General features: G+C 34.9%; 38 protein-coding genes (2 of these 38 cut by a window edge). 17 read left to right on the forward strand and 21 right to left on the reverse strand.

Annotated features, from left to right (window positions below; translation table 11 throughout):
• The 9 genes from JI750_RS21595 to JI750_RS21635 all read right to left on the reverse strand — a co-directional run.
• Positions 1-2652: the 5' portion of a M43 family zinc metalloprotease gene (locus JI750_RS21595; RefSeq protein ID WP_202006478.1), read on the reverse strand. The gene continues 1194 nt to the left of window position 1, outside the view; the window shows 2652 of its 3846 coding nt (coding positions 1-2652); its start codon is at positions 2650-2652; the stop codon falls past the left edge of the window.
• A gap of 264 nt (positions 2653-2916) precedes the next feature.
• Positions 2917-4374, reverse strand: a complete 1458-nt coding sequence (locus JI750_RS21600; RefSeq protein ID WP_202006479.1) for a SusD/RagB family nutrient-binding outer membrane lipoprotein — start codon at positions 4372-4374, stop codon at positions 2917-2919.
• An 11-nt stretch (positions 4375-4385) separates the two neighbouring features.
• Entirely contained in the window at positions 4386-7592 is a 3207-nt protein-coding gene (locus tag JI750_RS21605; RefSeq protein WP_202006480.1) for a SusC/RagA family TonB-linked outer membrane protein, read from the reverse strand.
• 250 nt (positions 7593-7842) lie between these two features.
• Positions 7843-9999, reverse strand: coding sequence for a S9 family peptidase (locus JI750_RS21610; RefSeq protein ID WP_202006481.1), 2157 nt, complete (start codon positions 9997-9999; stop codon positions 7843-7845).
• Position 10000: 1 nt separating this feature from the next.
• Positions 10001-11299, reverse strand: a complete 1299-nt coding sequence (locus JI750_RS21615; protein ID WP_202006482.1) for an aminopeptidase P family protein — start codon at positions 11297-11299, stop codon at positions 10001-10003.
• A 3-nt stretch (positions 11300-11302) separates the two neighbouring features.
• Positions 11303-12538 (reverse strand): NAD(P)/FAD-dependent oxidoreductase, encoded by a 1236-nt coding sequence (locus JI750_RS21620; protein WP_202006483.1) that lies wholly within the window; start codon positions 12536-12538, stop codon positions 11303-11305.
• 199 nt (positions 12539-12737) lie between these two features.
• Complete coding sequence (locus tag JI750_RS21625) at positions 12738-13748, reverse strand: 4-hydroxyproline epimerase (RefSeq protein ID WP_202006484.1); 1011 nt, start codon at positions 13746-13748, stop codon at positions 12738-12740.
• Complete coding sequence (locus tag JI750_RS21630; protein WP_202006485.1) at positions 13749-15332, reverse strand: aldehyde dehydrogenase (NADP(+)); 1584 nt, start codon at positions 15330-15332, stop codon at positions 13749-13751.
• A gap of 199 nt (positions 15333-15531) precedes the next feature.
• On the reverse strand, positions 15532-16446 hold the full coding sequence (locus JI750_RS21635) for a dihydrodipicolinate synthase family protein (RefSeq protein WP_111364674.1): 915 nt from the start codon (positions 16444-16446) through the stop codon (positions 15532-15534).
• A gap of 179 nt (positions 16447-16625) precedes the next feature.
• On the opposite strand from JI750_RS21635, the gene JI750_RS21640 reads away from it, so the two are divergent.
• The gene (locus JI750_RS21640; RefSeq protein ID WP_202006486.1) at positions 16626-17471 is read left to right on the forward strand and encodes an AraC family transcriptional regulator; all 846 of its coding nucleotides are present in this window, start codon (positions 16626-16628) and stop codon (positions 17469-17471) included.
• Between the two features lie 185 nt (positions 17472-17656).
• Here the strand turns inward: JI750_RS21640 and JI750_RS21645 are convergent, their stop codons facing one another.
• Entirely contained in the window at positions 17657-19861 is a 2205-nt protein-coding gene (locus tag JI750_RS21645; RefSeq protein ID WP_202006487.1) for an alpha-galactosidase, read from the reverse strand.
• 924 nt (positions 19862-20785) lie between these two features.
• On the opposite strand from JI750_RS21645, the gene JI750_RS21650 reads away from it, so the two are divergent.
• From JI750_RS21650 to JI750_RS21665, 4 genes are all read left to right on the forward strand, one after another.
• A complete protein-coding gene (locus JI750_RS21650; RefSeq protein ID WP_202006488.1) occupies positions 20786-23980 on the forward strand; it encodes a SusC/RagA family TonB-linked outer membrane protein in 3195 nt (1064 codons plus the stop codon).
• Between the two features lie 19 nt (positions 23981-23999).
• A complete protein-coding gene (locus JI750_RS21655; protein WP_202006489.1) occupies positions 24000-25700 on the forward strand; it encodes a RagB/SusD family nutrient uptake outer membrane protein in 1701 nt (566 codons plus the stop codon).
• Positions 25701-25786: 86 nt separating this feature from the next.
• Positions 25787-27220, forward strand: a complete 1434-nt coding sequence (locus tag JI750_RS21660) for a hypothetical protein (protein WP_202006490.1) — start codon at positions 25787-25789, stop codon at positions 27218-27220.
• A gap of 55 nt (positions 27221-27275) precedes the next feature.
• The gene (locus JI750_RS21665) at positions 27276-29285 is read left to right on the forward strand and encodes a hypothetical protein (protein ID WP_202006491.1); all 2010 of its coding nucleotides are present in this window, start codon (positions 27276-27278) and stop codon (positions 29283-29285) included.
• Positions 29286-29349: 64 nt separating this feature from the next.
• On the opposite strand, the gene JI750_RS21670 is transcribed toward JI750_RS21665, so the two are convergent.
• From JI750_RS21670 to JI750_RS21705, 8 genes are all read right to left on the reverse strand, one after another.
• Positions 29350-32301 (reverse strand): FAD-binding and (Fe-S)-binding domain-containing protein, encoded by a 2952-nt coding sequence (locus tag JI750_RS21670; RefSeq protein WP_202006492.1) that lies wholly within the window; start codon positions 32299-32301, stop codon positions 29350-29352.
• A gap of 231 nt (positions 32302-32532) precedes the next feature.
• Positions 32533-34830: an aminotransferase class III-fold pyridoxal phosphate-dependent enzyme gene (locus JI750_RS21675; RefSeq protein ID WP_202006493.1), complete on the reverse strand. Its 2298-nt coding sequence runs from the start codon at positions 34828-34830 to the stop codon at positions 32533-32535.
• Between the two features lie 161 nt (positions 34831-34991).
• A complete protein-coding gene (locus JI750_RS21680; RefSeq protein WP_202006494.1) occupies positions 34992-37127 on the reverse strand; it encodes a beta-galactosidase in 2136 nt (711 codons plus the stop codon).
• A 46-nt stretch (positions 37128-37173) separates the two neighbouring features.
• A complete protein-coding gene (locus tag JI750_RS21685) occupies positions 37174-39180 on the reverse strand; it encodes an MGH1-like glycoside hydrolase domain-containing protein (RefSeq protein ID WP_202006495.1) in 2007 nt (668 codons plus the stop codon).
• 135 nt (positions 39181-39315) lie between these two features.
• Positions 39316-40815, reverse strand: a complete 1500-nt coding sequence (locus JI750_RS21690) for a RagB/SusD family nutrient uptake outer membrane protein (protein ID WP_202006496.1) — start codon at positions 40813-40815, stop codon at positions 39316-39318.
• 22 nt (positions 40816-40837) lie between these two features.
• Positions 40838-43960, reverse strand: coding sequence for a SusC/RagA family TonB-linked outer membrane protein (locus JI750_RS21695; RefSeq protein WP_236673132.1), 3123 nt, complete (start codon positions 43958-43960; stop codon positions 40838-40840).
• 165 nt (positions 43961-44125) lie between these two features.
• Positions 44126-45679, reverse strand: coding sequence for an L-piperidine-6-carboxylate dehydrogenase (amaB, locus tag JI750_RS21700; RefSeq protein ID WP_202006552.1), 1554 nt, complete (start codon positions 45677-45679; stop codon positions 44126-44128).
• Positions 45680-45735: 56 nt separating this feature from the next.
• Positions 45736-46551 carry a DUF1338 domain-containing protein gene (locus JI750_RS21705; protein ID WP_202006497.1) on the reverse strand — a complete coding sequence of 272 codons (816 nt, stop codon included), beginning with the start codon at positions 46549-46551 and terminating at the stop codon, positions 45736-45738.
• 189 nt (positions 46552-46740) lie between these two features.
• On the opposite strand from JI750_RS21705, the gene JI750_RS21710 reads away from it, so the two are divergent.
• Positions 46741-47211, forward strand: coding sequence for an Lrp/AsnC family transcriptional regulator (locus JI750_RS21710; RefSeq protein ID WP_202006498.1), 471 nt, complete (start codon positions 46741-46743; stop codon positions 47209-47211).
• Positions 47212-47265: 54 nt separating this feature from the next.
• Here JI750_RS21710 and JI750_RS21715 read toward each other — a convergent pair whose 3' ends face one another.
• Positions 47266-48057, reverse strand: a complete 792-nt coding sequence (locus JI750_RS21715) for an SDR family oxidoreductase (protein ID WP_202006499.1) — start codon at positions 48055-48057, stop codon at positions 47266-47268.
• Between the two features lie 231 nt (positions 48058-48288).
• Here JI750_RS21715 and bioB point away from each other — a divergent pair, with 231 nt between their 5' ends.
• Entirely contained in the window at positions 48289-49278 is a 990-nt protein-coding gene (gene bioB / locus JI750_RS21720) for a biotin synthase BioB (RefSeq protein WP_202006500.1), read from the forward strand.
• 112 nt (positions 49279-49390) lie between these two features.
• Positions 49391-49894: a DNA-deoxyinosine glycosylase gene (locus tag JI750_RS21725; protein WP_202006501.1), complete on the forward strand. Its 504-nt coding sequence runs from the start codon at positions 49391-49393 to the stop codon at positions 49892-49894.
• A 15-nt stretch (positions 49895-49909) separates the two neighbouring features.
• Here JI750_RS21725 and JI750_RS21730 read toward each other — a convergent pair whose 3' ends face one another.
• Together JI750_RS21730 and JI750_RS21735 are read right to left on the reverse strand one after the other, a co-directional pair.
• Positions 49910-50152, reverse strand: coding sequence for a hypothetical protein (locus JI750_RS21730; RefSeq protein ID WP_202006502.1), 243 nt, complete (start codon positions 50150-50152; stop codon positions 49910-49912).
• 257 nt (positions 50153-50409) lie between these two features.
• A complete protein-coding gene (locus tag JI750_RS21735) occupies positions 50410-50721 on the reverse strand; it encodes an EthD family reductase (protein ID WP_202006503.1) in 312 nt (103 codons plus the stop codon).
• Between the two features lie 141 nt (positions 50722-50862).
• Between JI750_RS21735 and JI750_RS21740 the strand changes: the two genes are divergently transcribed.
• The 9 genes from JI750_RS21740 to JI750_RS21780 form a co-directional block, all read left to right on the forward strand.
• Entirely contained in the window at positions 50863-51840 is a 978-nt protein-coding gene (locus tag JI750_RS21740) for a GlxA family transcriptional regulator (RefSeq protein ID WP_202006504.1), read from the forward strand.
• A gap of 377 nt (positions 51841-52217) precedes the next feature.
• Positions 52218-53078 (forward strand): helix-turn-helix transcriptional regulator, encoded by an 861-nt coding sequence (locus JI750_RS21745; RefSeq protein ID WP_202006505.1) that lies wholly within the window; start codon positions 52218-52220, stop codon positions 53076-53078.
• A gap of 381 nt (positions 53079-53459) precedes the next feature.
• The gene (locus JI750_RS21750; protein ID WP_202006506.1) at positions 53460-54029 is read left to right on the forward strand and encodes a Pvc16 family protein; all 570 of its coding nucleotides are present in this window, start codon (positions 53460-53462) and stop codon (positions 54027-54029) included.
• A complete protein-coding gene (locus JI750_RS21755; RefSeq protein WP_202006507.1) occupies positions 54026-54847 on the forward strand; it encodes a hypothetical protein in 822 nt (273 codons plus the stop codon). Before JI750_RS21750 ends, JI750_RS21755 begins: the two co-directional genes overlap by 4 nt.
• 36 nt (positions 54848-54883) lie before the next feature.
• Positions 54884-56461, forward strand: a complete 1578-nt coding sequence (locus tag JI750_RS21760; protein ID WP_202006508.1) for a phage tail sheath family protein — start codon at positions 54884-54886, stop codon at positions 56459-56461.
• Positions 56462-56509: 48 nt separating this feature from the next.
• Entirely contained in the window at positions 56510-56980 is a 471-nt protein-coding gene (locus JI750_RS21765) for a phage tail protein (RefSeq protein WP_095930122.1), read from the forward strand.
• Positions 56967-57437: a phage tail protein gene (locus tag JI750_RS21770; RefSeq protein WP_202006509.1), complete on the forward strand. Its 471-nt coding sequence runs from the start codon at positions 56967-56969 to the stop codon at positions 57435-57437. The genes JI750_RS21765 and JI750_RS21770 overlap by 14 nt, the downstream gene beginning before the upstream one ends.
• A gap of 6 nt (positions 57438-57443) precedes the next feature.
• Entirely contained in the window at positions 57444-57614 is a 171-nt protein-coding gene (locus tag JI750_RS21775; RefSeq protein WP_202006510.1) for a DUF5908 family protein, read from the forward strand.
• Between the two features lie 11 nt (positions 57615-57625).
• Positions 57626-57671, forward strand: the beginning of a protein-coding gene (locus tag JI750_RS21780) for a CIS tube protein (RefSeq protein ID WP_202006511.1). The gene runs 629 nt beyond the window's last position; the window shows 46 of its 675 coding nt (coding positions 1-46); the start codon lies at positions 57626-57628; its stop codon lies off the right edge, out of view.

Consider the following 57671-nt stretch of genomic DNA (forward strand, 5'->3'; position numbering starts at 1 on the left):
CACAGCTTGTAAATTAGTTACAGTTGCCGTTAAATTTGTTGGAGCCAATACTGTATTTGTTGTTTGTACTCCTGCTAGAATTGGTTCGTTTGGTTTTGTATTATAAGCATAATCTAAAACGGTATATCCTACTCCACCAGCTTCTACTTTTACATGCATCCATCCGTAGCAAACACGTCCTCTGCTTGTATATTCAAAACCAACATATCCCGTTTTATTATCCCAAGTTGTATAGGTCGCAGTTCTCAAATCTAATTGATTTGGATATGCCCCTGGCGCTGCAAAATTACTAGAAGCTCCGATAGAAGTACCTTGTGATAAGAATGATATATTTCTTGTTCCAGCTTCAGAAACCAGTCTTTTTCCGTAAGTTTCTATTTTTAAAGCCGCCGCAGCATATTGCCATGCTCCATACTCCGTATTGTCTCCAATACCCATATCAAAATACTGCCAAGTCGATGCTGCATTCGCCGTATAATCAGGATTGTTTACATAAAACACTCCGTAAGGCGCATCAAATTTCAAATTGATTGTTTTAGTAGCAGTATCCAAAGTAGCTATTCCGCCTGTAATTGCTGCATCTTTAAAAGTTACTGTAATAACAGCATCATTTGTTGTATTGTGTGCAGTTGCTTTTCCTGTAAAAGAAAGCACTGTTTTAGTATTGCTTTCAAGAGTTAAAACTGCAGTTAAACCAGCTGGCACACCTGTAATTGTATAGTCAGTTCCTGCTGTAAAAGTACCGCTGCTTTTTGTAAATGTACCATTATTAGTACTCAAAGCAATTGTCGCTGTTGAAGTTATGCTTCCATCATTTAATTCAGCTTCATACAATGTTTCTGGCGATAAAGTTGTTGCCGTTTTATCGGTCATTCCTGTGTAAATTGGAGTGTTCGGTTTTGTATTATAAGCATATTCCAAAATTGTATATCCGTCACCATCCGCATTTACTTTCACCTTAAACCATCCATAACATGTAAGACCATCCATTAAATAATCAAATCCTACATAACCTGTTTTTCCGTCCCAAGTTGTGTAACTCGCTGTTCTTAAATCCAGCTGATTTGGATATGCACCCGGAGCAGTCATATTACTAGTTGGACCAACGGCTGTATTCGAATTCAATAATGAGATATTTCTTGTTCCAGTTTCGCAAACTAGTCTTTTTGCATAAGTTTCAATTTTTAAGGCATTAGCAGCATAACGCCAGCCTCCAAATGCACGATCGTCTCCTTTTGCGATTTCAAAATATTTCCATGTCAATGCAGACGAAACTGTCACATCTGGCATGTCTACAAAAAAGATTCCGTATGGATCTGAGAATTTAAAATTGAAAAACAAAGAGGTACAAGATAAATCAGTTGTTCCTCCTGTAAAAGCTGCAGGTAAAAAACTAATTCCTCCTGACGCATTATTGCTTAATGCATGATTAGTTGCTTTGCCAGTTAATGTAACCGTAATTTGATTGTTGGAATTTACAGTAAGTACAGGTGTAATTCCTGCTGGGAAAGTATGTGTAAAATGAGTGCCTGCTGTCAAAGTCCCAGAAGAAACCGCAAAAGTTTTGGTGCCGTTTAGTTTGATTATGGATGAAGTATCAAAAGAACCATCATTTATAACTGCTTCTTTAAAAGCTACAGCCGATGCAGTAAGTGTGCTTCCTGTAGAATTTACGCCAGTATCAATTAAGTTTTGTGCCTGCCATAACGATTTTCTTGCAGGATGTTCCAAAGCCGCCAACATTCTATCAATCTGACCTTGCGTATACATTTTATAACAGCCTTGCGCTCCATTATAACCCATGTAATTTTCAAAATTTACTTTATCACCACTGCAATTTGTTCCTGGAGTACATCCTAAAGTATGTTTTCCGTCTTCCGCAGGAGTATCAGCAACTTCATCAGTTCCTGTGCAACCTCCTTCAAAAGTATGAATCAGATTAAGGAAATGACCAAACTCGTGAGTTAGTGTTGCAGAGAATTCTTTACTATATGAGTTATCGTATAAATAAGCTCCATTGAAAACAACACGAGCTGTATTGTTTGCTGTCATGTCTGAACTAGGATACCAAGCCACACCTGAATTATTCGTAGCGCCGTCATTGTACAAATCATTCTGTATATAGACATTCATATATTTTGTATTGTCCCAAGCGTCGGCAGCAATCTGGTCATCGTAGCCTCCACCGTTTCCGTAACCGTTCTTAGTAGGATGGAATACAACTCCTGTCGTACAGCCACCATTCGGATCTTTTTTAGCGAGTTTAAATTCGATATTTAAAGTTCCGCGTCGCGCTTGAAAAAAAGATTCAACGGTTTGATAATCTGCATTTCGACCATTAAAATCATCATTAAGTTGAACTAAGTGGTTGACAATTTTTTCGTACGTCACCGTTTTTCCGCCTTGTACATCCCCATAAATATGAAATACTACTGGAATTGTGTAAGTAACTGCAGCCGTTTTTGCCGTTGAAGATTTACGCTGTGCCGCAAAATTTTTACTAAAAACATCAAAGTTTTTTTTCTCTTGAAGTGCATGTGGATTATTCCGGTACACTTTTTCATTTTCTTCGCTTGTCCGACAAGGCAAACCTTGTGCGCTAATTTTCACTGAACTGAAAATCAGAAAGCAGATTAGTAATTTTAATTTCATTTGTTTAGTTTTTTTCATTAGTAATTGATCAAAGTTACCGCGGAAGCTTCTATCTTTCTGATAGTATTTTATTCAGAATTAATACATAATTATCATATTTTTAACCATAAAAAAACACATAATTAAAAAATATTCATAATTATACATTAAAATCCAACCTCAAAAAACATATTAAAAACCTTACTCTTCCCTTGCAAATACTATAAAAACAAAAAACCAGCACTTAAAAGTGCTGGCTCAAAAACAAATTAAACTAACTCAAAATTAAAATTTGTCCCAAAAAATCTTTGTTGTCATTAAATCCCCGCCTATTGCAGCTGAAGCTGCTTCATAATTAGCTGTATTCAATGTCTTATCAGATGTAGAATAAATATTTCTAACCGGAACTTTACCATCAGCTTCTTGCACAGCCGTTGGAGGCGCCACAAGTATTGGATAATCTAGTCTTCTATACTCTGTCCACGCCTCAAAACCACGATTGTAGTATGCTATCCAAAGTTGGTATGCAATTTTCTGCTTGTCTGTTCCTGTTGCTGTTGCAAAAGCCACATCAGGGCGTGCTAAGTAAGTTTGAATATCAGCGTTGGCAACTCCCCAAAATTTCATACTTGCTTCTATTCCTTTTGTGTAGTATGTTGCGGCATCGGCACCAACGTTAAAGCCTCGGCTTGCCGCTTCTGCCAATAAAAAACAAGTTTCGGTATAATCGAATATTACTCCTGGATTTGTTTTTTCTCTTAACCTTTCTCCCGTGCTCGTATAATTGGCATAAGTAACTTGTTGCGCATACGGTGCACCTTTATACTCCCCGTCTATTTTTGATTCTGGGTCAAAGAAAAAGTCACGTCTAGGATCTTCTTTTCCGTTTAGCTCATTAACAAAAATTTCTGCAATGTTGATTTGATTCTCACTTACTAAACTATTGTATAGCGGATTCATATCTACATTTGAAGAAAAATATTGAAACAATGCAGTATCTTCTTCTTTACTCATAACTCCTGAGTTGAAAGCACTTTCTACCATTGCTTTTGCTTTTGCAGCATCAACATCAGCAAGATGCAATCCCATTTTTAGCTTTACGCTATTGGCTAAAGTCTTCCATTTTGACACATCACCTTGAAAAATCAAATCAGCTTTTCCAAAACTTTCATTTTCATCATTCAAATTTGCAATGGCAACATCCAAACGAGCAGCCAAATCAAAATAAATGGTTTTCGCATCATCATATTTAGGAAGCGGAAATTTTTTAATATCTAAAGCTTCCGAATACGCAACATTCCCAAATAAATCTACAAGAGTCTGATAAGCCATTATAATTTGAATTTCTAAAATAGCAAGCTGATTTTTCTTTACCGCTTCTTCAACAGGACCTAATACTTTTGTATTTTGAATCTCTTTTTGTGCATTAGTCAAATCTTGCAATACATCTCTGTATAATGTTACTGCATGCGAGCTCCCTAAGTTTCTTTTTGCCTGATTATAATTAGCCTCATCTGTATAAGTTGCTGTTGACCAATGCTGTGCGTAAGCTCTAAAATTATTTGAATTTACTGAAGCATTCGTTAAAAAGTAAGCATAGTTAACCTGCGCATTGGTCATCAATGCGCTTGGTAGGGCAGTTTCATAAGCTTTTTCATTTTTGTTCATGTCATCTAAGTTATCACATGACACCACTGCACATAAAACAGCTCCTGCAAAAAATATTGTTTTTATAATTCTCATGTCTTTATTTTTTAGAATTGAACTTTCATAGTAAAACTGTACTCTTTTGTTGTTGGCAATACTCCAGTTTGAAAGCCCTGTAAATTACCCGAAGACGCTCCTGCTTCAGGATCTGCATAAGGCAGATTTTTATGAATGATCCATAAATTACTTCCATTTACAGCAAAAACCATATTGCTGATAAATGTGTTTTCTATAAATCTTTTTGGAAGTCTATAGCTCAAACCAACTTCGCGCAGCTTTACATATGATGCATCATACACATATTCCTGCTGAGGCATAGCATTGTAAAAAAAGTATCCGTCTGTTCCAGTTACACTTGCTGTTACATTATTTGGCGTACCATCTTGCTTAACACCATCTAGTAATATTCCACCGCCATCAGCAACTGGCTCACGTTGAGGAACTCCATTATGATTTTTACTTACTGTACTTTCGTAAATTCCTGTTGCATGTCCGTATTGCTGATCTAGAGAATAAACATCTCCACCTTTTTTAACATCAATCAAGAAATTGAAAGAAATGTTTTTGTACGTTAAAACATTATTAAAACCTCCAATCCAATCTGGAGCCACATTACCAATTACTGCTCCTGCAGTTTGCAAGTATCTTCCGTTTGAACGAATTACTTTTTCTCCGTTTAAATAAGTATATCCAGAACCTACTAGCTGTCCTACTGGCTTACCAACTTCTGCCACATAATTTACTCCTTGGAATGATCCCAATGAAATCTGACTTGCTCCTCCTAAAGAGATTACCTCATTTTTATTGGTTGACCAGTTCACCGTAGCTTGCCATGAAAAATCTTTAGTTTTTATTGGAGTTGCATTTACGGTTACCTCAAATCCTTTGTTCTGAACATTTCCAGCATTGATCCACGCTCTAGTATATCCTGTTTGTGTTGGAGTTTCTATAGACAGAATCTGATTTGTTGTATTAGTTTTGTAATAAGAAAAATCAACTCCTAATCTGTTCTTGAAAAATTTAAGCTCAAGACCAGCCTCTACTCCTTTTGTCAACTCACTTTTCAAGTCAGAATTACTTTTATCATTATCTGTAGAAAAACGAACTCCGCCAGGTCCAAAGTTGAAATTCTTAGGGTAAAGTGTAGAAGTTACCGCAAATGGCGCATCGTTTCCTGTTTCTGCATAATTCAGACGCAATTTTCCAAATGACAGCCAATCTGCTTTAATATGATTACTGAAAATATAAGTAGCTGTAATCGATGGATAAGAATAGGTATTATTATCTTTTGGCAAAGTAGACGATTGATCTACTCTATAAGTTCCCTCAAGGAAATACGTATCAAGGAAATTAAAACTCGCCATTCCGTAAATACTATTTGTTCCTAGAGTTACATGTTGTTCTTCTGGGCTTGTAATCCCGTCAATTGAATTAGTCAAGGCATAAATTCCCGGAACAACCAATCCTCCATTTGTTAACGCATAAATAGAATTATTAACCGAACGTCTTGAGTTTCCTCCCAACATACCATTAAAACTGATTCCATCAGTAATAGCCGTTTTGAAATTCAACACTAAATCTAAATTGATCTCGCGGAAGTTTTTATCAAATCTAGAATATTGACCAAGACCATTTGGTGTTCTTTTAGAACCTACAGCAATGCGTTCTTCTTGCAATTGATGATAAAAATCTACTGCGCCACGACCCATAATATCAAACCAATTGGTAACTTCTGTTTTCACCACTACATTACCAAAGAAACGATCTCTTTTTAATGAGTTGTAATTATTGTAGCGCTGAAAATACGGGTTATCATGAAATTGCACTCTTAAATCGGTTGGACCGTATACATTCCATGTGGTATTTTTACCTGTTAATTCATAAGCATCTTTTAGATCTTGAAAATCTGCATTAGTTGTGTACCATTGTCTAACACTACTTAAATAGTTATTTCCACCATCACCATACCCTGTTTCGTTCATTCCAATAGCATCAGATGTCAAATAGTTTGCTGATGTAGAAATTCTCGTTTTTGGCGTAACTTTATAACTTCCAGAAAAATTAAAATTGTCTTTTCTGTTATTGCTATTAGGAAGGATTGCTTGCTGCTGATTGTAATTGGTATAACCAAATCTAAAATCTCCTTGATCATTTGCGGCCGAAAAAGATATGCTATTAATATACGTTAAGCTGTTTTGATAAAAACTGTTTGGATCATTTTTAACAGCAGTATATGGAGTTGCTTTACCATAAGTTGGCAATTCTGGATAAAACGAATTCCAGTTATAAACCAGCAATGAAGGATCAAATTTTGGTCCCCAAGCCGCATCGTCGCTTGCTGTATAAGGATGCTCTCCACTGCCTAAATCAACAGTACCATAAAAATCACCATAACCTCCGCCGTACTGTTTCTGATATTCTGGCAAGGTTTTTTTATCTACTACTCCAATATTAACACCAGAGCTAAAATCAAATCCTAATCCACCTTTGGTTTTACTTCCTTTTTTTAGCGTTACGATAATAACTCCATTTGAAGCTCTTGATCCGTACAATGCTGTAGCCGCCGCGCCTTTTAAAACGTTCATGGTTTCAATATCGTCTGGATTAATATCAGAAGCGGCATTTCCGTAATCGTAACCGCCTTTGTTTCCTCCAGATTTTTGATCAGCTGTATTGGTATTGTCATTATTCAATATAATTCCATCAACAACCCATAATGCTTGATTATTTCCCGTTAACGAACTAGTACCACGAATTACAACATTGGTAGAACCTCCGATGTTATTATTTCTTCTAATTTCTACACCGGCAATTTTACCTGAAATATTATTAGAAACGTTACCTGTATTTATTTTTGTAAGCTGATCTCCGTTTATTTCTTGTGTTGCATAACCAAGAGATTTTTTCTCTCTTTTAAGTCCCAATGCTGTAACCACAATTTCTTGCAATTGTGTAGATCCTGCGGTCATTTTTACGTTTACGCTGTTAGTACGTGCAGGAACCTCTTTAGTTTGCATTCCAATAAAGCTAAACACAAGCACCGCATTTGCATCAGCTTTTATTGAATATTTCCCATCAAAATCAGTCTGAGAACCTGTTTGAGTTCCTTTAACCAGTATACCCACACCTGGCAATGGAACCCCATTCTCATCTGAAACAATTCCTGACACAACCCGATCTTGGGCAAAGGTCAGTTTAGTCAACAGTACAAAAAAGAGTACTGCAATTTTTCTAAAATTAATCTTCAATTTCATAAAATGGTTTTATAATTAATGTGGCAAATATTTTGCTTTTTAGATAATTTTTCTGATAATATATTACCGAAAAACCTGCTTATATTACCCTAAAAATGCCAATTCCGCAATTACACATTTACTATATTACCTTTTACAAAAAAAATCTAAATCAAACACTTAACTCAAAACCAAAAGAAATAAACACATAAAAAAAGGAGAATTTCAATTTGATGAAATTCTCCTCTCTTTTTATAGTATTTTATTTTTTCTATTTTGCTCCTGGCGGGCAATTTTTTTCAATAAATCTGATAAAAGTATCTGTCAGATGTTTTTCTGTTCCCTCTCCTTCATCAATACTATGAGAACGATTTGGATAAATCATTAAATCAAACATTTTATCATATTTTATTAATTCATTAATTAAAACTTCTGCGTTTTTATAATGTACATTATCATCACCCGTTCCGTGGATATACAATAAATTCCCTTTCAGATTTTTAGCATGCGTTACAGGAGAAGCTTGAATATATGCTGCCTCATTTTCATCTGGCAATCCCATATAGCGTTCTGTATAAATATTATCATAAAAATGCTGATCTGTTACTGCTGCAATGGCAACTCCAGTTTTGTAGATTTCCGGATATTGAAACATTAGATTTAAAGTTACTGCTCCACCGCCGCTCCAGCCATGAATCGCCACACGATCAGAATCAATAAAGTTCCATTTTAAAACTTCTTTGGCTGCCATTGCTTGGTCACGTGTATTGATAATTCCGATATTTTTATAAATAGATTTTCTCCACTGTGTTCCTTTCATTACCGGAGTTCCTCTATTATCCATGGCAATTCCGATATATCCTTTTGGTATCAACTCACTTATGAATCCATTAAAATATGGACTATCATTAGCCACTGTAGCCATTGGTTCTCCATAAACATAAAAGAAAACTGGGTATTTTTTTGAAGGATTAAAATCTAATGGTTTTGCCATTATACCATCAATTTCTACCCCATCTGATGTTTTTACTTTAAATTTCTCCATTGAATAATCTCGATTTGGAGCCTTAAAAATATCTGCGTCTTTTGGATAAATCTTCTGATGACCTGACAAAGCAATTAATCTCCTGTTAAAATCTCTAGAAATGCTAGAATTGGTATGTCTTGCATAAGCTGCATCTGTAGAAAAAATATATCGGTTTGTACCGTCAAAAATTGCTGGAGTTATTCTTTTTGTTTTTTTCGAACTTAAATTCGTTTCATACAAATAACGCTGAGTAGCATCTTCTGGACTCGCAATAAAATATATTGTTTTTGTCTTTTCGTTATAGGCCTTAAAATAAGCATCAAAATTAGTTTTAGTGATTAACTCTTTTGATTTTCCGTCAAGACTTATTTTATAAACATGCATCCATCCATCTGCGTCAGAGCTCCATAAAAAAGCTTTTCCGTTGTCTACAAACTGGCAAGGAAAAACATCATATTCACCAGCAGAAGTATCAAACACATCAATCCATGCTTTTGATTCTTCTTTATAAATCACTCTCGCTGCACCCGATTTTGCATTACAATCATACATCGTAACCTGATTCTGGTTTCTGTTTAGCTGAACCACCATGATAGATTCATTGTTCAGCCATTTCATTCGAACCAAATAATTATTATCTGGTTCTCCAGGAATATTTAACCAATTGGTTTGAAGAGATTCAATATTTACTACTCCAATTTTTACAGAAGAAGGTTTATCTCCTGCTTTTGGATATTCTACAGGAATAATTGTCGGATACAACGAATCTGTATTGTTAATCATGAAATGGAATTTGGTAGAAGTTGCATCTACTCTCCAAAAAGCAATGCTTTTTCCGTCTGGACCCCATCTAAAACCATCACGAGCAGCCAATTCTTCCTCATAAACCCAATCAAAAGTTCCATTAATGATTTTGTCAGTACCATCTGTTGTTACTGGTGTAATTTTTCCAGAATTCAGATTTTCAACATAAATATTGTGTTTTGAAACATAAGCCACATTTTCATTATCGCTCGAAAATTTAGCAAACATTAATGATGATGCATCCAAGTTTTTGCCTAATTGTTTTCCTTTTCCTGTAGCCAAATCAAAATACCAATAATCTCCTCTAGTATTGTCTCTCCAAACTTTCTTAGAATTTGTATAGACTAAAACTTTTGTTTTGGAGTCGTTCCAAACCAATTGTTCGATTCCGCCTGTAAATCCGGCAGCGGCTAATTGTACTTTAGATAAAATAGTGTTTTGTTTATCTAACTTATCAACATCATAAATGACTACATTACTGTCTTGATTCACCCAAAAAGAATGAGAATTTGGCAACCAATTTAGATTGTTAATATCAATATTCTGTGCGAAAACAGAGGTGCATACGAACAGAAGAAACAACAAATACTTTTTCATCTTACTTTTTATTTTTAATTAAATTTTCAATTTCGGCAATTTCAATAGGCATGGCTTCACTCAGATTGATATTTCCATTTTCTGTTATCAAATAATCATTCTCTAAACGACATCCTATTCCTTCTTCTCTAATGTAAATTCCAGGTTCGCAAGTAAGAACCATTCCCTTTTCAAAAGGTCTTGAATACAAACCAACATCATGAACATCAAGTCCTAAATGATGTGCAGTTCCATGCATGAAATATTTCTTGTAAGCAGGTTTTTCTGGATCTTGAGATTTAATTTCTTCTTCAGTAATTAACCCTAACTTGACCAATTCAGCTTCAATTAATTTTGCCATTTGAAATTCATAATCTTTCGATAAAACTCCAGGTTTCAGCAATTTTGAACCTTCTTTCAAACAATGCAAAACAGATTCATAAACTTCTTTTTGTCTTGCACTGAAAGTTCCGTTAACAGGAATGCATCTTGTTGTATCTGAATTATAGTTGCCATAACAGCTTCCAAAATCAACAAGAACCATTTCATTCTCTCTGCAAATATCATCGTTAGTATTATAATGCAATGAACAGGCATTTACGCCAGATGCTACAATTGATCTAAATGCTTGTCTCGTTCCTCCGTTTTTTATAGTGGCGTAAAGCAATTCAGCTTCTAATTCGTATTCTTTTATATTCGGACGTATTGCGTCTAAAATTCTATGAAAACCTTCAACACTAAGCGCTGTTGCTTTTTTAATTAAATCAACCTCTTCGTTTGATTTAATTGGTCGCAACTCGCGTGTTATTTTTGCAGCACGATCGTATTGATGCAATGGATATTTTTCTTTGCACCATTTAATCATTCGATCTTGTCTGGTTTCCATTTCAGAGGTTACCCTTTTGATATGCTCATTGTGACCTAAATAGATAATATCAGCTTCAAAAGCAAAAAGCTGTAAAGTCTTTTCAAATTCGTGAAGCCATTTTATATTCTGGATTCCGGAAATAGCCGTGGCTTGTTCTTTAGTCAAAAAATTACCATCCCAAAGAAGTGTATGTTCATTTGCTTCTTTTACAAAAAGTATGATCTTGTTTTCTTCTTTAAAAGCATCTGGAAACAACACCAAAATTGTCTCATCTTGGTCAATTCCTGACAAATAAAACAAATCATTGTTTTGCGAAAAGCCCATAACATCATCTGCGTTATTAGGCATTACGTCGTTTGAAGTCAGAATAGCCAAACTATTCGGCTTCATTTTTTGGGTAAATCTTTTTCGGTTTTCTATAAATAAAGAAACCGGAATCGCATTGTATCTCATATTTTATATTTGGAATCTGTCAATAGCTACAGAAGTCGGTTTACCAGAAATAATCTCTGTTATAACTTTTCCTGTTGCCGGTGCGAGACTTAATCCCATCATGGCATGTCCTGTTGCTAAGGTCAAATTTACGATTTTTTTGTCTCTGGCAATAATTGGCATTCCCGATGGCGTACAAGGTCTAAACCCAAACCAAGTATCTTCTGTTTTTGGCATTTCCACTTTCATGTCGGGATAAAAATCATTGATGCTATTTATAATTCCTTGAAGTCTGTTTGCGTTTATTTTATTGTCTTTGGTGTGTGTGATTTCCATAGTTCCACCAAATCTTATATCATTAGACATTGGAGTTACAGCTACTTTCCCTTCACATAAAATAGACGGAATACTAGGTTTTTGAGTCTTATCTTTTAAAGTAAAGCTATATCCCTTTCCTGGTAAAATAGAAATCGAGATATTTAGTTTTTTAGCCAAAAAAGGACTCCAAGATCCTGATGCCAAAACCACTTCGTCAGTTCTATAAAGCCCTTTATCAGTAACTATTTTCTCAATTTTATTTCCTTCTAAAACGAAATCTCTAACGCTAGTTTGCGAATGGATTTCGACTTTTAAACGAGATAATTCTTCTTTTATAAAAGTCATAAATTTTTGAGGATACAAATGTGCATCGCTTTTATAATGAACTCCTCCAATTACATTTGTATTGGTTCCTTTTTCTAAAAGCGCTACTTCAGATTTTGACAGATAATCTACTTCAAGTCCTAGACGTTCTGCTTCTTTTCCTTCATGATGCATTTCTTCTCCTACTTTATCACTTTTATAAAGCATTAAAAGTCCTTTTTCTTCATAAAAAAAAGAATTGTTCTCTTTGGCAAAATCCTGATATAATTCTTTACTTAATAATGAAAGATCTCTTAAAGCAGGCATTGCATTTTCTACATGACGTAAATTGGCATGTTTATAAAACTGCATTCCCCAGTTTAATAAATCTTTGCTTAAACGTGGTTTTACGTAAAACGGACTACGGCTGTCAAACATCCATTTTATTCCTTGTGCAATCATTCCAGGCTGTGCTAACGGAATAATATGTGAAGGTACAATCATACCCGCATTTCCATACGAACAGCCATTATCCATATTCGATTCATCAAATACGCTTACTTCGTAACCTTCTTTTGCAAGATAATATGCAGAACATAAGCCAATAATTCCGCCGCCAATAACAGCTACTTTTTTCATAAATTTTAATTCGTTAAAAGTTTTTTGATACTATTAATTATATTGTAAATCTTAAGCAAAAAACAATTGCATCTTCTCGATTGAAAATTTTTAAAATCCCCTAGTTGAAGCTAGGGGATATAAAAAAACAATAACTCAACTATTGGCACAATTCATTTTATATTGCTTCCTAAGATTCATTATATTATAATTTGATTTTTTAAATTACCTGAAATCCAAACGCATATGGATCGTCACTTTCATCAATTATAATATTATTGTATCCGTATACTTTTGCCCAACCTTGTATGCTCGGAACAATAGCAGGAATATCTCCGATAGAAGTTTCTTCTACCACTTTTCCAATAAATTTGCTTCCAATATAACTTTCGTGAATAAACTCTTCACCTTTTTTTAATTTCCCTTTAGCGTGCAATTGCGCCATTCTTGCCGATGTTCCTGTTCCGCAAGGCGAACGATCGATTGCTTTATCACCATAAAAAACAGCATTTCTTCCTGATGAAGTCGCATCTATAGGCGTTCCTGTCCACAACATATGCGATACATCTCGAATTGTATCGTTTTCTGGATGAATGAAATAATCTGGATATTTTTCATTAATTTTTTTGCGCACTTCCTGACTATACTGAACAATTTTGCTTGCTGTAAAATCCTGAACTCCAGAAAAATTCTTTTGCGGATCGACAATAGCATAATAATTTCCTCCGTAAGCCACATCAAAAACAATCTCACCCAATTCTTCACAATCAATAGTAAGACCTTCGGCAGCTAGATAAGATTTAACGTTGGTCAGACGTACCCAATCTACTTTTTTTCCTGTTTGCTGATATTCGATGTGCACTAAACCTGCAGGCGCTTCCATTTTGATAACACCTGGAGTTTTTGGTGTAACCAAGCCCTCTTCTACAGCAATTGTAATTGTTCCAATTGTTCCGTGTCCACACATTGGCAGACATCCAGAAGTTTCTATAAATAAAATCCCAACATCGTTTGTAGGATCGCTTGGCGGATATAAAATACTGCCGCTCATCATGTCGTGTCCTCTAGGCTCAAACATTAATCCTTTGCGGATCCAGTCATATTCTTTTAAAAAATGCTGCCGTTTTTCGCTCATTGAATCACCTTGCAGATTTGGTCCCCCACCAGCAACAACCCGAACTGGATTCCCGCACGTATGGGCATCTACGCAAAAAAAAGTTTTCTTTACCATTTATATTTGAGATAGTGTTAGTTTATTATTTATTGTACGAACAATTTGCAACGGATTCTCGTTTTGTAATTCAGCTGGCAGCAATTCATTTGGCCAATTCTGATAACTTAATGGCCTTACCCATCTATAAACTGCATGAATACCAACAGCTGTGTAACGTGAGTCTGACGATGCAGGATAAGGTCCGCCGTGAAGCATAGAAGCACAAACTTCTACACCTGTAGGAACACCATTAAAAATTAAGCGTCCCACACGATTTTGCAAAGCAGAAATAATCTCCTTGTGAGTTTCAATTTCTCCCTCTTCACTTATAATTGTTCCTGTTAGCTGTCCTTCCAGCTTAGAAATTACTTCTATTAATTCAGTCTCATTTTCGCATTCTATTAAAATAGAAAATGGACCAAAAACTTCATTGTGCAATATTTTATTTTCTAAAAATTCCTTGCCATCAACCTTCAAAACTGTTGGAGTACCATGATTTGGTATCATTACTCCTTTAAACTGTGCGATTTTTGAAACCCCATTCTGTTCTTCAATCTGTGCTATTCCGCTATTAAAATCAGCATAAATAGAAGGATGCAACATACAGCCAGGCTGGATTTTCTCGATAGCTTGATTAAGATTTTCTTCAAACTCATTCAATTCTTCACCTCTTAAAGCTAGTAATAATCCTGGGTTAGTGCAAAATTGTCCCGCTCCTAAAGTAATGGAACCTGCATAGGCTGTCGCCCATTTTTGGCTGTTTTTTTTCAATGCATTTGGTAAAAGCACCACTGGATTTATACTTCCCATTTCGGCAAATACCGGAATTGGCTCTGGACGCTGTGCTGCTAAATCGCACAAAGCTCGTCCGCCTTTGATGCTTCCTGTAAAACCTACTCCTTTTACCAATGGGTGTTTAACTAAACTCGTTCCCAGGGTTCTTCCATCTCCTATAAGATTTGAAAAAATACCTTCGGGCATATTGGTTTTCTGAGCCGCTTTAATAATTGCCGAAGCAACCATTTCGCCCGTTCCAATATGCATCGAGTGGCTTTTTACAATAACTGGACAACCCGAAGCCAAAGCTGAAGCTGTATCTCCTCCGCTTGTAGAGAATGCAAAAGGAAAGTTGCTTGATCCAAAAACCACAATTGGCCCTAGAGGCACTAACATTTTGCGCAAGTCTTCTTTTGGCGCAGGCTGTCTGTCAATTATTGCAGTATCTATTGTTGCTTGAACCCAGCTTCCTTCAGTAAGCATTTCGGCAAAAGCTCTTAACTGGCCAATCATTCGACCGCGCTCCCCTTCGGCTCTACCTCTCGGAAAACCTGATTCAGTGCAGTATTGATCTAAAAGAGTATCTCCTAAAGCTAAAATTTCTTCAGCAATTGCGTTTAAAAATCTAGCTTTTTCAACACCTGAATATTTTTTATAACTCGCAAATGCCTGATTGGCCAAAGTAACCGCTTCATCAATTTCATCTTGAGTTGCCTCTGTAAAAGTCCACGGATTTTCTTTATTTAATAATGGATTAAACGTTTTTAAGGTTTTTGAACCGCTTGCTTTAAGCTGACTTCCTATATAATTTTTTCCTGTAATCATGTTTTTATCTTATAAATGAATTAAGTGCCATTTTAGTTTTCAGCCTCTGTTTTAATCTCAAGTTTCAGTCGCAGCCCCAGTAAACACAGTAACCGAAAACCCTGACTGTAAATGGAAACTGAAAAACTGAGACTGCGACTGAAAGCTGAGGACCGAGACTGAAAACTAAAAAAGCAAAGCCAATCGTTTAAATATGCTGTTATAAATTTTTATAGTCTGGTAAAGTTGGTCTTGTACGTAATCCTTCAGCGATAATAGCTAGAACTCTTTCTCTTTCTGCTCCTTGCAATGGTAATCTTGGCGCGCGAACATATTCTGAACCAATTCCTGTTGCAACTTCTGCTAATTTGATATTCTGAACCAAAAATGCATTTATATCCAATTCTAATAAAGGTAAGAACCATCTGTAGATTTTTAACGCTTCATCAAATCTTCCTGCTTTTGCTAATTTGTAAATTGCCACTGTTTCTTCAGGGAAAGCACAAACCAATCCAGAAACCCATCCATCAGAACCCATAAATAAACTTTCTAATGCTAATGTGTCAACTCCTGATAATATTTTTAAACGATCTCCAAAACGGTTGATCATTCTAGTAACATTAGAAATATCTCTTGTAGATTCTTTTACTGCTTGAATGTTGTCATATTTTAATAATTCTTCAAACATGTCTAAAGTAACTTCAATTTTATAGTCAACTGGATTGTTGTAAACCATAATAGGAAGCGAAGTGTTTTTTGCTACTTCACTATAGAAAGTAACGGTTTCAAAATCAGATGCTTTATAACGCATTGGAGGAAGCATCATTAATCCTTTTGCTCCATCTTGCTCAGCTTTATTGGCAGCTAAAATTGCATTTTTTGTAGACTGCTCTGCAATGTTCATAATTACAGGCACTTTATTTTCTGTTAGCGAAACAGTATGTTTTACTAATTCTCTTTTTTCTTCTTCTAAAAGTGTGCTGGCTTCACCTAAAGTGCCTCCTAAAATAATTCCTGAAACTCCAGCATTTAATTGTGCCTTCATATTAACTTCAAACATGTTGAAGTCTAATTTGTCATCTGCAGTAAATTTTGTGGTTACCGCTGGCATAACGCCATTCCATTGAATACTCATAATTTTAATTTTTTATTAAGGCCAAAATTATCTAGAAACAATAGAGCGCACCCTTTAAAAATTACCACAAAATGATACTATATTACCCTATATAACAATAAAACCCAAAAAATAGAACATTATAGCATCATTTTTTTATTCAAATGCAATATATTTGATTATAACTAACTAACCACTATATGAAAGTTTTCCCGTTTAAAATTCCAAAATCTGGAGAAGATCCCCTTATATATCAAGAAGATATCGAAGTATCATTCTATGATAAATTGCATCAGCATGAAGAAATTCAAATTAGTTTTATAGAAAAAGGAGAAGGTGCCGTTTTTGCAGGTGACACTATTTCTCAATATCATGAAGGCGATATACTCGTAATTGGAAGTAATTTGCCACATGTTTTTAGAAGCGACGTTCAGGAAAATGTAATTTCTGTAATGCGTACCTTATTTTTTACCTTCAATTCGTTTGGTAAAGATTTTTTTGAATTGTCAACTTTTAGAAATATCCATCCGATTTTAGAAAGCAGCAAAAACGGATTTATAATCCATAACGCACCAAAAAAAGTTGTCAAATATTTCAAGAAACTTAAAAAAGCTGACAGTTATACGCGTTTTATATTATTTCTAGATATTATGAAATGGCTATCTACATCAGAAACTACTCCGCTTTCTAATTATTTGTATCAAAAGAAAATTACGGACAATGAGGGAAAAAGAATGCAGATTGTATTTGAATATGTCATGACCAATTTTCATAAAAACATCACTCTGGATGAAATTGCTTCAATTGCCAGTATGACAAAGAATGCTTTCTGCCGGTATTTTAAAGTCCGGACCAACAAGTCTTTTTTTCAATTTTTAATTGAAGTACGTATTGAGAGAGCAGCAAAGCTATTATCTAATAATGAAGAACTCTCTGTTTTGGAAATTGCCGAATTATGCGGTTTCAATAATATTTCCAATTTTAACCGAAAGTTTAAGGAATTAAAACAGCTTTCGCCTTTACAATATAGAAAACTGAATTTGTAATTTGTGTAAACAAATTGCTCGCAAAGTCGCGAAGTTTTTTGCCACAGATCATTAAGATTTAAATGATTATAAAAAATCTGTATAAATCTGCTTCAATCATTTTTAATCTGCGTGAAAAAAAACAGCTGTTTAATCCCATCTTAACGAGATTAAACAGCTGTTTTGCTATATAAAAAATCTTTTTTTTAATTCCCTGATACTGCTGTAATTTCGAGCACAACACTTGATTCTACTTTTGAAGAAGAAACTCTCAAACCTACATTCATCAAATAATCTCCTGTAAAAGATTCTCCAGATTCTTGCAGCGTTTTCTTTGCTTCAGGCATTAAATTAATTTCTTCAACTTTATAGATTTTATTAGCATCTAAGCCTTCAAAACGAACCAAATTATATTGTGGATCATAAAGCGGATGAAGCGTATACGAAAACAAAACCGCTTTGTCTTTTGATTCATCAACATACATTAATACAGCGCGACTGTCTTCATAAGGAGAAACAATTCGGTACATATCGCCATGCCAAATTACAGAACTTAATCTTTTATAATTTGCAACTGCATCCTGAGTATATTTTAATTCATTTTCTTTCAGCTCTTTTATATTAATGTCAAAACCTAATTTACCCATCATGGCAACGTCTGTTTTGAATTTAATAGACTGATTTCCCCACGATGTTACGTGATTGCAAATTGCAAAAGCTGGAAAAAACTGCGAGTAACCCCACTGAATAAATACTCTATTATAAGGATCAGTATTGTCACTTGCCCAAAATTCTGTGAAGTATTTTAAAAAAGCATAATCTGTTCTTCCGCCACCTCCAGCGCAAAGCATCATTGGCAAATGTGGATATTTGGTTTTAATTCTTTCTAAAACTTTATATAAACCCCTAGTATATTCAATAAACAAATGGGATTGCTGATTTTTTAAATAGGTAGAATAAGCGTTAGTCATCATTCGGTTGCAATCCCATTTAAAAAAGGCTACTCCTCCATTGGTCTGCATAATATCGTCTACTGTTTTAAACACAAAATCCTGCACTTTAGGATTCGATAAATCCAAAACCAATTGTGTTCTGTAATAATTCTCTTCCCTATTCGGCAATTTTAAAACCCAATCAGGATGTTTTTCATACAATTCACTTTTCGGATTAACCATTTCGGGTTCAATCCAGATTCCGAATTTAACTCCAGTTTTTTCAGCCTGTTGCATTAGAAATCCTAAACCATTTGGCAGTTTTGTTTTCGTTGCCTCCCAATCTCCTAAACCAGATTTGTCACCGCTTCTTGGGTACTTATTTCCAAACCATCCGTCGTCTAATAAAAACATATCGACGCCTAATGTTTTAGCATCTTCAAACATATCAGTCAATTTCTTTTCATCGAAATTAAAAAAAGTAGTTTCCCAATTGTTCAATAAAGTTAAGCGAGATTTGTCTCCATCTTTAACGCCATAGTTTTTTGCCCAAGAATGTAAATTCCTGCTAGCCTGTCCTTTTCCTTTATTTGAAAAAGTATAAATGAAAGATGGTGTTGTAAATACTTCTCCTGGCTGAAGACTATATTCTGAAGCAAACGGATTAATTCCAGAACTGATTCTAAGTGACTTTTTATTGTCAAGTTCAAAAGTAAACTTAAAATTTCCCGACCAGGCAATTGTTCCTGCAACAAGCTCTCCAGTATTTTCTTTAGCTTTATCGTTCAATGCCAAAAAGAAAACCGGCGTCTGATACATATTAGTTCTTACGCCTAATTTAGAATCAATTACTTTCGCTCCACTTGTCAATTCACTTTCCTGCATTCGAACTTCTTTTGCCCAATCACCATGAAATTGAGTGAGCCAATATTTATCCGCATCAAAATGTAGCATAGACGAAGCATAGTTGTACAACGTTACCGGTTTCTTTTCGCGGTGTACAATCTCTGTCCATTGCTCAATTACATTTTCTTTATAAAAAGATTTATAATGCAAAGTCACTTCTACAGGATAAACTGGATCTTTCATTTTTATGCTAGTTTCAGCAGTATTGCCATCTATTTTTGTTGTCTGATGACTTACGTACACTAACTCCAAAGCAGGATTTCCGTCGTTATGCGTCATTCGGATAGCCGATTCAAACAAATTATCAGTGCCGTAGGTTGGATACGCCTGATGTCTTAGATTAAGCAATGGATTTCCGTCGTTTATAACAAATGTTCTTTCTGTTTCTTTAGAAAGCGTATGATATGCCGAAGCTTCCAGTTTTTCACCTAAATAAGATTGGTAAAGCAATCCGTTTTTAGCCACTTTTAAGATTAATGCCGAGTTCTGGGTTTCAATAGCAATGGGATCATTTTGCGTATTAGCCTTCCAAAAGAAAGAAGTCAGAACTAATAGGAATAGTACTTTTTTCATAAAATTTTAATTAACAATAGTGAATGTTCTTTATTGAAGATTCTAAAAGAAATCAATCCCAACCTTTTCAGATTAGAATTATATTTCTTTTAAAACTCCGTGCCTCACATTTATCAATTAAACCACGAGAAAAATACCATTTGCATAACTAAGCAAGTCAATCACTTACAGCATGCAATTCATAGTAAAAATAGTTTTTGAGCTCTTATAAACTATTCTTATTATGATATATGGAAATTCAAAAGTAGGAAAAATATAATTGAATTCTAATTTATATGCACTTGTTTCTTTTTTCGCCATCGCAAAAAAATAATTTTAAAAATAGATTTTTGATAATTTTTGCACCACTATTTCTGTATTCTGATATTTTATTACCTGAAAATTGTTTTGAATCGCAAAATAAGACGAAATATAAACAGGTTTACTCTTACATATTAGCCTAAATTGCCGACTGGTATGGTTGAAAAAATAAAATGAAGCAAAAGAAGCATAAAATTTCTTCAATTTTTTTTCTGATACTATATTATCCACTTTCAAAAAACAAACAACTCCATACCGAATTCAAATTTTAGATTGATTATTTAAATATTGGTCCTATTTATATATTAAAGTAAATTGTTTTCAGCAGATGATAAAAAATGATTTATTAATACAAATCTCCCTGATTTGTGTTTTGCGCATATATTATCCACTTTATTTTTCATATTATCTTAAATCTCTTTTGTTTATTGCAGATACATCAAAAAACTGGTGGGTACTGGTATGTGTTGGTTTGGAAACATTTATACATTTGGATTTCAACATTTATCAATTTTTTTCATAAACAATATGCAAGAGCTCAAAGGCATTTTGTTTCTCCAAATGGAAAAGATAAAATGGACCACAAGAAAATAAATTACTAACCAACAAAAACCACTAAGAAACATGACCAAACAAAAACCAACAAAAGATTGGTTTTCTTCTGAGATATGGAAGATTACCAAACTCACATCGGGAGCCTTATTGACGCTTAGTTTACAAACCTCTTTTGCAGCAGAGTTAAAAGAGAATAATTTCTCCGACAAACTGACTACTAATTTAACCCTGACAAAGAACGAAAGCACATCGTTTGCCGTAGAAAAACTAATAAAGGGTAAAGTAACGGGTACACAAGGCGAACCGCTTCCTGGTGTAAACATTTTAGTAAAAGGAACCAAAATTACGGCTGTAACAGACTTTGATGGTAATTTTACTATCGAAGTTCCAGACTCCAACAGTATTCTTGTGTTTTCTTATACTGGATTTTTAACAAAAGAAGTTCGTGCAGACGATGCTGCAAGCATTCAGCTTGAAGAGCAAAATCAGACTTTAAACGAAGTTGTTGTCGTTGGGTACGGAACACAGAAAAAAGCTTCTACAACGGGAGCAATTGCATCGATTAAAGGAGGGGTTCTGACTCAAAATGCATCTGCAAACGTATCAAATGGAATTGCTGGGCGTATGTCTGGAGTAATCGCTAACAATCGTTCTGGAAGACCTGGTGATGACAGTTCAAGCCTTTTAATTAGAGGTTTTAACTCTTTTGGAGGAGGAACAAGTCCGCTTGTAGTTGTTGATGGTATTCCTGATCGTGATTTGAACAGAATTAACCCAGATGATATTGAATCTGTAACGGTTTTAAAAGATGCGTCGGCAGCTATTTATGGGGTTCGTTCTGCAAATGGAGTAATTCTTGTTACCACTAAAAGAGGTAAAATTGGTGCTCCAACAATTAAAATTGACGGTTCTTATGGTGTTCAGCAGTTAACGAGAATGAGCGAAAGAGTTAATTCGTGGGAATACATGACGTATTACAACGAACTTAATGCTCATAAAGGGAGTACGCTTCCTTATACTCAGGCAGAAATTGACAAATACAAAGCAGGAAATGATCCTAATTATACCAGCACAGACTGGATGAAACAGGTTTACAGAAAAGATGCTCCACAAGCTAATCTTTCGCTTTCTGTAAATGGAGGTAATGAGCAGGTTAAATATTTCTTTTCTGGGCAATATTTGAATCAAGATAGTAATCTTAGATATAGTGACGAGAGATACAGACAGTTCAATTTGAGATCTAATATCGATGTTAATATTACTTCAAACTTTAAAGTAAATTTAGACATTGCTACCCGTAAAGAAGATCGTAACTACCCTGCAGTAAGCATTGGAAGTATTATGCACGAGACTGTTAGTATGTATCCTTTTATTCCTGCATACTGGAAAAATGGTTATCCATCTTCGGGTATTACAAACGGTAGAAACCCAATTTTAATGTCTTCTCCGTCCGCAGGTTATGACAAAGTGGTAAACTTAATTGTAAACCCTAAAATCGGTTTTGAACTAAAATTGCCAAGAATAACTGAAGGATTATCTCTAAGCGGATATGCTGCATTTGATTATAATGTCCGCAGTGAAAAGAAATTCACAAAACCTTGGGATGCTTATTCTTATGACAAAACAAATGATAGTTACAATAATGTAAAAAGTAGTACTAGCATAACAAGTGTAATGCAAGAAGAACGAATTGCTAATCAAAATACCTATTTCGCAAAATTAGCCTACGATCGTAAATTCAACAAACATGCAGTAAATGCTTTTGTAGGATATGAGCAGACTACAATGGACAAAACCCAAACTTATGCTTATAGAAGAGATTTATTGAGCGACCAATTGGATCAAATTTTTACTGGAAGCACCAAAGGACAAAATGCTACGGGCGGTGCATATCAAGACGGACGTGAAAGTTTCCTTGGGAGAATGGCTTACAATTTTGATGATAAATACTTTGCAGAAGTTACTGCTCGTTACAACGGATCATTCAACTTCCCATCTTCAACTCGTTGGGGTATGTTCCCTGCGATAAGTGCGGGCTGGAAAATATCTGAAGAGCCTTTCTTTAAAAATAACATCAAATTAATTGACCAGCTTAAAATAAGAGCTTCTTGGGGAAGAATGGGTAATGACGATTTAAGGGAAACTATTAATGGCGTAGAATATCTTAACCAATATCTTTTCTTAACAAGATATCAGTTAACAACAGATCAGCAGCTTTATACCTACTTTGGATCAGATTATACATTAAACAACAGTATTTATCTTTCTTCTACCCCGAACCCAAATATTACTTGGGAAATTCAAGACTCTAAAAACATTGGTTTTGATTTTGGATTCTTTGGAAATAAATTAACAGCAACTTTTGACTATTTCAGTAATAAAAGATCTGACATCTTAGCGGCAAGAAATGCGTCTGTGCCTTTGTACACAGGATTATCGCTTCCAAAAGAGAATATCGGAAAAACGGTAAACAGAGGAACTGACTGGTCTATTAATTATGCTGATAATATTAATAGTTTCAAATATAATGTTGGTTTTAATTTTACATATGCACAAAGTGAAGTATTGTTTCGTGATGAAGCAGCAAACATCCCTGCATGGCAAAAATCAACAGGAAGAGCTATCGATTCTTGGTTAGTTTACCAAACAAACGGAATCTACCGTACTCAGGCAGAAGTCGATAACTCACCTCATTTTGAAGGAGCAAAACCAGGAGATCTTTGGGTAAAAGATACTGACGGCGACGGAAGCATCACTTCTAATGATAAAGTGAGAATTCCTGAATCTGCAACGCCAAAAATTGCTTATGGTATTCCGATGAGAGCTGAATACAAAGGTTTCTCTGTAGACATGCTTTGGACAGGACAAGCAAAAGCACGACAAATGATATTGCCACAAGCTCAAGGAGCAATTGTAGCACCTCCAAGATGGTTATACGAAGACAGATACACAGCAGATAATCCAAATTCTAAATATCCTGTTGCCTTCAATGATTCTGATCCAAGAAACAATATTGATGCAGACTTTTGGTTAAAAGATGCTTCTTTCTTTAGATTAAAATCTTTAGAAGTTTCTTATACATTACCTGAAAAACTTCTATCACGATTCGGAATACTAAACACGAGATTTTATGCGGGAGGAACTAATTTGTTCTCAATTGACCACATGAAACAATACAATTTAGATCCTGAAACAAATAATAAGACAGGAATAATTTATCCACAAACCCGTATTTACAGAATCGGTGTAAGCATTGAATTATAACAAGGTAAAAGAACAAGACATGAAAAATTATAAAATCAATAATCTAATAAATATAAAAAAGAAGGCTCTTATAGCTGCTTCTCTTTTTATTGCTGTTGCCGCTGTAACATCCTGTAGTGAAGATCCTTTAGATAAAGTTCCTTTAGACTCTTATACTGATGAAAATGTGTGGAATGACTTAAAACTTACAGAAGCTTTCGCTAACAATCTTTACACAGTATTACCTAGCACACAGCACAACTGGAACGACAGAACCAACCGAAGCTGGATCTTATCTACTGCATGCGATGAAGCCTTTAATAATTTCAACGATTATGATGTGTGGAATATGAATTCTGGAGCCATTACTCCAGACAACGCAGGTAATTTCAACACTTGGAAACCTACTTATGCTACCATTCAAAATTGCAACATCTTTTTGTCTCGAATAGATAACGTACCTGGTGACGACGCTTGGAGGAACAGATTAAAAGGCGAAGTGCTTTTCTTAAGAGCTTATGCTTATTTCAAATTAATTAGCGATTACGGTGGAGTTCCTCTTGTTACTAAGCCTTTTGAGTTAAATAGTGATTTTAAAGTAGACCGCAGTTCTTATGAGCAATGTATTGATTTTATTGTTGGCGAATTAGACAAAGCTGCTGAATTACTTCCTTTAACAGCAACTGATCTAGGAAGAGTTACAAAGGGTGCGGCTCTTGCCATAAAATCTAGAACATTACTTTATGCTGCAAGTCCGCAATGGAATCCATCTAATGATTTGACAAAATGGAAAAAAGCATCAGATGCCGCAAAAGCAGTTATGGATTTAAATATATATTCGCTTTACGATAAAAAATATGAAGATCTTTTTACTACAAACAATTCAGAAGTGATCTTCTCTCGTTTGTCTAGCAAAGATCCGCAATGGAGCGCTTTCAATGGTGTAGAAATGTTTAATTCACCTAGCGGTTTTCATGGATGGGCAAATTTTGCTCCGAGCCAAAGCCATATTGATGCTTACGGAACAGCTGATGGAAAAGACATTACAGATCCAACATCAGGTTACGATCCTCAAAAACCGTATGTAAACAGAGATCCACGTTTTTACAAAAACATCGTTTACGACGGACGTGCTTATGGAAAACCAGAGTTCTTTCAAGATCGTTACGATGCAGGAAGTTCAAACAAAGCTGAATTCTACGAAGGCGGTTTAGATTCTCCTCAAGGATGGGATACTTGGAACGCTAGTAAAACACGTTACACTTTCCGTAAATATTGCGATACAACATACAATTACAATAATGAAACGCAAACTAATAAAGCTTGGATTATTTCACGTTTAGGAGAAATATATCTAAATTATGCTGAATCAGAATTTAAATTGGGACATGAAGGAACTGCAATTCAATATCTTAATTTATTAAGACAACGCGCAGGAATTACAAATCCTCTGACAGGTTTAACTGGAACAGCTTTAGAGAATAAAATCCGCAACGAAAGACAAGTTGAATTATGTCTTGAAGGATTCCGCTACTATGACGTACGTCGTTGGAAAATAGCCGAAGAAACTGAAAACAAACCTTTAATGGGAGTAATTATTACCAAAAATAATGACGGTTCTAAAACTTACACCTACTCCAAAGTTCAGGAAAGGATTTTCAAACCACAGCATTATCTGCTTCCTATACCGAGAGACGAGATTAATAGAACGGGTTTACCCCAAAACCCCGGTTATAATTAATTATAGCCAATTAAGCAAACCCATCTAGGGGGATGGGTTTGCTTTTAAAATGTATTCAGATCAAAATTCAAATCGAAAATAGCTTTATGAAAAATCATTTTTTAGTTTTACTGGCCAATTGCTGTTTCTTTTTGAATGCGTTTAGTCAAGAAACAGTTACTTTCAAATCTTCAGATGCTGCACTTCAGCTTGCTTTTGAGCGTGCCAAAAGTATGGCACTTAGTTATAAAGGAGATTCAAATGATCCTGTTGGACCATGGTATGAAGCAGCTCTTCCTTCTCGATCTGCATTTTGTATGCGCGACGTATCACATCAGAGCATTGGTGCAGAAATTCTTGGACTGAGTAAGGAAAATAAAAATATACTTTCACTATTTGCTAAAAACATTTCAGAAAGTAAAGACTGGTGCTCGTATTGGGAAATCAATAAATATGGAAAACCAGCTCCCGAAGATTATAGAAATGACAAAGAATTTTGGTACAATCTGAATAGCAATTTTGATGTCATATTTGCTTGTTGGAGATTGTATTTATGGACAGGTGATGAAGGTTATATAAATAATCCTGAGTTTGAGAATTTCTTTGAAAAATCATCAACGGAATATATAAAACGCTGGAATCTAGAATCGGAATCATTATTGACCAGATCCGAATTCTTAAACACTCCAGTTCCATTTGATATTAAAGATGATTTTCATAGATGTCGTGGACTGGCTTCTTATTCTGAAGGCATTCCTGGTTTAAAAATGGGAGTCGATCTTGTTGCAGCAATTTATCGAGGTCTGCTCACCTATTCTTTTATTTTGAAGGAAAAAGGAGAATTTGAAAAAGCTGTTTTCTTTGAAAAAGAAGCAAAAAAATATCAAACTCAAATCGAAAATGTTTGGTGGGATAAAAGCGAATTAGCTTATAATGTAATTTATACTGCTGATGGAAAATTTAGCAAAGATGCGGGCGAACTTTTCTTATTATGGTTTGACGCTTTGACAGATGAAAACAGAACTAAAAATACAATTGATCATATTATTTCTGGCAAAAGCAATGTCGAAAATGCTTCTTATCTTCCTTTTCTGTTATACAAAAATGGTTACGAAGATAAAGCTTACGAATACATTTTACACTTAACCGACCCTGAAACCAAAAGAAGAGAATATCCAGAAGTTTCATATGGTGTGATCGAAGGCATCATACACGGTTATATGGGCATAGAGCCAGATGCATCAAAAAAAATAATAACAACAGTAAATCGAGGAAAAAAAGATAGCATTTCTGAGGTCGACAATTTACCCGTGTTACAGACAACATTAGCTGTACAACACAAAAACCAAACAACAACACTACACAACAAAGGCGAAAATTTTATAGAATGGAAAGCTATGTTTACTGGAAATTATACTTCTATTTTTATAAATGATAAAAAAGCTGCCGTAATTCATGAAAAGGACAACAAGGGAAATCCCTACACTGCTATTACAATTCGTGTGAATCCTGGCCAGAAAATAACGGCAGCCTATCGCTAAAACAACTCGTTCAATGTACTACTAATACAATGGACACAATTTAAAATTAAACGCTATGAAGATATCTTCTAGAAAAAAACTTAAACCTATCTTATTTGTCCTTATTGCTTTATGCTTTATTACAAATACAGTATTTTCGCAAGACGATCAACGTTGGCAAATTAATACCGACGGTTCTATTTCTTGGCAAATAAATAATACAATTCCGCATGATGATCATATTGAAATGAGCGGTAAAAGAATCTCCTGCGTTCTGAGATATGGCGTGGCGGCAGATGGCTCATTTCATGCTACACGCAGTTTAGTTTGGCCAATGCTGAGAACCATTCCTAATAATACGCATGCAAGCTTAACGCGTCAGTTTGCACAGGATGCTTTTGATCTTGTCACAGTAAATTACAAACCAATTCCAGCAGAAAAAACAATCTCGCTGACTCTTAACGGAACATTATTCGTTAAAAGCAAAACCGATAAACTTGAACTTACAAGACAGTTTTTTCCCTCTACAGCTTTATCAGTTTATAATGAAATCTATACCATTAAAAACAGTTCTGATAAAAACTGTATCGTAGAGATTCCAAAATCTAATGCGGTTTATGCTACAGATCCAGCAAAAGGAACTGAAGGTAGTTATAGTATTCATGCAGATCTTATTAATAGTGGAAGTTTTAATCTGAAACCAAATGAAACCGTTAGTTTTTCTGTTATCTATTCGGGCATTAAAGCAAACGAAACAGTTCCTTCTGTAAATGCCGAAGAAGAAAAAAACAAACGTTTAGAATTGATCAGTGAAATATGGAGCAAATTGATTTTGGAAACGCCAGATCAGGTTTTGAATACCGAATTTGCTTTCGCGAAAATCAGAGCGGCAGAAAGTATTTTTGAAACCAAAGGCGGTCCTATGCACGGTCCTGGTGGAGAATCATATTATGCCGCCATTTGGGCAAATGATCAAGCTGAATATATTGGTCCTTTTTTTCCATATTTAGGTTACGAATATGGAAATCAAGCTTCACTAAATGCATATCTTCAGTTTGCCAAATTCATAAACAAAGAATATAAAGCGATTCCTAGTTCTATTGTTGCTGAAGGAACAGATATTTGGGCTGGTGCGGGAGATCGCGGAGACGGCGCTATGATTGCTTATGGAGCTGCACGTTACGCGCTTTCGAGAGGAAATTCAGATGAAGCAAAACAATTATGGCCATTAATTGAATGGTGCTTAGAATATTGCCATAGAAAAATAAATGCTGATGGCGTAGTCGCTTCTGATTCTGATGAACTTGAGGGACGTCTTCCTTCTGGAAAAGCCAATCTTAATACCTCTTCTTTATACTATGATGCTTTAAACTCTGCGGTTTATCTAGGTAAGGTTTTAGGAAAAAACGAAGCACAACTGAAAGCCTATAAAGCCGAAGCTGAAAAATTAAGAACCGCTATCGAAAAGTATTTTGGAGCTAAAGTTGAAGGCTTTGAAACCTACAAATACTATAAAGAAAATGATGTCTTAAGAGCTTGGATCTGTACGCCACTTACAATGGGTATTTATGATAGAAAAGACGGAACTATAGATGCGTTATTTTCTTCTAGATTATGGACTAAAGATGGTCTTGCAAGCGTTGCTGGAGATAAAATATTCTGGGATCGTTCTACTTTATATGCTTTAAGAGGAGTTCTTGCTGCAGGCGAAACAGATAAAGCGCTAGATTTCTTGCATTATTATTCCAATCGACGTTTATTAGGAGATCACGTTCCTTATCCTGTAGAAGCCTATCCAGAAGGCGATCAGCGTCATCTTTCGGCTGAAAGCGGTTTGTATTGCCGAATTTTTACAGAAGGTTTATTTGGTATTCGTCCGACAGGCCTGTACAGTTTCGATTTTACACCAAGACTTCCTAAATCTTGGTCTACTATGAAACTAAAGCGTATTCATGCATTTGAGCACGATTTCGATATTACAGTTGAAAGAGCTGGCAAAAATCTAAAGTTAAAAATAACTGACGGGAAAAAGCTGGCAATCAATAAAGTCATTAAAGATGGTAATACCATAAATATTAAGTTATAATTTTTTTTTTGAATTATTGTTTTTTGATACAAGCCTCCAAAATACATTTTTGGAGGTTTGTTTTTTATTTCAAAGCCTTAAACAATATTTCTACCGGATGCAATGATTTTCGCCCTGTTCCATCTGCAATTTGATGTCTACAACTTGTTCCTGAAGCAGAAATTAATGTGGCGTTTTCTTCTGCCCTAATTGTCGGAAACAAAACCAGTTCTCCAATTTTCATCGAAATATCATAATGCTCTTTTTCGTAACCAAAAGAACCTGCCATACCGCAACAACCAGTCGGAATATTCAAAACAGTATAATTCTTTGGCAGTGAAAGTATCTTTTTTAGCGGAACTAAAGAAGACAAACTTTTCTGAAAACAGTGTCCATGCATTCTCACTCTTTCTGTTTGATCTGTAAAGCTATCAGATGCAATTCGTCCCGCCTCCAACTCTTGAGCTAGAAATTCTTCAATTACAAAAGTTTTAGTTGCTGCTTTTTTTGCCTTTTCTTTTAAACCTCCACGGCATAAATCGGGATATTCGTCGCGAAAAGAAAGTATTGCCGAAGGTTCGATTCCGATTAAAACACCATTATTTGGAATCGCATTTTCAAAATCTTTGATATTCTGTTCTGCAATTTCTCGCGCTTCTTTCAGCATTCCTTTTGAGAGATACGTTCTCCCACTTATGCCAATTTTAGGAACTAAAACTTTATATCCTAATCTATTTAAAAGTTTGACAGCTGTCTGCCCTATTTCAACATCATAATAATTCAGGAATTCGTCATTATACAAATACACATTTCCGTTCCTAAAATCACTTATTTGACTATAGCTTTTTATCCATTTTGCAAAAGTAATTTTGTGCATTAAAGGCAATTGTCTCTCTGTAGCAAAACCAGTTCCTTTTTTAATCCAATTACCTAGAATTCCTTTGGTTGACAAATTATATAGCCACGGAACTGAAGCAAGCAACTGATTTACTTTTGGCGTATTTCCAATCAATTTAGACCTAAATTTTACACCATTTTTATCATGATACTGTTGTAATGTTTCAGCTTTCAGTTTCGCCATATCTACATTTGAAGGACATTCAGATTTACAGCCTTTACAGCTTAAACATAAATCCAAAACCTCCAACAGATTTTCATCATCAAATCGGTTTGTTTTTGTAGAATTTGTTATGGTTTCTCTGAGCATATTGGCACGCGCTCGAGTTGTATGTTTTTCATCTCGCGTAGCCATGTAACTTGGACACATTGTGCCTCCGCTCTTCTCTGTTTTTCTACAATCACCAGATCCGTTGCACATTTCTGCCGCGCGAAGGATTCCGTTATGTTCTGAGAAATCGAAATACGTTTCAGGCATTGGCGTATCTTGTCCTGCTATATATCGCAGACTCGTATCCATAGGAGGCGTATTCACAATTTTCCCAGGATTGAAAACTCCCCACGGATCCCAAACCTTTTTTATCTGAACAAATAATTGATAAATTTCATCTCCCAACATTAGCGGAATAAACTCTCCTCTAAGCCTTCCATCCCCATGTTCTCCACTCAACGAACCTTTGTACTTTTTGACCAAATGCGCAATGTCCGTTGCAATAGTTCTAAAAAGTGTAGTTCCTTCTTCGGTTTTTAAATCTATAATCGGACGCAAATGTAATTCACCAGTTGCTGCATGCGCGTAATGCACACAGTTTAGATTTCTCTCTTTTAATATAGCATTAAAATCTACGATAAAATTAGGTAGGTCATTAACGTCAACCGCTGTGTCTTCAATTACGGCAACTGCCTTTGCATCACCCGGAATATTAGACAATAATCCCAATCCTGCTTTTCTTAATGCCCAGACTTTGTTGGTATCTTCACCATAAACAATCGGGAAATGATATCCTAAATTTTTAGAACGCATTAAAGCTTCCATTTCTTTTGCAATGCTGTCAATTTCTTCTTGAGAATCTCTCAAAAATTCTACCGCTAAAATAGCCTGAGGATCGCCCTTCACAAAAAAACGATTCTTGCTTTGTTCGATATTTTCTTTGGTGCATTCTAGAATATAATGGTCAATTAACTCCACACTATCTGGGTTAAATTTCAATGCTTCAATATTAGCTTTTAAAGATTCATGAATACTTTCAAAATGAACGCAAACCAAAGCGGAATACGGTTTTAAGGCATCAACCAAATTTAGTTTGATTGCTGTAGAAAAAAACAATGTTCCCTCAGATCCCGCAATTAGTTTACAGAAATTGAACTTTTCAGCAGAATCATCAAATGGACTGCTGTCTGCCAATAAATCCAAAGCATATCCTGTATTTCTTCTTGGAATTGATTTTTTAGGAAAATTAGCTTCAAATAAACTTCGGTTATGTTCAGATGATAGTATTTCTTTAGCTTGAACATAAATAGCCTGTTCCAACGGACTAATAACATTAATTCCGTTGCATTTATCTTCAAACTCGGCATTGGTTAGATAACCAAAAACAACTTCATTTCCATCTGCTAAAAAACCTTTTATTTCTAGTACATGTTCTCTGGTTGATCCGTAAACAACAGATCGGGCTCCGCAGGCATTATTTCCCACCATTCCACCAATCATACAGCGATTGCTTGTAGAGGTTTCTGGTCCAAAAAAAAGTTTATATGGCTTTAAATGAAGATTCAATTCATCACGAATAACACCAGGTTCTACCCAAACCGATTTTTCTTCCTGATTTACCGAAATAATTTTGGTGAACTCTTGCGAAATATCAACCACAATTCCATTTCCAACGACTTGCCCCGCCAGCGAAGTTCCAGCGGCACGAGGAATGATACTGCTATTGTTTTCTTTTGCAAAAGCAATTATTTTCTGGATATCTTCTTTTGTTTTCGGAATGGCTACGGCCAATGGCATTTCTTTGTAAGCGCTTGCATCTGTTGCGTAAAGCAGACGCATGGTATGATCGTAAAATAATTTGCCCTCTAATTGCTTTTCTAAACCTTCAAGTTTAGCAGAAATCTTTGGAAGGATATTATTATCATTCATTTTAATATTATATTATATCGGTGTGCTTTTATCCGAAAATAGATTAAAGTCAGTAATAATCTTTGTTTGGTACTTTTTATTATTTTGAAAATACAATTCAGAAACCCAATGAAGATTTTGTCATTTCGACCGAAGGGAGAAATCACACAAGAAACTCCTCAATCAAAATCACCAATCTTTGTCGAATTCCGCGTGTGATTTCTCCCTTCGGTCGAAATGACAATATTGCGTTTATAATTCGCTCAATGCAATGTCCAATAACTCAACCATTTCATCAGCATTTTGTTTATTAAACGGCATTGGTGGTTTTATTTTTAAAACATTATGTAGAGGTCCGTCTGTACTTAACAAATATCCTTTGGCTTTTAGCTTCTCTACAACAATATCAATTTCAGGAACAGCAGGTTCCATAGTCGTTTTATCTTTTACCATTTCTGCTCCAATAAATAATCCGTGTCCTCGAACATCACTGATAATAGGATATTTAGCCATTAAAGCTTTTAATCCATCCATTAGATAATTTCCTGTTTCGAGAGCGTGCTGTTGCATTTCTTCCTTTTCAATTACCTCTAAAACAGCTAATCCTGTAGCCATAGAAACAGGATTCCCGCCGAAAGTATTAAAGTATTCCAAGCCATTATTGAACGCTTCTGCAATCTCCTCTGTTACTATTACAGCTGCAAGTGGATGCCCGTTCCCGATTGGTTTTCCTAAAACAACAATATCTGGAACTACATTTTGCAATTCGAATCCCCAGAAATGATCTCCAATTCGTCCAAATCCAACCTGAACTTCATCTGCAATACAGACTCCACCTGCCGCACGAACGTAGTCGTAAACGGTTTTTAAATAGTTTTCTGGCAACGGAATCTGACCGCCAACTCCTAATAAAGTTTCACAGATAAATACTGCTGGCGCTTTATCTTCTTTCTTTAAGTCTTCAATAATTCGCTGTACATCTGCTGCATATTTTTCTCCTGCTTCTGCATCACCATATTTATAAGGACCGCGGTACAAATCTGGATTTATTGCTTTATGAATCCAAGGCATTTGACCCGAACCGCCTTTGCTGTCAAATTTATACGGACTCATTTCCATTGCCACTGTCGAAGTTCCGTGATAAGCATGATCGAGTACGATAATATCTTTTTGTTTTGTAAAATGACGGCTCATTCTGATCGCTAAATCATTGGCTTCACTACCGGAATTCACAAAATAACAAACGCTTAATTTTTCTGGCAAAGTTGCTGTTAGTTTTTCGGCATATTCAGTTATGGCGTCATTCAAATATCTAGTATTTGTATTTAAAGTCGCTATTTGATGTTGCATTTTTCTAACCACAACCGGATGGCAATGTCCCACATGCGATGGATTATTTACACAATCAACAAAAGTTCTCCCTTTGTCATCATACAAATATTGTAAAGCTCCTTTTACAATTTTCAATTTGTCCTTGTAGCCAATACTCAGATTTCTACCTATTTTCTTTTTTCTAATTTCAAGCAATTCTGAGTAATCATCATTGGTAATTAATCCTTCAAAACCACAAGCTTTTCTAAAGGCATCTTGCGCCTTGATTGGATTAATTTTTATCAATTTATACAACAAATCCCAAGCTGGTTTTTCGGTCACAAAATGGTGTTCGTTGTTACTGTCCAGCGATGCATTATAGGCAGATTGTGTCACGCTGATGCAAAGTCTTCCTGCAATGAGATAATACAATAAATCTAATTCTTGTTCGGTAAGAGCATGCGAGTTATGATATCCTTTGACAATTTCTGTGGCTACAGCCAACGGATCTTCTTCGTCAAGCATCGCGTAAACACAAGCAATCGCTAAATTGTTGATTAAAGCGGTGTATACCATATCCCCAAAATCAATCAGTCCGCTAATGTGATTGTCTTTCACTAAAACATTATAATCGTTGGCATCGTTATGAATATACGCATGTCTTAAACGGTGTATTCGCGGTAATACTTCTGTATCAAACTGCAACAAAAAATAACCTGCAATACGCCTTCTTTCGTGATTTAAAATATACTTTAGATTATCGCCGGCCTCACTAGCTCGGCTAATATCCCAAGTATAATTTCGGTGCATTGCCGGATGAGAAAAATCAGCCAAAGCGTTATCCATTTTTCCTAGAAAAGAGCCTAAGTTATAATGCAGTTCGCTGTTTTTGTTCTTTTCATCTACCCAAAAAGTGCCTTCTAAAAAGTTGAGAATTCGAATATAATAGATTTGAGAATCTGTTACAATCTGAGTCAGCTCTTCTCCTTTTGTATTCAGGACGAAGTGCTGAAAACAATCAGAAATATCACTTTTGGTAAGATGCCTTATAATAGCGGCCTGCGCTTCCAGAAAAGGAAACGGATGGCTTTCATTTGATACTTTTAGAATATACTTTTCATTTTTCTCATTCGATAAAAGAAAATTCAATTCATCATATCCATTTAATGCTTTTACGGTTACTTCTAATCCGTAATGTTCTTTTACTAAATCCTGAATAACTGTTTCTGAAAAAGTCATTGTATTCTATTAAAATGTTTTATATTTTTTTTAGCCCCGACCCGAGCGAAAGCGAACAGGCAAAGCAATTGCACTAATTTACACGAATTACAATTAAAATATTATTAAAAAAAAATTAGTGCAAATTTGTGCAATTCGTAGCGTATTTATTGTTGTCCTCTTTATTTCCAAATAACAGCCTGAGCTGGTTCTAATGGATTTTTTCCAACTAATATTTTACTTCCTGCAGGAATTGGTAAATTAATGGTTTCGTTGGTATAATTTACACCCACATAAAAGCCATCACGCCATTCTACATAAACGCCTTTTGGTAAATCTTGAATAGCAACTTTTGCACGTTCATATACCGTTCTTACCACTTGTCTCTCCAGATTCCCATCTTTACTTTCAGCTCCAATATAAGTAACGGTTCCTTTTCCAAGTTTTCTAGTAATCGCAGCCGCTTTGCCTTTGTAAAACTGATCGGCATAAGAAGCTAAAACTTCGGTTCCTTGTTTCGGATTTAAAACATCAGCCCAAACATTCCACTTATAGGTATTGTTTCCTGCAGTTATGGTTCCGTTTACATCTTCAACCAACATATCAAAAAACTCAACATCTGCTCCGATTAAAGGTACAATTGGTCCGCTCCAATTTGCTTCGAAGAAATGACCATTTTTATCTTTCTGCCCTGTACGGCACGAAAGAATTAAATTTCCGCCATTTTCAACATATTTCGTCCATTTGTCTACCAGTTTTTGATCAACTAATTGATACGCTGGAGCAACAATAAACGGATAATCCGAAAAATCGCTTTCTTCTGTAATAAAATCCATTGGCGCACCCGTTGATTTTACTGCCGAAGTATAGGTGTTTCTATGTCTCCAAGTACTCCAGAATTCTGTTTGCTTCTGATTTTCTAAATCCCACAGATTTTCATGACTCCATAAAAATCCAGTCTTTCTTTTTGCAATTTCTTGCGGAATAACTGCTTTTGGGTTGTATTCTTTACGAAGCAATTTCATGTCTTCGATAGACTGAACAAATTCTTTTCCTCCTGTGGTTAACGTTACGCCATCTGTACCGACAATTCCGTCATGATACATTTCGCTACTTCCAAGCGGATGTCTGTATCTGTAAGTACAAGTAAAAGAACAGCCTCCACCAAAAGCCTGAGAAATCCACATGTGGGCTGTTCCAGGCAGTAACTGCGGATTAATGCTTGCCCAATTTACTTGTCCTGGCTGCATTTCCATTACTCCAGTAACGCCATTTATAGATCTGTAATAATCATTGGCTTCCGAAATTTTATTAGGATGTCCCATTCTGAAATTTTGTCCACCTAATTGATTTCTTCCGCTTACAGGATACATGGTATAGGTTGCAAAATCCATTTTATCCGTTCTTCTTGGATCTGCTCCATAAACTACATTAGTGTAATTTGTAGTAATCCATTGTTTTGGGTCAATGTATTTTCGAAGTACTTCAGCTTGTAAATTCAAATATTCTGCTTGAGAATCTGCTGTGTATCTTTTGAAATCTAAAATAGCATGAGGGCTAAGTTTGTCTTCAAAATAAATCTCTGCATTTGGAATCGCAATCTGTTCAAAATTATTGTATCTGATGCTCCAGAAACTGGCTACCCATTCCGTATTCAATTTTTCGATTGTTCCATATTTCGCTTTTAGCCATTTCTGAAATCCTTTTTGTGCTGAAGGACTAAAATCGTCTGGCGCACCTGGTTCATTATCAACCTGCCAGCCAATAACATTTTTATTATTGCCGTATCTTTTTGCTAATTCAGTTACAATTTTGGCAACAAATTCTCTGTATTTTTCATTAGATACAGACTGATTGGCTCTATTACCGTGCTCTCTGCGTCTTCCACTTGCATCAACAAGATAGATTTCAGGATACTTTTCCCCCATCCATGCTGGAGGAGTTGGCGTTGGTGTACACATGATTACTTTCAAGCCTTGTTTTTCTGCAATTGCCAAAGCATCATCTAACCATTTAAAATCGTATTTTCCTTCTTCAGGCTCCATATAAGTCCAAGCAAACTCAGCAAAGTGCGTAAACTCAAAACCGAGTTTTTTAATATTTTTTAGATCACGCTCCCATTGTTCTCTTGGCCACTGTTCTGGATAATAGTATACTCCGATCTGCATTAAATCTGGCTTTGAGAAAAATCGTTGCGGATCTTTATTTTCTGAAACTGTACTTTTCTTATTTTGAGCAAAAACAGGCGTTGAATGGCTGCCTGCTATAAGCAATCCAGCTGTAATTATTTTTGTGAAAGATATATTGTGGTTAAACATAGTTAGTATTGTTATGTTCGTAATTGTATTTGATAGTTAGATTCAATTATTTATCCTCCAAAAGCAACATTAAATAATGAGAAGCCGACCAACTGAAATTGAACGCCTCTAATCCTTTTCCTGTAACTGGCTGATAATTTTCTCTAATAGAAGTTCCTTTATCCAAAACTCCTTCAGCATTATGCATAAGTTTATGTGCCAATTGATTTGCTTCATTTGTGTAACCGTACTTCTCTAAACCATTGACTCCGAAATAACTTTGATCCAACCAAACTGGCCCTCTCCAGTATCCGTTATCAGGTTTAAACTTCGGATGATTTGCTGCTAATGTCGGCAAAGGAACCAAAGTATTCAAACTAGCCGAATCAAGCATATTTGCTTTTGCAGATTTGGCTTGCTCAGCAGATGCTACTTCTGCCCAAATCGGACAATATCCTTCGCATCCCATTGCTTTTATCAATGTTTTGCCGTCAATTGTCGTGTCATAAAACCAGCCTGTCGCTTCATCCCAAAATTGCTTTTGAATTTTCGTTCTTAAAGCAACACTTTCTTCTTTCCATTTTTTCGCTTCATCATTCAGTTTTAGAATTATTGCCATTTTGTTTAGAAAGTTTTTCTCAGCAAATAAAAATGAATTTAAATCAACGCTTTCCTGATCTAACGAATAAGCTTTCTCTGCATTTTTAAGGATTTTACTATCATCAAAACGAACGGCATTATCCATTCCGCTTTCCCACTTTGCTGCAATTACAGTTCCGTCTGTTGATCCAAATTCGCATAAACCATCCTGATCGTGATCGCGTTCTTTATACCACCAATTGTGATATAATTTAAGCTTTGGATAAAACTCTTTTAAAAAATTAATGTCTTTATTCTTTTCATAAATCTTCCAGATTGCCCAAGCTGCAAGCGGTGCTTTTGTATTTCTGTAATTGTTTTCTTCAAGAAGATTATTTCTGTAAATACAATCTGGAATAAAACCATTTGGTTCTTGATAATCAAACAAAGCGCGCATTTGATTTTTAGCTAATTCGGTATCATAATTAGCTACCGCAACAGCATGTTTCCAACTGTCCCAAGCCCAAAAGCCATGAAACCATTCATAATTATAACTCGGAAAAAGGCCTCCATGTTTTAATCCTTCTGCTGCAATTCTTGTATTGGTTTGTAAAGTCAATACTAATTTTGCTGCCAAATCTGAATAAATCTGATCTTTGTAAATGTTTTTCTTTTTGGCATTTAATTGTGCCAATTGATTTTCTTTTTCTTTTTGTGTGTTGTCTAACAGTGTAGTAAAAACTGTTTTTTGTATAGTTTCATTTTCAGTTTTCCATGAATATTGCGGAAAAATAAAACTTTGCGAAACTATAATTTCTTTGGTTTCATTTGGTTTTAAAACCAATTTTTCTGTCTGCGCTCTGTATCCTTGTTTAGAAATTTCAATTGATGCTTTCGATTTTAGGAATTGAATATAACCAATAGCTATACTTTTGGATGAAGTTATTTTTAAAGTATTGTTTTCATTAGAGAATTGTAAATCATCTAAAAAAAGAGACGCATTATAAGAAGGAAAAATAGTGATTGATTTTCCACTTTTATTTGTAATCATTGTTCTTTGCAAAGCCGAATGGCCAGACAAAAATACTAATTGCTGTTTTACTTCTAATTTTTCATTTTTAAACTCCTGTTCTAAATGGCTATTGTAGCTGTTTTGCGATACAAATGAACTTTTCCAATTGATGATATCTTGTTTATTTTCGTCATTTAACTGTAACGAAACAAAAGAAGAACTTAACCATACGCCATTTTGTTCTGTCATCAAAAAAGGTCCGGAAAACCCTGCCTGAATTTGAGACGATTCCAAAAATCCAAATCCGAACCAAGCGCCTTTATCAGAAAACGCCAATGCTTTTCGGTCTGTTGCATTTACTGGATTTCCTTTAAAATTAATACTATTTTTAGATGATTCTAAGTTGGAGTATTTTTTCTGGGACCAGCTTAATTGTATTATAACGAAGGAAGCAAGAATGAAAAATATTTTCTTTTTGTCCATGTTTATTTTTTTTAATTGTGTGTTATTTAGATAAAGATCAATGCTTTTTAAATGCAAAACCGATATTTATAGATGAAAAGAATAGCCCAAGAAATATAGGCTATTCTTTTGTTAAATTAAAATTATTGCAATCAATTAATTTGTCTGCAATTCTGTTAATGGAATTGGGTAAAAGTTATGCTTTGCAGCATCAAAACCTGTACGTCCAACAGCATCAAGCGCTTCTTTTGTTTTACCCCAACGGCGTAAATCGTAAAAACGGAAATTTTCAAGAGGGAATTCTAAAATTCTTTCGTGTTCAATTTGCGCTTTTACCTCCGCACCACTTGTTCCTATCATTGCTGGCATATCTGCTCTAGCACGAACTTTATTGATGTATGGAATAGCTTCTCCAGGTCGACCTAATTCATTTAAAGCTTCAGCCTGCATTAACAATACATTTGAATAACGCATTAAAGGAATGTTGATTGCTGTAAATTCCTGATCCATTTTCTCTTGTGTACTCGGAATAAATTTGCGGTATACCGGTTTGTCAGTATCTCCAAATTTATCATCGTATGTTGTCCCCAATACCAACGGATTATCAGCATCATTAAAGTAAGGATCTTTAAAGAAAATTGTGCTATAAAGACGTGAATCATAGTTTCCTGTAGTCGCAATTTTTCCTTCTTTTTTAAATTCGTTTACCAACATTGCACTCGGAAGAATTTCATCCCATCCACCAAGTTCAGCAGCTGCCATCCAATAATGAAGTGCATTACGGTAGAAAGCACCATTTGCTGTAGTTTCTGAGAACTGAAGTTCGAAAATAGATTCTCTAGTGTTTTTGGTTGTTCCGTCAAACATAGAAACATAATCTTTAACCAAATCATATCCTTGCACTTTGTTAAACGCTGTAAGCGCTTCATTTAAATATGTTTGTTTTTGAGCTGTTTCTTCATAAGCTCTTGTCAAATATGAAAATCCTAAATAACTATTGGCAGCGCCGCTAGTTGCACGACCTGTTTTATCTGAAGATTGTTTTGCAGGTAGAATGTCAGCTACAGCTTTAAATTCGCTTGTAATAAAGTCCCAAGCTTCTGCACGGCTTGCCAATGGAATGTTTAAATCGCTTTCATTTGTAACATATTTATTTCTGATATAAATTTTATCCCAGTTCAAAATCAATTTCATGTGATAATAAGCTCGCAAAAAACGAGCTTCTGCTTCAATTTGTTTGCGGTCTTCATCAGTTATTTTTGCTGAAGGAACCTGTGGCAATTTATCAATAACCTGATTGGCATTACTAATTCCTCTGTAGTTAATTCTCCAATAACTAGTAAACTGGCTATTTCCGTTTGTATAAGTAAATGTAGAAAGTTCTACCCAGTTTTGATAGTTTAGAGCGTCGCTTCCTAATTCGTTAATATCTTCACGATAAGCCTCTACAGGCCATTTTACTTCGGCAAAAGCCCATTCATCTACAGCGCATTCTAATTGAGAATAAGTTGCTGCCAAAGCAGATTCGGCATCAGCTTTACTTCTCCAAAAATTCTCTGATGTAAGTTCATCAGGAGATTGTTGATCCAAGTAGTCATCACAGCTAGCTAAAGTGAATAAACCAATAGAGGATAATATTAAAAATATCTTTTTCATGATAATGTCTTATTAAGTAGAATTAAAATATAAACTGAACACCAGAAACAAATGATCTCGTAAATGGATAAACAAAGCGATCAACGCCTGTATCAATTACTTTGTCACGTGAGAATTCTGGATCAATCCCCGAATAATTTGTAATGGTAAACAAGTTTTCGGCACTTACATAAAATCTAATTTTGTCGATTTTTGCTTTACCTAACATGCTACTCGGAATAGTATATCCAAATTGCAATTGGCGCATTCTAATAAAATCTCCGCTTTCAAGAAAACGATCTGATTCACGGCTGTTTCCATTAGGATCTTGTAATACCGCACGTGGTATGTTACTGTGATTTTCTGGTGTCCATGAATTTAATGTTGAAGCCAGCATATTGGTTCCAGAATTCATAGATTCATAAAAATATCTATTTCCGTTGTATAACTTATTGCCCCATCCACTACCAATCAAAGTAGAAAAGTCAAATCCTTTGTAGCTTGCTCCTAAACTTAAGTTTACTTCTAGTTTTGGCAATCCAGTTCCTGCATAAGCTTTATCTTTTTCATCAATAGTACCGTCTCCATTTAAGTCTTTAAAGCGGATATCTCCTGGCTGAGCATTTGGTTGCAGTAAAACTCCATCTTTGTTGTGTGCTGTAACTTCTTCTGCTGATTGGAAAATACCATCTGTCTTGTATAAATAGAATCCGCTAATTGGGCTACCTACACGAGCTTGAGTTGGAAAATGTTCATCTCCATACTTTAATCCTTCTCCATAAATAGTTTGTCCGTCGTTTGCCAATTCCTCTACTCTATTTTTAAGTGTAGATAGGTTTAATCCTGCATTGTACTTGAATTCATTAACATTATCGCTATAATTCACTTCAAATTCAAATCCGCTATTGCTGATTTTTCCAACATTCAATACAGGGTCATCAATTCCTGCAGAAGGAGCCAGTTTTTTTGTAATCAATAAATTGTCCGTTACATTATGGTAATAGTTCATCGAACCGCTAATTTTTCCTTTTAAAAGCGTATAGTCGATACCAATATTTTTAGAATCTGTAGTTTCCCATTGCAGGTTTCTATTTTCTAATGCTGTCGCAATACTTCCTGGCCAAGGGTTACTTCCTATTCCTTGAACATATCCATTTCCTAGCGTATTGCCAGTTTTAATCAAGGTATTGGCTGAGTAATATCCTAAAGCGGCTTCGTTACCCAATTGTCCCCAGCTTGCACGTAATTTTAAAGTAGAAAGAATCATATCTTTTGGGAAGAAATCTTCCTGTTCAATTTTCCATCCTAAAGCGATAGATGGGAAAGTTCCCCAACGGCTGTCTTGTCCAAATTTAGATGAACCATCTTTTCTAACTGTCACTTGCAATAAGTAACGATCATTGTAAGAGTAGTTTAACCTGCTAAAGAAAGATACTCTGTTGTATTGGAATTTTGAACCATCAGCAGAATAAGTTCCTCCTCTTCCTGCGCCAATGGTTTCAAAACCAGGGTCAAGAAATCCTGAAGGACGATCGATAGAAACCAACTGTCCGTTTTCTACAGTATAATCAGTTGTTTTTCCTTCAACACTAACATCATTCCAATTTGATGCCTGACTGTTAAACGTATTTCCAAGCATTAAACCAAAAACATGTTTTCCGAAAGTTTTATCAATGGTGATAATATTATCTAATATTTGCTCATTCCAAGTTGTTCTCAACTCTCTTTGCACAGGATAAAGATGCACTTCTTTTGGGTTTGCAATGTATGGAGGAAAATGAAACGTTTGCTGATTATTCTTTACACGGTAAGAATAAGCCAGCTTGTATTTTAACCAAGGTGCAATATTTGCTGTTGCAGAAATGTTTGCTGTTATATCTTGCCCGATGTTATTGTTTTTCTTAAAATATTCTTCAGCAACTGGGTTTGTTGCCGCTGGTAAACCATTTTTATTTGCTAGTCCGAAACCGTACTCCTCATTTTCATCATAAACAGGAACCAAAGGAGCCATCGTATATACTTCTTTTAGCTGGAAACTAGGCAATGCATTTTGCGTTCCCATGTAAGCCATTTTTCCATCGATGTCAAAAATTGATTTTTTGAAACTAACTCTCGCGCTACCTGTTTGCTGTCCAAATTCGTTATCTATTACAATACCTTTTTGCTTTACGAAATTACCGTAAAGTGCAAACTTGAAGTCTCCTTGTCTTCCTTGAATTCCTAAACCATAGTTTTGTGTAAGCCCTGAACGGAAAACTTCATCCTGCCAATCTGTATTTGCATCAGATGGCGCTGTAATGTAAGCTGGAAGTGGTTTTGGCGAAGTTGCATATTTGTTGTACTCATCATACATTCTTTTGTTAACAGTACGATAACCATCAGCATCTAACATATCTAATGTTTTTGATGGATTTGTAACGCTTAAAAAAGAACTAAAATCTACTTTTACACCTTCTTTCTTACCATTTTTAGTGGTTACAATAATAACACCATTCGCCGCAACAGATCCGTAAATTGCTGCCGCTGCACCATCTTTAAGAACCTCCATCGATTCTATATTTGTTGGGTTTACTGTGTTAATTGATCCCTGAAATCCGTCAATGATATAAAGAGGTTCTGTTGCTCCAAAGGTATTTACTCCACGTATTTTCACGCTTACAGATGCACCTGCAACACCACCGCTTTTTTGCACGTTTACCCCCGCAACCAAACCTTGAAGCGCTTCAGCTGGATTTGTTGTCGCTCTGGTTTCGAGACTTTCTTTTTTAACTGTAGAAATTGCTCCCGTCACGTTGCTTTTTTTCTGCGATCCGTAACCAATAATAACTACTTCATTCAGTTTATTGGTTTCTTCTTCCATAGCCATGTTAAGCTGTGTACGATTATTTATTTGCTCACTTTTTGCGGTAAATCCCACATAAGAAAAAACGATAACTGGATTTGCTAAATCTGACGAATATTCTAAAGTATAATTTCCGTCGAAATCTGTTGATGCATTAAACTTCGAATCTTTGATAGAAACACTTACGCCTGGTAGCGGATTATTTTTATCATCGGTAACTTTTCCTGAAACATTTTTTTGGGTTTGCGCAAAAATCATGCTTGGCAACCACAGGCATAACAGTAAAGGAATAAAATTCATCCTCCTAATTAGTCTTGTTTTCATTTTAGGTTTGGTTTTTGTTAATAATTAGTATTCTTTTTTAGTGTTTGATTTGTTTTTTTGATTTATAAAGGCATAATTCGTCTGATGATGTGCAAAACATCACCAGACAAAATGTGGTATTAAATGTAGGGGCGACTTTTTAAGTTAAGCTCTAATTTCTTTAGCTTATAAGTCAAATTTTATTCCTTGCGCTAATGGCAAATTAGTAGTATAATTGATTGTATTGGTTTGTCTTCTCATGTAAATTTTCCAGGCATCCGATCCAGATTCACGTCCGCCGCCGGTTTCTTTTTCTCCACCAAAAGCACCTCCAATTTCGGCACCAGAAGTTCCAATATTCACATTTGCAATTCCGCAGTCAGAACCTGTAACTGATAAAAACATTTCAGCTTCTCTTAAATTATTTGTCATAATTGCAGAAGACAGTCCTTGCGCTACATTATTCTGCACTTCGATAGCATTTTCAACCGTTCCCGAATATTTTAAGAGATATAAAACTGGTGCAAAAGTTTCATGCTGCACGATTTCAAAAGAATTGTCAGCCTCTGCAATAGCTGGTTTTACATAACAGCCACTTTCATATCCATCACCTGAAAGTACACCGCCATCAACCAAAATTTTGCCTCCTTGCTCTACAACTTTTTTCAAAGCATCATTATACAATTCAACTGCCTGTTTATCTATAAGAGGCCCAACATGATTTTTTTCATCTAATGGGGTACCAATTCGCAATTGTTTATATGCAGCAACCAAAGCCTCTTTTACTTTATCATAAATACTTTCGTGAATAATCAAGCGTCGTGTAGAAGTGCATCTCTGTCCGGCAGTACCAACTGCACCAAAAACAGCACCTATGATTGTCATTTTTAAATCAGCATCTGGCGTTACAATAATTGCATTATTGCCTCCTAGTTCTAACAATGATTTTCCTAAACGTCCTGCAACTACCTGTGCAACTATTTTCCCCATTCGAGTAGACCCAGTAGCAGAAATTAAAGGAATACGTTTATCATTGGTTAATAACTCCCCTATTTTGTAATCTCCATTAATTAAACACGAAATTCCTTCAGGCAAATTATTTTCTTTTATCACTTCTGCCATTATATTTTGACATGCTACTGCACAAAGAGGTGTTTTTTCAGATGGTTTCCAAACGCAAACATCCCCACAAATCCATGCCAAAGCTGCGTTCCAAGCCCAAACCGCTACCGGAAAATTAAATGCCGAAATAATACCAACAATTCCCAAAGGATGATACTGCTCGTACATACGGTGTCCTGGTCTTTCTGAATGCATTGTTAATCCATGCAACTGACGTGAAAGACCAACAGCAAAATCACAGATATCGATCATTTCCTGAACCTCTCCGTAACCTTCCTGCAATGATTTACCCATTTCATACGAAACCAGTTTTCCTAATGCTTTCTTGTTTTTACGTAATTTTTCTCCAAACTGGCGTACAATTTCGCCACGTTGCGGAGCAGGCATCAATCTGAATTCTAGAAAAGCAGCATGAGCTGAAGCCATTACTTTTTCATAATCAGCTTCTGTTGCAGTTTTTACTTTTCCAATTTGTTTCCCATCAACAGGAGAATAGCTTTCTAAAATTTCTCCGCTAGAAAAATTATTCTGCCCTGTAGAAGTTCCGTCGTTGATGTCCTTTATATTTAATTCTTTTAAAGCTTCTTGTATTGTAAATTCTAATTCTTCAATTACCATCATGAATTTTTTAATCTTGTTTATGTCAAGGCGTATTTTTGGTTAAAACTGATTTCCTATAAAGTCTTTTGCAACTTTACATCAGTGCTTTCAAAAATCTTATCTGCCGATGATGCTACAAAACCTTGATATAATTCGCCGTTTGCCATTGGGTAACGAAGAGCAAATTCATAATAACATGATGGCACTTTTAATGTTCCTTCTTTAAACTCCACATCATATAAATCTGCTAATGTGCTAGATTGTTCTAATAATTGTTCTGGATTTCCTTTAATTTTTCCGCCAGATGCATTAAGTTCCCATCCATTAGCTTCCAAAAAGTTATTCAATTCTTCTAATGTCTGAAAACCTTTTAAGGCATTAGTATTGATAGTGAAATGATTTGCTCTAAAACCATAAACATACATCCATGCTGCATATTCAGATTCTTCAAGTAAAGATTTGTAAACTGCTTGTGAATTTCCGTTCCAAATTGCTCCATTCAAAACCAAATTTGGATCATTGAATTCGTTCTGATCACAGCTATCTAAAAGTTGCTTAACTGTTGCTTGCAATTGATCAGAACATTTTTCCAATTCTAATTCAGAAATAAAAATTCTTGGGGCATCTTTATCAAGAGCATTTTCATAATGTTTTGCATATAATTTTTTGCTTTCAAAATAATACTCTCCTTTAGCCTGATAACCAACATTTAAAAAAGCTTTTTCTAATATCTCGATATTGACACGCTTATCATTAAAAGTACGAATTGCAATATGGTCATTTTTTATTTCTTCGCCTTTTTCTTCTAGGAGTTCATGTATTTTTAGAGCAGATGGGGTAATATCTATATATTGCTCCCAAAGTTTTGTAAGTAGTTGATTCTTATCCATCTTTAAGTGTGTTAAAATAGTGTTAGTATGACACAAACATATACATAAAGATGTTATTATAACAGTTATCAGGTTCGATTATTAAGAATTCGACATTTTGAACAGATTTTTATGTAATTTTGACACTTAGAAAACTAGTTTTACAATTAGAATTGTCAAAATTATAGAATACACAAATCAACATTGTTTATGGCAAAGCTTAATAAGAACGAAAATACTGATTATTTAGACCGCGAAATCATCCAGAAACTCAGTGAAAACGGAAGAATCGCATTTTCTGATTTGGCCAAAGAGTTAAATATTTCTAATTCGCTGGTGCATCTGAGAGTTAAAAAATTGCAAGAGGCAGGAATAATTAATAGCTTTTCTGTAAAATTAAATCCAAAAGAACTTGGCTTTGAAACTATTACCTATACAGGAATTGTTACTAAAGAGGCTCATTTTTCCTACTCAATCGCCGAAAAGCTTAAAGCAATTCCTGAAGTAATTGAATGTCATTGGGTTTCCGGAAAGTATGCTTTGTTTATTAAAATTGTAGCAGCCAATAATGAGGAACTTCGCAAAATACTATATGAGCAAATTCATCAAATAGAAGGTGTTGGAAGCACAGATTCCTTTTTTTCTTTTGGATCTGCATTTGAGAAAAATCTTCCGGTATAAATACAAAATCCCGATATACGCTACAGGACTATCTTTACGTGCAGAAATATAAACTTACTCGGTCTTATGATGTATATTAACTAAATATTCTTTCCATGTCTGTTTACCACCATTATTTTCTGGGCACAAATTTATTCCTGTAGTAAATAATTTATGGCGAATGTCTTCTGGTTTATTTAATGTTAGATTTTTATTGTTTTGAATTACTTCGAAGTACGTTTGAATCATTTCTTCCAAATGAAGCACTTCTGGACCTCCAAAATCTCGCATTAAGCCTTTTGGAAATTCAAATACAAGAGAAGCTAATAATGCTGCTACTTCTTGTACAGCTACAGACTGAAACCTCAACCCAGATGGAATAGTTATCGAATCAAATTCTGCACTTTGGCTCTCTAATGCCTTTATCATATTAAGCACAAAATCATGGAATTGTGTAGTTCTAAGGATTGTAAAAGGAACGCCACTATTGGCGATGATATTTTCAACTTCCAATTTTCCTTGGTAATAAGGATAATCGCTTTTATCAATTCCAACAATAGAGATGTAAATGAAATGTTTGATAGAATTTCTATCTATTGCTTGAAGCAAGTTTTTGGTACCTTCTATATCGATCTGCTGAAAATTTCTAGGATTACTTGCACAGTGAATAACTACCTCTGCTCCTGCCGTAGCTTCTTTTAAACCATGATTTTCAAACAAATCTCCAGTAAAAAACTCTATGTTATTTTGAACAGAATTATTTGTTTGAGTTGTTAATACAGCTGTTTTGAAACCTTTTTCTAATAATGCATTAACAATATATTTTCCTAGATGTCCATTTCCGCCTGTAACTAATATTTTATTCATCGGTTTGCAATTTGAACACTATATTAGAAAAAAACCTCGTAAACTCAAAAATGTTTAGGCATAATTGAGCCATTATATTGATCTAATTAAAGAAGAATTAATCGGCTCGATTTAATGTGCGTTGAACTTTCGATTATCAACCGGACTACTCAAAATATAAAAAGTGGTACATTTTGATGATACAGCAAAACAATACATTTGATCAAAAATCATAAAGCATTAAAATAAAAAATGAGCACTCAAATTAGACACGACTGGAAAAAAGAAGAAATTCAAGCTATTTACGATCAGCCATTATTAGAATTGGTTTATCAGGCTGCAACCGTACATAGAGAGTTTCATAAACCTTCAGAAATACAGGTTTGTACGTTGCTTTCTGTAAAAACAGGCGGATGTCCAGAAGATTGTTCGTATTGCGGACAAGCGGCACGTTATCATACCGATATTAAAGTTCAAGCGCTTCTTCCGACAGAAAAAGTATTAGAACATGCACAAAAAGCAAAAGATGGCGGTTCTTCTCGTTTCTGCATGGCTGCTGCTTGGCGCGAAGTTCGTGATAACAAAGATTTTGATCGAGTTATTGAGATGGTCAAAGGTGTTAACGATCTCGGACTTGAAGTTTGTTGCACATTAGGAATGCTTACAGAAGAGCAAGCTATACGTCTTCAAGAAGCAGGTTTGTATGCTTATAACCACAATTTGGATACCTCTGAAAGTTATTATGATGAAATTATTAGCACGCGCAAGTTTGATCAGCGTCTGGATACTATTAATAATGTGAGAAAAGCTGGAATCACAGTTTGTTCGGGCGGAATTATAGGTCTTGGAGAATCTAATGCCGATAGAGTTTCTATGCTGTTAACTTTAGCAACTATGCCTGTTCATCCGGAATCTGTTCCTGTAAATGCTTTGGCAAGAGTAAAAGGAACGCCTTTAGAAAACAACCCGAAAGTGCCTATTTGGGATATGGTTCGAATGATAGCTACAGCTCGTATTGTTATGCCAGCTTCTATTGTTCGTTTGAGTGCTGGAAGAATTGAAATGACCGAGGAAGAACAAGCTTGGTGTTTTATGGCAGGCGCCAATTCTATTTTTACAGGAGAACGCGAAACTTTGCTGGTAACACCAAATCCAGGATTATCTGAAGACATGCAGATGTTTCAAAATCTTGGGCTTAAACCTTTGGTTAAAGAAAATAAAAGTGCTTGTTCTGTAGTTTAAAAAGTAGATATATTTCTAAGATAAAAAATTGTGCAATCCTGAAAGCTTTCGGGATTGCACAGTCTTTTAGTTATCTTTAATTTTACAAAGGAAAAGAAAAATAGAGAAACTTATGCTAAAAAAAGCCCTTCAACCATTAATAGATAATGCTACAGTAATTCTAATTATGGGTACAATGGCGGGCGAGCAATCTATTGCTAAACAAGAATACTACGCCAATAAAGGAAACCTTTTCTGGAAAATTATGTTTGCAATTTTTAAAGAAGAATTTAGCACCTCTTATGAAGATCGTAAAGCACTGGTCAAAAAATACAATATCGGACTTTGGAATGTTCTTAAAAGCTGCAAAAGAGAAGGAAGCAGCGACGCCAAAATAACAGAAGAAATATTAAACGATTTTGAAAGTCTGCACAAACAATTTCCGAATATAAAATATGTCTTTTTTGAAAGTAAAGCCGCAGCAAAATACTTTCATAAACATACTATACCACAGGAAGGAATAACTTATATAACTTTGCCCTCCACAAGCGGACTAAATGCAGGTTTAACTAAAGCTGAAAAAATGGAACAATGGAAAGTTGTATCGCAAGTTAGGCTTTCAAAACATCAAGATTAATTTTGAAGCAAAGAATTACCTATTTCTCATAATATAGAAAAGTATTTCTTCTTCTAATTCTCTCGACAGATTTTCAAATTTCATTCTGCGTCGGAAATTTTTTTCGCTTCTATCCTTATATAACTCCGTTTTGGCAGTACTTGCGCAGTAAGCATCACATATTACCTTAAATTTTTGATCGAGTATATACAATTCTTTCATCGAGTCAAAATATGCTGCAAATTTCACATTATACAATTCGTCAGGAATAGCGGCCATAGGTTTAGGTGTATTTAAATTAATACTATAATTTACCTTAAAGGTTCATAATACAAATACTTAATTTTAAGCACTTAGAGTTTCAATTAGATCTTATCTCCTCACCTATCAAATGACGGTGTCGATAAGGATATTTAAAATTAAAATGAAAAACTTTAATCTTTTTATTTGAGCCTCTTGAAATGGTTTCAGATTATAAACTGAAACCAGAAATTGTAAAATGAACCCTTAGCCGTTAAAATGCAACATGATAAATTTCAGGTATTTTTTACATCATATACGTAAATCTGTACCTCATCATCGCTGGCTAAGATTCTGCGGTCAGCGGCGCATTGCTGCCCGATATCTGACTTAAAAGATTCCATCATTGTTTCTAAAGATTCGAAATATAAATTTGCAACAAGATATACATCTGAATGTCCTGTCGTCGATCGAACTGTTCCATTGCTAACTTCATACTTCAGTAGTCCTGGAAGTTTTTTTGCTAATGGAATATGAACTCCGTAGTAATGTTTTTCGAAAGAGTTAATGTCTTTTGGAGTTTTGTAGATTACTGTCATTTTTGCCATGATATTGATCTTTTTATAATATTAAAAATTGTTTTAAAGTAAATTTAAAAGCAAATCCTAAACTGTTTAATATATAAAATAGACATTCTTGCTGGTGTATTTGGACACTAACTTTTAGTACCTTTATATTAAAAAAAGATAATGAAACAGCTTACCATTATAGTTCCTGAAGGAGATAATAATCTTTCTAGCATTTCTGGCGCATACGAAATCTTTAACAAAGCAAACGCATTTAAAAGAATGAATGGCGGAACAGAATTATTTCAGATTCAGCTTGCAGGAATTTCTGAAAAAGTGGAATTCAATGGCGGAATTTTTACCGTAAAACCTCATATTCATATTTCGCAGATTGCAAAAACGGATCTTATTATCATTCCATCATTAAACCATAATTATAATGTTGCTCTTCAGCATAACGATGAACTTGTACAATGGCTTCAAAAACAATATAAAAAAGGTGCCGAAATTGCCACAATCTGTACTGGTGCCTTTATGCTCGCAGCATCGGGACTTCTTGACGGAAAAAGCTGTTCTACACATTGGTCTGTTAAAGAAAACTTCAGCAAAATGTTTCCTCAAATAAATCTTCAAATAGACGAATTAATTACAGATGAAAAAGGTATTTATACGAACGGCGGAGCGTATTCTTTCCTAAACTTGATGATTTACCTTATTGAGAAATACTATGGCAGAACTACCGCAATTTATTGTGCAAAAGTATTTCAAATTGAAATGAACCGAAGCACGCAATCTCAATTTATAATTTTTTCAGGACAAAAGAAACATGAAGACGAAATGGTATTGGACGCACAATCTTATCTTGAAAAAAATTTAAGTGAAAAATTATCTATGAGCGATCTTTCTACCAAATTTAATGTGAGTAGAAGAAATTTTGACAGAAGATTTATTAAAGCCACAGGAAACACGCCAAGCGAATATCTGCAAAGAGTAAAAATCGAAGCCGCAAAAAAAGCCTTTGAAACGGATCGCAAAACGGTAAATGAAGTTATGTATGAAGTGGGCTATTCTGATGTAAAAGCATTTCGAGATGCTTTTAAAAAAATTACTGGAATTCCGCCAATCGAATATAAAAAGAAGTATCATAAAGGTGCTGCTTAAAAACCTTTTTCAAATTTTTCATTAATTCAGGTAGTTTAAAAGAAGTTCATGTAAAGCCTTTTTATGAATTTTTTGAAACTTTAAATCTTAAAATTGTTAATTAACACAATAAATACAAAAAACACGTAATACTACTTATAATAATATTCCTATATATTAAATAAATTTACATCCCTTTTAATTACAAGCCACAATCATCAAAATATCTTTAATTCTGTTTTTAATGATGGTGCCAGAAATGAGTTTGTTAATTGATAAAAATTCTATAGAATGCCAAAAACAGTTTTATAAGAAGAAAAATGTTATTATTTATTTTTCATTTCATATGTGCTACTAGAAATTAATAGTACATACAAAAGCAACAAACTACCCCAAAAATGCTCGAAAAAAAATCTATAGTAATTGGATGTGACGATATCACCATACTGACTATGATATTGAATGCAATATCAATAGTGTCGGATTATACATTTTCGACAGTTTCAGTTTCCCGAGGAGTCGATTTAAAAAATACCATAAACTCTCTAAATCCCGACCTAGTGATTTTGGGATTCAAGCAAAATCAGCTTGTATTGAATGATACTAATTTCAGTTCTGACAAAAGAGACATTCCGATCTTATATCTAACTCAAAATTATGAATGTGAATCATTATGCTGGTCAAAACAAAACATTGTTTTCACTTATCCCTACAACCAAATAAAGAATACTGATTTTTTAATTTATAGAATACGATCTATTTTTCTACTTAAAAAAACAGAATCGCAAATCAAAACACCAGCATCATTTGCTGAAGCGGCACTTCTAAAAAATAATCCCGACAAATTAAGCCATTATGTAATGGAATTGGATCAAAAGGTGGAAGTGCTTTTAAAAATAAAAGAACGCATTTCTTATCTCTACCCCAACGTAGACAATGCGACTAGAATAGAATTAATGTCGATTGTAAATTCTATAAAAACTGTTGCAAACGACAATAAACTCTGGGATGATTTCAAAATCTATTTTGAACAATCCAATCCTAATTTTCTTTTGGCTCTTGCCAAAAAACATCCTTCTTTAAGCTCTAGAGATTTAAAATACTGCTGCTACATTAAAATGAATATGAGCAACAATGACATTACCAATCTTCTTGGCATCAATCAGGAAAGTGTTCGAACTCATAAGTATCGTCTAAAAAAGAAATTAACGCTTAAAAAAGAAGATGATATAATCTCGTACTTAAGAACGGTTTCTTAAATTATCTTTTTCTCATTTATTTCTCAAAGAGCAACTTTATACTTTAACTTTTTCTCCATTTTAAATTTGTGATAAAAGCGAAGCACAACGCTTTTCAATAATTTATAACCTCTAAATCTATAGCATTTTTAGAGGTGTTTTTATTTTGTATCACTAAAATGTGCGACAAAATTTAGGAGTTTATCTTTCTATTTGAGACAAAGCGTAGACAAAGCTTTTTCTGTCTATACTTTGTCTACAAAAACACAAAATATCTTTTGTCTCTGTCTATGAAAAGTATATAGCTAAATTTTCGTACAAATCTAATTGTCAGTTACTTTTACAATTACGAATAGCCCATTCATTAGCTATTGCGCTTAATTAATTTAAGAGTTAAATACGATGATCCATCAGTCACTTCAATTTACGAATAAATTACTAGGTCAGTTTTTAAAAAACCGTTTTGGGTTGACTGAAGACAAAACCGTTGTGAACTATCTTATTGAACCAAGTGGAACTTTGCCTAAAGTAAATCAGAATAAAGTTGTTTTATCGCTTATAAATATCGAAAAAGAAACCAATCAGCCTTTTTATATCAGAAATCAGAAATTAGAAAACGGAAATTATTCAAATTTCAATCCGACAGAACGATACAACATCGACTTACTGATTAGCAGCAATTTTGATGATTATACCGAATCTTTAAAATTTCTCGATGCCATAATCGTCTTCTTTCAGATTAACAATTATATCGATGCGTCGTCCTCCTCTTCTATTCCAGATGGCTTAAGTAGATTGGAATTTGAGTACGAAAAGATCTCTTACCATCAAATGCACAGTTTGTGGACAGCAATGGCAGCAAAATATCAGCCTTCTATCATTTACAAAATGAAACTGATTAAAGTTCAAAGTCATGAAATTATGGAAATCATTCCTTCTGTAAAAAGCACAAATAACACCATCTCAAAATGATACAGAGCAATTACATAAAAACCTTTGGCATTGCAGCTTATCATACTTTTTTTGATAGCGGAAAATGCAATTGCCTTCATTTTATTCCAAACCATAAAACCGATAAAACATTCAAAAAATTTGGTTTTAAAATAAATCCTATTTCTAACGGATTCGATTTATACTCGAACACAAAATCATCGTTCTCAGACTTATTAAACTATATTGCTCAAACAACCCAGCAAGACTATTTTGAGTTTGATATAAAATGTACCAACCCTAATTTCATTCTCTTTACCACATTGCCTATTAATTGGATTGGAGCCGTTACATATTCTAGTCAGGATCCTAAAAACCTAAGCAATAATGGAAAAATAGTATTGAATCAAACTTTAGAAAACAAACCTGTATCTACTCATTTTGGTCATTTAAAAATTTATTTTGAAGATATAATAACTGCTAATACTCCTCTTTTCCAAATAAACTTTACTGCAAGAGCCACGCAATGGCAATATTACTTTATCAATAAAAATGCGGTACAGCTCAACAATCCTTCGATTACAGAAAAAGAAAACATACAATTTGAAGGTCCGCAAAATGTAACAATTCCAACAGGAGAATCGGCATTATTGTTTACTTCAAACAAAACTTATATCACGCTCAGCGAAAAGCCTAAATATAAATTTGATTTAATAAGTAGTTCCTCATCTTCAAATCAAAACAATACAAAGCCAAAAGTAATTATAAAGGGATTGCCCAATCCTGATGTCTCCCGAATAGGAATAATCGAAAATAGTGACCAAAATCAAGTTGCGTCACCAATGTATATCTATTTATAAAAAACTATTAAAAATGAACATTAAAAACTAAAATCAATGAATTTATCTACCATTCAAACTCCTGGTGTTTACATTCAAGAATTAAATGCTTTTCCCAATTCTGTTGTTGGAGTAGCTACAGCTATACCAGCATTTATAGGGTACACACCACAGGCCTCTTACGAAGGAAAATCGTATACGAATGTGCCAGTAAAAATCACATCATTTGCTGATTTTCAGGCTTTTTTCTGTTTGCCAGATCCACCTGCTCCTGCAAGTCCGTCTAAACAGTACAAACCTGAATACTACTTAGTAGCAGAAAAAAGTCAACCTTTAAAAGGAGACTACATGCTAATTTCAGGAACGTACTACTCTATAGTTCCAGATCCTAACACGGTTTATTATTTATACAATAGTGTAAGGCTTTTTTATGAAAATGGCGGTGGAGATGCTTATATTGTTTCTGTTGGTTCTTATGGACCTGCATCACAAAAACCAGGAACTCTAGGAACTCCGGTTGTAAACCCAAATGTTCAGCTGAATGATTTGACTAAAGGCCTTTCTTTATTGTTGAATGAGCAAGAACCAACAATGTACATTTGTCCTGAAGCAACTTTATTAAGTGTAGAAAACAATGGTACGCTTATGCAATCTATGCTTCTTCAGGCTACGCAAATGCAAACTGCGATGTGTTTGTTTGACATTATTGGCGGTGATGCTCCAGATCCTATTTTGTATACGGAAGATATTACCAATTTCAGAATGAACACTGGTTCTGTTGGGTTAAACTACGGAATGGCTTATTACCCTTTTGTAGGAACTACCATAATGCAAAATTCTGATATTGATTACACTAATTTATTTGGCGGAGATGTCAAACAACTAGAAGCCGTTCTTAATCCGCCTAGTGCTCCTAACCCAGCAGTTGCATCAATTATTGCTAATATCCAAAATCCGTCAAGCACCTTAACAGTAACGCAAAATCACAATGCATTGCTTATAGCAAGTCAGACGTACTCGTTAATGATAAAACATATTTTGGCAGATGCTAATATTCTTCCTCCAAGCGGTGCCATGGCAGGAGTTATTACAACTGTAGACAATGCCGTTGGTCCGTGGGAAGCTCCTGCAAATACTTCTATAGTAGGCGTATCTTCATTGCCAATCTCTATTTCTGAAAGTCAGCAAGCCAATTTAAACGTTGATGCTGTTTCTGGTAAATCGATTAATGCCATTAGAACATTTAACGGTTTGGGAATTTTAATATGGGGGTCGAGAACCTTAGACGGAAACAGTCAGGATTGGAGATATATTCCCGTACGCAGAACCATGATATTTTTGGAGCAATCTTGTAAACTGGCAGCACAAGCGTACGTATTTCAACCTAATGACAAAAATACTTGGGAAGCTGTTATTTCTATGATCAGCAGTTTTCTTAGTTCGATCTGGAAACAAGGAGGTTTACAGGGAGCAAGCGCTTCTGAAGCTTTTTCTGTTGCCTGCGGATTGGGCTCTACAATGACGGCAGATGATCTTTTAAATGGTTTTATGAATGTAACCGTAAAAGTTGCAGTTGTTCATCCTGCTGAATTCATTGTCTTGACGTTTCAACAGCAAATGGCAACTTCTAGTTAATCATATAAATACTCACTTAAGTAAATTTTAATTTAAATATAAAACAATATGGCAACAGATGACGGAAGCGCACAAGGCGCAACATGGCCCATGCCAAAGTTTAGATTCGAAGTAGATCTTGGAACAGAATTAACAAAAGTAGCTTTTCAAGAAGTTACCGGAATGGATGTCGAAAATCAAATTATAGAGTATCGCAAAAGCAACAGTCCTCTTTTTTCTGTAGAGAAAATGCCTGGAATTACTAAATACGGAAACGTAACAATGAAACGTGGAATTTTTGTAAACGATAATACTTTTTGGGATTGGCATCAGCAAGTCGTAATGAATACGATTAAAAGAAGAACGGTTCTGATAAAATTATTAGACGAAAAAGGCGGCGTAACCATGCAATGGACTTTAAACAATGCTTGGCCAACCAAAATTACCAGCACCGATTTAAAATCTGATGGTAACGAAGTTGCGGTAGACACTATAGAAATTGCACACGAACAACTGATCATCAAAAATGGCGGTAAGTAATGATTATCCTGTAAGCTTTTATTTTACACTCTCTTTTGCGGGTGTAGATGCGGCTTTCAAAGAGGTATCTGGAATTTCTAAAGAACTAAGCGTAGAAGAAATTGTTTGCGGAGGCGAAAATAGATTTAAATATCGCCTCCCAACTATTTCTAACAGTCAAAACTTAGTGCTTAAAAGAGCCATGGTTCCTGCAGGATCTCAATTGGTCAATTGGTGCGCCAATTGCATCGATCAGGGATTATCAAACCCGATACAGCCTAAAAATGTGATTCTAAAACTGCTCGATGCATCGGGTGTTGTATGCATGCAATGGACTTTTAACAATGCTTATCCAGTAAAATATTCTGTTTCTGACTTAAACTCTCAGGAAAGCAATATTGCGATCGAATCTATTGAATTGGCTTACACCTATTTTGACATTTCTAAGGACACCAAATTTGATAAACTTTTTACATAAATCATTATGCCAATAGAAATAAGAGAACTCGTTATTAAAACAGAAATCGTAACGAACAACAATAAAAATTCGGCTCTGACTAAAGAAAGGGAACTGTCTCTATTGAGAAAACAATTGCTCGAAGAATGCAAAAGATTAATTGCTGAGAAAAATCAAGACAACAGCTATAAACGTTAAAGAATACCCCAATGGCAACTTTAGAATTAATGAAAATTACGGGCTATACAGATGAAG

Origin of the sequence: Flavobacterium tagetis, from assembly GCF_016735615.1 — a bacterium.
In the GTDB taxonomy this organism is placed as follows: Bacteria; Bacteroidota; Bacteroidia; order Flavobacteriales; family Flavobacteriaceae; genus Flavobacterium; species Flavobacterium tagetis.

What these genes read in the sequence shown, in the direction of transcription:
- JI750_RS21600 (WP_202006479.1), bottom strand. Translation starts at nt 4,374, where the DNA reads ATGAGAATTATAAAAACAATATTTTTTGCAGGAGCTGTTTTATGTGCA.
- JI750_RS21605 (WP_202006480.1), bottom strand. Translation starts at nt 7,592, where the DNA reads ATGAAATTGAAGATTAATTTTAGAAAAATTGCAGTACTCTTTTTTGTA.
- JI750_RS21610 (WP_202006481.1), bottom strand. Translation starts at nt 9,999, where the DNA reads ATGAAAAAGTATTTGTTGTTTCTTCTGTTCGTATGCACCTCTGTTTTC.
- JI750_RS21615 (WP_202006482.1), bottom strand. Translation starts at nt 11,299, where the DNA reads ATGAGATACAATGCGATTCCGGTTTCTTTATTTATAGAAAACCGAAAA.
- JI750_RS21620 (WP_202006483.1), bottom strand. Translation starts at nt 12,538, where the DNA reads ATGAAAAAAGTAGCTGTTATTGGCGGCGGAATTATTGGCTTATGTTCT.
- JI750_RS21625 (WP_202006484.1), bottom strand. Translation starts at nt 13,748, where the DNA reads ATGGTAAAGAAAACTTTTTTTTGCGTAGATGCCCATACGTGCGGGAAT.
- JI750_RS21630 (WP_202006485.1), bottom strand. Translation starts at nt 15,332, where the DNA reads ATGATTACAGGAAAAAATTATATAGGAAGTCAGCTTAAAGCAAGCGGT.
- JI750_RS21635 (WP_111364674.1), bottom strand. Translation starts at nt 16,446, where the DNA reads ATGAGTATTCAATGGAATGGCGTTATGCCAGCGGTAACCACAAAATTT.
- JI750_RS21640 (WP_202006486.1), top strand. Translation starts at nt 16,626, where the DNA reads ATGAAAGTTTTCCCGTTTAAAATTCCAAAATCTGGAGAAGATCCCCTT.
- JI750_RS21645 (WP_202006487.1), bottom strand. Translation starts at nt 19,861, where the DNA reads ATGAAAAAAGTACTATTCCTATTAGTTCTGACTTCTTTCTTTTGGAAG.
- JI750_RS21650 (WP_202006488.1), top strand. Translation starts at nt 20,786, where the DNA reads ATGACCAAACAAAAACCAACAAAAGATTGGTTTTCTTCTGAGATATGG.
- JI750_RS21655 (WP_202006489.1), top strand. Translation starts at nt 24,000, where the DNA reads ATGAAAAATTATAAAATCAATAATCTAATAAATATAAAAAAGAAGGCT.
- JI750_RS21660 (WP_202006490.1), top strand. Translation starts at nt 25,787, where the DNA reads ATGAAAAATCATTTTTTAGTTTTACTGGCCAATTGCTGTTTCTTTTTG.
- JI750_RS21665 (WP_202006491.1), top strand. Translation starts at nt 27,276, where the DNA reads ATGAAGATATCTTCTAGAAAAAAACTTAAACCTATCTTATTTGTCCTT.
- JI750_RS21670 (WP_202006492.1), bottom strand. Translation starts at nt 32,301, where the DNA reads ATGAATGATAATAATATCCTTCCAAAGATTTCTGCTAAACTTGAAGGT.
- JI750_RS21675 (WP_202006493.1), bottom strand. Translation starts at nt 34,830, where the DNA reads ATGACTTTTTCAGAAACAGTTATTCAGGATTTAGTAAAAGAACATTAC.
- JI750_RS21680 (WP_202006494.1), bottom strand. Translation starts at nt 37,127, where the DNA reads ATGTTTAACCACAATATATCTTTCACAAAAATAATTACAGCTGGATTG.
- JI750_RS21685 (WP_202006495.1), bottom strand. Translation starts at nt 39,180, where the DNA reads ATGGACAAAAAGAAAATATTTTTCATTCTTGCTTCCTTCGTTATAATA.
- JI750_RS21690 (WP_202006496.1), bottom strand. Translation starts at nt 40,815, where the DNA reads ATGAAAAAGATATTTTTAATATTATCCTCTATTGGTTTATTCACTTTA.
- JI750_RS21695 (WP_236673132.1), bottom strand. Translation starts at nt 43,960, where the DNA reads ATGAAAACAAGACTAATTAGGAGGATGAATTTTATTCCTTTACTGTTA.
- amaB (WP_202006552.1), bottom strand. Translation starts at nt 45,679, where the DNA reads ATGGTAATTGAAGAATTAGAATTTACAATACAAGAAGCTTTAAAAGAA.
- JI750_RS21705 (WP_202006497.1), bottom strand. Translation starts at nt 46,551, where the DNA reads ATGGATAAGAATCAACTACTTACAAAACTTTGGGAGCAATATATAGAT.
- JI750_RS21710 (WP_202006498.1), top strand. Translation starts at nt 46,741, where the DNA reads ATGGCAAAGCTTAATAAGAACGAAAATACTGATTATTTAGACCGCGAA.
- JI750_RS21715 (WP_202006499.1), bottom strand. Translation starts at nt 48,057, where the DNA reads ATGAATAAAATATTAGTTACAGGCGGAAATGGACATCTAGGAAAATAT.
- bioB (WP_202006500.1), top strand. Translation starts at nt 48,289, where the DNA reads ATGAGCACTCAAATTAGACACGACTGGAAAAAAGAAGAAATTCAAGCT.
- JI750_RS21725 (WP_202006501.1), top strand. Translation starts at nt 49,391, where the DNA reads ATGCTAAAAAAAGCCCTTCAACCATTAATAGATAATGCTACAGTAATT.
- JI750_RS21730 (WP_202006502.1), bottom strand. Translation starts at nt 50,152, where the DNA reads ATGGCCGCTATTCCTGACGAATTGTATAATGTGAAATTTGCAGCATAT.
- JI750_RS21735 (WP_202006503.1), bottom strand. Translation starts at nt 50,721, where the DNA reads ATGGCAAAAATGACAGTAATCTACAAAACTCCAAAAGACATTAACTCT.
- JI750_RS21740 (WP_202006504.1), top strand. Translation starts at nt 50,863, where the DNA reads ATGAAACAGCTTACCATTATAGTTCCTGAAGGAGATAATAATCTTTCT.
- JI750_RS21745 (WP_202006505.1), top strand. Translation starts at nt 52,218, where the DNA reads ATGCTCGAAAAAAAATCTATAGTAATTGGATGTGACGATATCACCATA.
- JI750_RS21750 (WP_202006506.1), top strand. Translation starts at nt 53,460, where the DNA reads ATGATCCATCAGTCACTTCAATTTACGAATAAATTACTAGGTCAGTTT.
- JI750_RS21755 (WP_202006507.1), top strand. Translation starts at nt 54,026, where the DNA reads ATGATACAGAGCAATTACATAAAAACCTTTGGCATTGCAGCTTATCAT.
- JI750_RS21760 (WP_202006508.1), top strand. Translation starts at nt 54,884, where the DNA reads ATGAATTTATCTACCATTCAAACTCCTGGTGTTTACATTCAAGAATTA.
- JI750_RS21765 (WP_095930122.1), top strand. Translation starts at nt 56,510, where the DNA reads ATGGCAACAGATGACGGAAGCGCACAAGGCGCAACATGGCCCATGCCA.
- JI750_RS21770 (WP_202006509.1), top strand. Translation starts at nt 56,967, where the DNA reads ATGGCGGTAAGTAATGATTATCCTGTAAGCTTTTATTTTACACTCTCT.
- JI750_RS21775 (WP_202006510.1), top strand. Translation starts at nt 57,444, where the DNA reads ATGCCAATAGAAATAAGAGAACTCGTTATTAAAACAGAAATCGTAACG.